Origin of the sequence: Streptomyces sp. HUAS 15-9 (assembly GCF_025642155.1) — a bacterium.
GTDB lineage: Bacteria > Actinomycetota > Actinomycetes > Streptomycetales > Streptomycetaceae > Streptomyces.
Genome location: NZ_CP106799.1, coordinates 56,613 through 113,148, shown reverse-complemented (window position 1 = coordinate 113,148; position 56,536 = coordinate 56,613). Strand labels below are relative to the sequence as shown.

The 56,536-nt window shown below is 71.1% G+C and carries 51 protein-coding genes and 3 pseudogenes (2 of these 54 only partly in view); 32 read left to right on the top strand and 22 right to left on the bottom strand.

Annotated features, from left to right (window positions below; genetic code table 11):
- On the bottom strand, positions 1 to 1,322 hold the 5' portion of the coding sequence (locus N8I87_RS42740) for a condensation domain-containing protein (RefSeq protein ID WP_263217202.1). Its footprint begins 295 nt before the window's first position; the window shows 1,322 of its 1,617 coding nt (coding positions 1-1,322); it begins with the start codon at positions 1,320 to 1,322; its stop codon lies off the left edge, out of view.
- A 162-nt stretch (positions 1,323 to 1,484) separates the two neighbouring features.
- On the opposite strand from N8I87_RS42740, the gene N8I87_RS42735 reads away from it, so the two are divergent.
- Positions 1,485 to 2,078 (top strand): TetR/AcrR family transcriptional regulator, encoded by a 594-nt coding sequence (locus tag N8I87_RS42735; protein ID WP_263217201.1) that lies wholly within the window; start codon positions 1,485 to 1,487, stop codon positions 2,076 to 2,078.
- 97 nt (positions 2,079 to 2,175) lie between these two features.
- On the opposite strand, the gene N8I87_RS42730 is transcribed toward N8I87_RS42735, so the two are convergent.
- Positions 2,176 to 2,628 carry a DUF2871 domain-containing protein gene (locus N8I87_RS42730; protein WP_263217200.1) on the bottom strand — a complete coding sequence of 151 codons (453 nt, stop codon included), beginning with the start codon at positions 2,626 to 2,628 and terminating at the stop codon, positions 2,176 to 2,178.
- 292 nt (positions 2,629 to 2,920) lie between these two features.
- Between N8I87_RS42730 and N8I87_RS42725 the strand changes: the two genes are divergently transcribed.
- From N8I87_RS42725 to N8I87_RS42710, 4 genes are all read left to right on the top strand, one after another.
- A complete protein-coding gene (locus N8I87_RS42725) occupies positions 2,921 to 3,634 on the top strand; it encodes a response regulator transcription factor (RefSeq protein ID WP_263217198.1) in 714 nt (237 codons plus the stop codon).
- Between the two features lie 492 nt (positions 3,635 to 4,126).
- Positions 4,127 to 5,413 carry a helix-turn-helix domain-containing protein gene (locus N8I87_RS42720; protein WP_263217196.1) on the top strand — a complete coding sequence of 429 codons (1,287 nt, stop codon included), beginning with the start codon at positions 4,127 to 4,129 and terminating at the stop codon, positions 5,411 to 5,413.
- Entirely contained in the window at positions 5,410 to 5,643 is a 234-nt protein-coding gene (locus N8I87_RS42715) for a hypothetical protein (protein ID WP_263217194.1), read from the top strand. Before N8I87_RS42720 ends, N8I87_RS42715 begins: the two co-directional genes overlap by 4 nt.
- A gap of 122 nt (positions 5,644 to 5,765) precedes the next feature.
- Positions 5,766 to 6,155 carry a hypothetical protein gene (locus N8I87_RS42710; protein ID WP_263217191.1) on the top strand — a complete coding sequence of 130 codons (390 nt, stop codon included), beginning with the start codon at positions 5,766 to 5,768 and terminating at the stop codon, positions 6,153 to 6,155.
- A 315-nt stretch (positions 6,156 to 6,470) separates the two neighbouring features.
- Here the strand turns inward: N8I87_RS42710 and N8I87_RS42705 are convergent, their stop codons facing one another.
- From N8I87_RS42705 to N8I87_RS42665, 9 genes are all read right to left on the bottom strand, one after another.
- On the bottom strand, positions 6,471 to 7,430 hold the full coding sequence (locus N8I87_RS42705; RefSeq protein ID WP_263217189.1) for a C1 family peptidase: 960 nt from the start codon (positions 7,428 to 7,430) through the stop codon (positions 6,471 to 6,473).
- Between the two features lie 590 nt (positions 7,431 to 8,020).
- Positions 8,021 to 8,875: an MbtH family NRPS accessory protein gene (locus N8I87_RS42700; RefSeq protein WP_263217187.1), complete on the bottom strand. Its 855-nt coding sequence runs from the start codon at positions 8,873 to 8,875 to the stop codon at positions 8,021 to 8,023.
- Complete coding sequence (locus tag N8I87_RS42695; RefSeq protein ID WP_263217185.1) at positions 8,872 to 12,066, bottom strand: condensation domain-containing protein; 3,195 nt, start codon at positions 12,064 to 12,066, stop codon at positions 8,872 to 8,874. The genes N8I87_RS42700 and N8I87_RS42695 overlap by 4 nt, the downstream gene beginning before the upstream one ends.
- Before the next feature lie 653 nt (positions 12,067 to 12,719).
- Positions 12,720 to 13,838 (bottom strand): ATP-grasp peptide maturase system methyltransferase, encoded by a 1,119-nt coding sequence (gene tgmC / locus N8I87_RS42690; RefSeq protein ID WP_263217182.1) that lies wholly within the window; start codon positions 13,836 to 13,838, stop codon positions 12,720 to 12,722.
- Positions 13,835 to 14,782, bottom strand: coding sequence for an ATP-grasp ribosomal peptide maturase (gene tgmB, locus N8I87_RS42685; RefSeq protein WP_263217180.1), 948 nt, complete (start codon positions 14,780 to 14,782; stop codon positions 13,835 to 13,837). The genes tgmC and tgmB overlap by 4 nt, the downstream gene beginning before the upstream one ends.
- A complete protein-coding gene (gene tgmA, locus N8I87_RS42680) occupies positions 14,779 to 15,075 on the bottom strand; it encodes a putative ATP-grasp-modified RiPP (protein ID WP_263217178.1) in 297 nt (98 codons plus the stop codon). Before tgmA ends, tgmB begins: the two co-directional genes overlap by 4 nt.
- An 85-nt stretch (positions 15,076 to 15,160) precedes the next feature.
- Positions 15,161 to 15,463: a hypothetical protein gene (locus N8I87_RS42675; protein WP_263217177.1), complete on the bottom strand. Its 303-nt coding sequence runs from the start codon at positions 15,461 to 15,463 to the stop codon at positions 15,161 to 15,163.
- A complete protein-coding gene (locus N8I87_RS42670; RefSeq protein ID WP_263217175.1) occupies positions 15,460 to 15,798 on the bottom strand; it encodes a DUF6415 family natural product biosynthesis protein in 339 nt (112 codons plus the stop codon). The genes N8I87_RS42675 and N8I87_RS42670 overlap by 4 nt, the downstream gene beginning before the upstream one ends.
- A gap of 99 nt (positions 15,799 to 15,897) precedes the next feature.
- Positions 15,898 to 16,338, bottom strand: coding sequence for an ATP-binding protein (locus N8I87_RS42665; protein ID WP_263217172.1), 441 nt, complete (start codon positions 16,336 to 16,338; stop codon positions 15,898 to 15,900).
- Between the two features lie 253 nt (positions 16,339 to 16,591).
- On the opposite strand from N8I87_RS42665, the gene N8I87_RS42660 reads away from it, so the two are divergent.
- Both N8I87_RS42660 and N8I87_RS42655 read left to right on the top strand, forming a co-directional pair.
- Positions 16,592 to 17,845: a helix-turn-helix transcriptional regulator gene (locus tag N8I87_RS42660; RefSeq protein WP_263217170.1), complete on the top strand. Its 1,254-nt coding sequence runs from the start codon at positions 16,592 to 16,594 to the stop codon at positions 17,843 to 17,845.
- On the top strand, positions 17,842 to 18,375 hold the full coding sequence (locus N8I87_RS42655; RefSeq protein WP_263217168.1) for a GNAT family N-acetyltransferase: 534 nt from the start codon (positions 17,842 to 17,844) through the stop codon (positions 18,373 to 18,375). Before N8I87_RS42660 ends, N8I87_RS42655 begins: the two co-directional genes overlap by 4 nt.
- On the opposite strand, the gene N8I87_RS42650 is transcribed toward N8I87_RS42655, so the two are convergent.
- Entirely contained in the window at positions 18,350 to 18,697 is a 348-nt protein-coding gene (locus N8I87_RS42650) for a hypothetical protein (RefSeq protein WP_263217402.1), read from the bottom strand. The genes N8I87_RS42655 and N8I87_RS42650 overlap by 26 nt on opposite strands.
- Before the next feature lie 331 nt (positions 18,698 to 19,028).
- Between N8I87_RS42650 and N8I87_RS44685 the strand changes: the two are divergent.
- Positions 19,029 to 19,142, top strand: a pseudogene (locus tag N8I87_RS44685) (lantibiotic dehydratase); the annotation flags it as partial.
- 383 nt (positions 19,143 to 19,525) lie between these two features.
- Positions 19,526 to 20,704, top strand: a complete 1,179-nt coding sequence (locus N8I87_RS42640; protein ID WP_263217165.1) for a methyltransferase domain-containing protein — start codon at positions 19,526 to 19,528, stop codon at positions 20,702 to 20,704.
- Between the two features lie 253 nt (positions 20,705 to 20,957).
- On the opposite strand, the gene N8I87_RS42635 is transcribed toward N8I87_RS42640, so the two are convergent.
- Both N8I87_RS42635 and N8I87_RS42630 read right to left on the bottom strand, forming a co-directional pair.
- Positions 20,958 to 23,582 (bottom strand): AAA family ATPase, encoded by a 2,625-nt coding sequence (locus N8I87_RS42635; protein ID WP_263217164.1) that lies wholly within the window; start codon positions 23,580 to 23,582, stop codon positions 20,958 to 20,960.
- A 212-nt stretch (positions 23,583 to 23,794) separates the two neighbouring features.
- Positions 23,795 to 24,505, bottom strand: a complete 711-nt coding sequence (locus N8I87_RS42630) for a hypothetical protein (RefSeq protein ID WP_263217162.1) — start codon at positions 24,503 to 24,505, stop codon at positions 23,795 to 23,797.
- Positions 24,506 to 24,943: 438 nt separating this feature from the next.
- Here N8I87_RS42630 and N8I87_RS42625 point away from each other — a divergent pair, with 438 nt between their 5' ends.
- From N8I87_RS42625 to tpg, 4 genes and pseudogenes are all read left to right on the top strand, one after another.
- A complete protein-coding gene (locus tag N8I87_RS42625) occupies positions 24,944 to 26,272 on the top strand; it encodes an aminotransferase class V-fold PLP-dependent enzyme (RefSeq protein ID WP_263217159.1) in 1,329 nt (442 codons plus the stop codon).
- A gap of 112 nt (positions 26,273 to 26,384) precedes the next feature.
- Positions 26,385 to 28,234, top strand: a pseudogene (locus N8I87_RS42620) (2-oxoacid:acceptor oxidoreductase subunit alpha); the annotation flags it as partial.
- A pseudogene (locus tag N8I87_RS42615) lies at positions 28,227 to 29,302 on the top strand (2-oxoacid:ferredoxin oxidoreductase subunit beta). The pseudogenes N8I87_RS42620 and N8I87_RS42615, both read left to right, overlap by 8 nt.
- A gap of 58 nt (positions 29,303 to 29,360) precedes the next feature.
- Positions 29,361 to 29,915 carry a telomere-protecting terminal protein Tpg gene (gene tpg, locus N8I87_RS42610; protein ID WP_263217157.1) on the top strand — a complete coding sequence of 185 codons (555 nt, stop codon included), beginning with the start codon at positions 29,361 to 29,363 and terminating at the stop codon, positions 29,913 to 29,915.
- On the opposite strand, the gene N8I87_RS42605 is transcribed toward tpg, so the two are convergent.
- On the bottom strand, positions 29,912 to 30,472 hold the full coding sequence (locus N8I87_RS42605) for a GNAT family N-acetyltransferase (protein ID WP_263217156.1): 561 nt from the start codon (positions 30,470 to 30,472) through the stop codon (positions 29,912 to 29,914). The two genes, tpg and N8I87_RS42605, sit on opposite strands and share 4 nt — an antisense overlap.
- Positions 30,473 to 30,679: 207 nt before the next feature.
- Between N8I87_RS42605 and N8I87_RS42600 the strand changes: the two genes are divergently transcribed.
- From N8I87_RS42600 to N8I87_RS42570, 7 genes are all read left to right on the top strand, one after another.
- A complete protein-coding gene (locus tag N8I87_RS42600; RefSeq protein WP_263217154.1) occupies positions 30,680 to 30,820 on the top strand; it encodes a hypothetical protein in 141 nt (46 codons plus the stop codon).
- A gap of 103 nt (positions 30,821 to 30,923) precedes the next feature.
- Positions 30,924 to 31,784, top strand: coding sequence for a cupin domain-containing protein (locus N8I87_RS42595; RefSeq protein ID WP_263217152.1), 861 nt, complete (start codon positions 30,924 to 30,926; stop codon positions 31,782 to 31,784).
- On the top strand, positions 31,781 to 32,659 hold the full coding sequence (locus tag N8I87_RS42590) for a cupin domain-containing protein (protein WP_263217150.1): 879 nt from the start codon (positions 31,781 to 31,783) through the stop codon (positions 32,657 to 32,659). Before N8I87_RS42595 ends, N8I87_RS42590 begins: the two co-directional genes overlap by 4 nt.
- Positions 32,656 to 33,165, top strand: a complete 510-nt coding sequence (locus N8I87_RS42585; RefSeq protein ID WP_263217149.1) for a GNAT family N-acetyltransferase — start codon at positions 32,656 to 32,658, stop codon at positions 33,163 to 33,165. Before N8I87_RS42590 ends, N8I87_RS42585 begins: the two co-directional genes overlap by 4 nt.
- Before the next feature lie 100 nt (positions 33,166 to 33,265).
- On the top strand, positions 33,266 to 34,612 hold the full coding sequence (locus N8I87_RS42580; RefSeq protein ID WP_263217148.1) for an MFS transporter: 1,347 nt from the start codon (positions 33,266 to 33,268) through the stop codon (positions 34,610 to 34,612).
- Positions 34,613 to 34,669: 57 nt separating this feature from the next.
- Complete coding sequence (locus tag N8I87_RS42575) at positions 34,670 to 35,551, top strand: AAC(3) family N-acetyltransferase (RefSeq protein WP_263217147.1); 882 nt, start codon at positions 34,670 to 34,672, stop codon at positions 35,549 to 35,551.
- 1,108 nt (positions 35,552 to 36,659) lie between these two features.
- Complete coding sequence (locus tag N8I87_RS42570; RefSeq protein WP_263217146.1) at positions 36,660 to 37,541, top strand: NmrA/HSCARG family protein; 882 nt, start codon at positions 36,660 to 36,662, stop codon at positions 37,539 to 37,541.
- Positions 37,542 to 37,566: 25 nt separating this feature from the next.
- On the opposite strand, the gene N8I87_RS42565 is transcribed toward N8I87_RS42570, so the two are convergent.
- On the bottom strand, positions 37,567 to 38,388 hold the full coding sequence (locus N8I87_RS42565; RefSeq protein WP_263217145.1) for an NAD(P)H-binding protein: 822 nt from the start codon (positions 38,386 to 38,388) through the stop codon (positions 37,567 to 37,569).
- 115 nt (positions 38,389 to 38,503) lie between these two features.
- On the opposite strand from N8I87_RS42565, the gene N8I87_RS42560 reads away from it, so the two are divergent.
- Together N8I87_RS42560 and N8I87_RS42555 are read left to right on the top strand one after the other, a co-directional pair.
- Positions 38,504 to 39,067: a TetR/AcrR family transcriptional regulator gene (locus N8I87_RS42560; RefSeq protein WP_263217144.1), complete on the top strand. Its 564-nt coding sequence runs from the start codon at positions 38,504 to 38,506 to the stop codon at positions 39,065 to 39,067.
- 249 nt (positions 39,068 to 39,316) lie between these two features.
- On the top strand, positions 39,317 to 40,126 hold the full coding sequence (locus tag N8I87_RS42555) for a hypothetical protein (protein WP_263217143.1): 810 nt from the start codon (positions 39,317 to 39,319) through the stop codon (positions 40,124 to 40,126).
- Between the two features lie 28 nt (positions 40,127 to 40,154).
- On the opposite strand, the gene N8I87_RS42550 is transcribed toward N8I87_RS42555, so the two are convergent.
- The gene (locus tag N8I87_RS42550; RefSeq protein WP_263217142.1) at positions 40,155 to 40,502 is read right to left on the bottom strand and encodes a helix-turn-helix domain-containing protein; all 348 of its coding nucleotides are present in this window, start codon (positions 40,500 to 40,502) and stop codon (positions 40,155 to 40,157) included.
- A 525-nt stretch (positions 40,503 to 41,027) separates the two neighbouring features.
- On the opposite strand from N8I87_RS42550, the gene N8I87_RS42545 reads away from it, so the two are divergent.
- The 3 genes from N8I87_RS42545 (at position 41,028) to N8I87_RS42535 (ending at position 42,591) form a co-directional block, all read left to right on the top strand.
- The gene (locus tag N8I87_RS42545) at positions 41,028 to 41,279 is read left to right on the top strand and encodes a hypothetical protein (RefSeq protein ID WP_263217141.1); all 252 of its coding nucleotides are present in this window, start codon (positions 41,028 to 41,030) and stop codon (positions 41,277 to 41,279) included.
- Positions 41,279 to 41,656: a fic family toxin-antitoxin system, toxin component gene (locus tag N8I87_RS42540; protein WP_263217140.1), complete on the top strand. Its 378-nt coding sequence runs from the start codon at positions 41,279 to 41,281 to the stop codon at positions 41,654 to 41,656. Before N8I87_RS42545 ends, N8I87_RS42540 begins: the two co-directional genes overlap by 1 nt.
- A 350-nt stretch (positions 41,657 to 42,006) precedes the next feature.
- The gene (locus N8I87_RS42535) at positions 42,007 to 42,591 is read left to right on the top strand and encodes a lamin tail domain-containing protein (protein WP_263217139.1); all 585 of its coding nucleotides are present in this window, start codon (positions 42,007 to 42,009) and stop codon (positions 42,589 to 42,591) included.
- A 99-nt stretch (positions 42,592 to 42,690) separates the two neighbouring features.
- On the opposite strand, the gene N8I87_RS42530 is transcribed toward N8I87_RS42535, so the two are convergent.
- A complete protein-coding gene (locus tag N8I87_RS42530; RefSeq protein WP_263217137.1) occupies positions 42,691 to 43,896 on the bottom strand; it encodes an acyltransferase family protein in 1,206 nt (401 codons plus the stop codon).
- A gap of 380 nt (positions 43,897 to 44,276) precedes the next feature.
- On the opposite strand from N8I87_RS42530, the gene N8I87_RS42525 reads away from it, so the two are divergent.
- The 5 genes from N8I87_RS42525 (at position 44,277) to N8I87_RS42505 (ending at position 48,469) form a co-directional block, all read left to right on the top strand.
- Positions 44,277 to 44,984, top strand: a complete 708-nt coding sequence (locus N8I87_RS42525; protein WP_263217136.1) for a DUF4232 domain-containing protein — start codon at positions 44,277 to 44,279, stop codon at positions 44,982 to 44,984.
- Between the two features lie 4 nt (positions 44,985 to 44,988).
- Positions 44,989 to 45,459 carry a hypothetical protein gene (locus tag N8I87_RS42520; RefSeq protein ID WP_263217134.1) on the top strand — a complete coding sequence of 157 codons (471 nt, stop codon included), beginning with the start codon at positions 44,989 to 44,991 and terminating at the stop codon, positions 45,457 to 45,459.
- Between the two features lie 112 nt (positions 45,460 to 45,571).
- Positions 45,572 to 46,168 (top strand): hypothetical protein, encoded by a 597-nt coding sequence (locus N8I87_RS42515; protein ID WP_263217132.1) that lies wholly within the window; start codon positions 45,572 to 45,574, stop codon positions 46,166 to 46,168.
- Between the two features lie 110 nt (positions 46,169 to 46,278).
- Positions 46,279 to 46,902: a hypothetical protein gene (locus N8I87_RS42510; RefSeq protein WP_263217130.1), complete on the top strand. Its 624-nt coding sequence runs from the start codon at positions 46,279 to 46,281 to the stop codon at positions 46,900 to 46,902.
- A 571-nt stretch (positions 46,903 to 47,473) separates the two neighbouring features.
- On the top strand, positions 47,474 to 48,469 hold the full coding sequence (locus tag N8I87_RS42505; RefSeq protein WP_263217129.1) for a hypothetical protein: 996 nt from the start codon (positions 47,474 to 47,476) through the stop codon (positions 48,467 to 48,469).
- A gap of 19 nt (positions 48,470 to 48,488) precedes the next feature.
- Here the strand turns inward: N8I87_RS42505 and asnB are convergent, their stop codons facing one another.
- The 4 genes from asnB to N8I87_RS42485 all read right to left on the bottom strand — a co-directional run bounded on the left by asnB (position 48,489) and on the right by N8I87_RS42485 (position 54,812).
- A complete protein-coding gene (gene asnB / locus N8I87_RS42500) occupies positions 48,489 to 50,375 on the bottom strand; it encodes an asparagine synthase (glutamine-hydrolyzing) (RefSeq protein WP_263217128.1) in 1,887 nt (628 codons plus the stop codon).
- Between the two features lie 55 nt (positions 50,376 to 50,430).
- The gene (locus tag N8I87_RS42495) at positions 50,431 to 52,710 is read right to left on the bottom strand and encodes a bi-domain-containing oxidoreductase (protein WP_263217126.1); all 2,280 of its coding nucleotides are present in this window, start codon (positions 52,708 to 52,710) and stop codon (positions 50,431 to 50,433) included.
- A 65-nt stretch (positions 52,711 to 52,775) separates the two neighbouring features.
- Positions 52,776 to 54,017, bottom strand: a complete 1,242-nt coding sequence (wecC, locus tag N8I87_RS42490) for a UDP-N-acetyl-D-mannosamine dehydrogenase (RefSeq protein ID WP_263217124.1) — start codon at positions 54,015 to 54,017, stop codon at positions 52,776 to 52,778.
- A gap of 42 nt (positions 54,018 to 54,059) precedes the next feature.
- Positions 54,060 to 54,812: a WecB/TagA/CpsF family glycosyltransferase gene (locus N8I87_RS42485; protein WP_263217123.1), complete on the bottom strand. Its 753-nt coding sequence runs from the start codon at positions 54,810 to 54,812 to the stop codon at positions 54,060 to 54,062.
- 370 nt (positions 54,813 to 55,182) lie between these two features.
- Here N8I87_RS42485 and wecB point away from each other — a divergent pair, with 370 nt between their 5' ends.
- The gene (wecB, locus tag N8I87_RS42480; RefSeq protein WP_263217121.1) at positions 55,183 to 56,427 is read left to right on the top strand and encodes a non-hydrolyzing UDP-N-acetylglucosamine 2-epimerase; all 1,245 of its coding nucleotides are present in this window, start codon (positions 55,183 to 55,185) and stop codon (positions 56,425 to 56,427) included.
- Positions 56,428 to 56,464: 37 nt separating this feature from the next.
- On the top strand, positions 56,465 to 56,536 hold the 5' end (the start) of the coding sequence (locus N8I87_RS42475) for a class I SAM-dependent methyltransferase (protein WP_263217120.1). Its footprint extends 798 nt past the window's final position; only the first 72 of its 870 coding nucleotides appear in the window; it begins with the start codon at positions 56,465 to 56,467; its stop codon lies off the right edge, out of view.

The window sequence follows — 56,536 nt, the reverse complement described above, 5'->3', positions numbered from 1 at the left end:
TGGGCCGCGAAGGTCACCCGGGTCGGCGCGGCCGGCCGGGACGGGGCCTCGGGCAGCCCGAGTTCGCGAGTCAGCCAGGCGGCGTCGACCTCGGCGTAGGCGAGCGCCTCGCTGAAGGCGCAGGCCAGGCCCCGCAGGAAGTAGTCGGTCGTGGGTTCCACCTCGCAGCGCACCGGCAGGGTCGCCGTGCAGGGCGCCACGGTGCGCAGCAGCGCGGCCGTGGGCCGCAGCGGCATCTCCGTGCCGACCAGCAGCCGGTCGACACGGGCCCGCCGGCCCAGGGTCAGCACCCAGGCGGCCAGTACGACGGTGCTGTGCGGCACACCGGCCCGCCGGGCGGTCGCGTCCACCGCGTCGCGCAGGTCCTCGTCGATCCCGAACGACAACCGTTCACCACGGAAGTCGAAGGCCTCCGGACGTCCGGCGGTCGTCGGTGTCGTCGTCGCCGGTACGTCGCGCAGTTGTGCGGCGCGCTCGGTCGTCAGGGCCCGTAGCGCTCCCGAGCGGCGCAGTGACTCCGCGCGCCGGGCCACCGGGTCCGGTCCTGGCGCGACCGTACGGGCCGGTGAGCGGCCGGCACAGGCACGCCCGTAGTCGTCCAGCAGTTCCTGCCAGACCAGCGCCGCGGACCAGGCGTCCGCCACGGCCTCGTGGTGCAGGAAGGACAGCAGCCGACGGCCGGACCCGAGCGGGGTCAGGACGAATGCCAGTGGGGGGTGGCCCGGACGGCCCACCAGGTCTTGTACGTCCGCCGCGAGGCGCGTGTGTACGGCGGCCACCGCGTCCTGCCCCGGGTGGGGCACCACTCGCTCCAGCGTGACCAGCGGTATCGGACAGTCGGCGAGCACCCGGCGCACCGGACCCGTGGCGGACGGCGTGAACACGGTCCGCAGTCCCTCGTGCCGGGCGCCGAGCGCGTCCAGCGCCGTACGCAGCGCCGCCGGTCTGACCGGCCCGAAAAGCTCCGCGCTGAGTACGCGGTACGCCGCGCGCGCCGGCCGGACCGGCGCGAGGGCCGTGCGCTGCTGCGGCAGCACCGGACCCTGCCACGGCTCCGGTCGCCGCTCGGGTGAGACGACCGCTGCCGGCACCGCCAGGGCCAGTACCTCGGCGAGCGGGGCGGGGCCCAGCAACAGCGCCAGGTCCAGGGAGAAGCGCAGCTGTTCCTCGGCGCGCGCCTGCAGTCGCATCGCCTGCTCGAGGGTGCCGCCCAGCGTGATGAAGGGCGAGCCGGCGGCCTCGGCCGGCAGGGTGCGCGGGTCGTGACCCATCACGTCGGCGGCCAGGTCGAGCAGTGCCTCCAGGGAAGTCCGCATCGGCATCGGATGGCCCTCTCTGTGGCGGTCTTGCCGCGATCGTGCCGACCGCACCTCGAAGACCGCTCGAGCATCCGTGCAGAAAGCCCGCCGAACGCACGGAACTTGCCAAAAGCAGGGACCCTATCATCGCTAGCTAGAATTTCACCGAAATGCTAACGTGGGGTCATGACCCCCCGAGAGCGCCGCCTTCGCGAGCAGGCCCAACGGCACCGGCTCATCCTCGCCACGGCTCGCGAGATGGCCGAGACGGAGGGCTGGGACAACGTCACCACACGGCGCCTCGCGGACCGCATCGAATACAGCCAGCCCGTGCTCTACCAGCACTTCAAGAACAAGGACGCCATCATTTACGCGGTGGCGCAAGAAGGGCTCGCCGAACTCGCCGCGGCACTGCGCGCCGCCCGCCTCGGCGTGGCCGACCCGCACGGGGCGCTGCGCGCGGTCGCCCGCGCCTACGCCGACTTCGCCGCCCGGGGACCGGTCCTCTACCAGGCCATGCTGGTGCTCGAGGCGGGCACCGCACCCCCGGGCGGCGAACCGACCCCGCAGCCGCTGCTGGAGGTCCTGGGCGAGATCGAGGAGGCGGTCCGGCCCCTCGCGGGCGACCGCGACCCCCGCGTCCTGGCGGAGGTCGTCTGGAGCGCCTGGCACGGCCTGGCCACGCTCACCCACGGCGGCCGGCTCGGCCCGGAGGCCACGCCCGAGCGGATGGCAGTCCTGGCCGAGGTGCTGACCGGGCCCGCCACGCAATTCGCCTGAACTCGACGGGCGGGCAGCTCGCCTGAAGTCGGTGGCCGTGCAGGTCCGTTCAGAGCCGAACGGCGGGTAAAGCCCTTCGTCTCAGACCGAGGTCTTGTCAGACCGAGGTCTTGGTCGGCTCGGGCTCCTCGGACGGCGGCTTCGCCACCGACTCGTTCAGCCGCTTGCCCAGCAGCACGAACAGCAGGACCAGCCCGACGGTGAGTAGGATGTGCCCGAGCCCCGCGGTCAGCGGCACGGCCTCCGGAACGTGGTCGCCGAGCACGGTCAGGCACCCGTGCACGGTCATCATGATCGTGGTGATGGCGATGCCCACGTTGTAGAACCAGAAGAAGGCGTTGAACAACCGCGTCCCGGACAGCTGGAACTGCTTGTCCAGGGCCAGGATGATCATGAACCCCAACATGCCGAGCGCGAGCAGGTGGGTGTGCACCACGGCCAGCTGGGTGTCCCCGGTGAAGTCGTTGGCCTTGGTGAATTCCCGGTAGAACAGCCCGGAAATCACTCCCACGATCATGTAGACGTGTGCTGCGTAGTACGACTTCCGCATCGCGGCGCTCGCTCCTTGGGTCGTAAGGCGTGCCGACTGCCGTCATTCAAGCATCCGGTGACTGCCCATCGGCCAACCACGTGAACCACTTCCACCACCCGTCATGCGGTTCTCGATCGATCCTGTAGCGGTCCGGCGGTCCGGCGGACCCGTTCGGCAGGACACACACGAGACGCGATCGACAGGCCACACGCGAGACGCGATCGGGGCCGGATCGGAACCCACTTGAGCGGATGGGACGTACCCCTGTCACGCGTCTACCGTGACGCATGCCCTGGGGGAGGAGGCAGCCATGGACGAACGGCACGCCACTTTGCACGTCCTGCCCCCGCTCGGTGAGCCCGCCCCGCTTCCGGTACCCCAGGAACCGGGACCGGCCCCCGCCCCCGCCGTCGAGGCGGCACGCCCGGTACGGGTGCACATCGTGGGCGCCGACCCGCTGGCCCGCACCGGCATCCGCACCCTGCTGGAGGGACACCCCGGCATCACCGTCACCGGTGAGAGCGCGCCCGGACCCCAGCTGGGCCTCACGCTGCGCTCACTGCGCCCGCAGGTCCTCGTCGTACACGGCCCGCTGACCGTCGAACAGCGGGCCCGGCTCGCGCAGGACGCGCCGGACGGACTGCCGGTGCTCGTCGTCGGCGGCGAGGACGAGGACCGCGGCCCGGTGCACGGACACCTGCCCGGCACGACGACGTCGCGTCAGCTCGCCGCCGCGGTCGTGCTGGCCGCGGCCGGCTACACCCTGGTCCCCGCGGAGGGAGGCCGCTCGCGCCCCCGCGCCCGCGTCTCCAGCATCAGCCCCGAGGAGCTGACCCAGCGCGAGTGCGAGGTGCTCGAACTGCTGGCCCGCGGACTGTCCAACGGCGAGATCGCCCGGTCGCTCACCCTCTCCGAGCACACGGTCAAGTCCCATGTGCAGAACATGCTGCACAAACTGCGGCTGCCCAATCGTGTGCACGCGGCCATCTACGCCTTCGAGACCGGGGTACGGCGCCCGGTCTGACCGTACGGCTCCCCCCGGACCCTCCTGGCCGTGTGCGCGTTGCCACCGTTCAGCGTGGGCCACCCGATGTCGCCGTCACGCGCAACCTCAGGCTTCATGGGCCACTCCTGGACGGGACGACGAGGACGACGAGGACGACGAGGACGACGAGGACGACGAGGACGACGAGGACGATGGGCGGGGCTGCCGGGACGACGGGGACGGTGGTGGCACGGTCCAGGCACGAACGACCAGGACACGGCCGTGCTGCTCGACATCCTGCCCGGACCGGATCGAGAGTCGCCGGAGGTCCGCAAGAGAGCCGTACGAGGTCCGCAAGAGAGCCGTACGAGAGCCGCGCGAGACGGGCGTGAGAAACGCAAGAGACGCAGGGCACGGACCGTGGCAAGGGTTTGCCCGGCTGTTGCCAGGGCCCCTACCGTTGACGTTCCCGCCCTTGCCCCATCCGTCCGCGGCCGCCGTCGTCCGCGTGTCCACCGAGGGAATGGTCACATGCTCCGACAGCCCGCGTTCGGCCGCCGTCTGAGGAAGCTGCGCATGGCCCAGGGACTCTCCCAGACCGGGCTCGCCGGCGACGGCATGTCCACGGGCTATCTCTCGCGGCTGGAGTCGGGCGCCCGCCAGCCCACCGAGCGCGCCGTCGCCTACCTCGCCGAACGACTCGGCCTGGAACCGGCCGACTTCGAGGAGCCCGCGGGCGGTTCCCTGGCGCACGCGCTGACCCTTGCCGCCTCCACCGGATCCGGCGACGCCCTGGAGACCCTGCGCGAGGCCCTGGCCGCCGAGGGCCACGAGACGCCCGTACTGCGCTGGCAGGCACTGTGGCAACTGGCCCAGCAACGGCGGGTGCAGGGCGACCACGAGGGGGAGCGGGAGTACCTGGAGGACCTGGTCCGGCTCGGCGACGAGGTGGGGCTCGCCGAGCTGCGGGTGCGCGGACTGACCCGGCTCGCCCGCTGTCTGCGCTCCCTGGGCGAGATCCCCGCCGCCCTCGACGCCTGCATCACCGCCCACCACCTCGCCCGGGACTCCGACCTGGGCGTGGAGGACCGCTCCGCCGTCCTGCTCGCCCTGGTGTCCGTGGCGGCCGAGGCCGGCCGCATGCCGGACGCCCGGGCGCACGCCGACGAACTGACCGCGCTGGTCGAGGGCCGCTCGGACACCCTGTGGGCGGAGGCGATGTGGACCACGGCCGCCGTCCGCGTCCGGCAGGGCGACTATCCCGCCGCGCAGGCCTACCTCGAGCAGGCCCTGGAGCGGTTCAGCAGCACCGACGACCTGGTGCTGTGGCTGCGGCTCCGGCTTGCCGCCGGCCGGCTGCACCTGCAGAAGGTCCCCGCGGACCCCGAGGCCGCCCAGCGCTGCGTCACGTCCGCCGAGTCGGCGCTCGCCTTCGTCGGCACGCCCGGTCTGCGCCAGGAGCTGACCGCGCTCAAGGCCGACCTCGCGTTCCTGACCGCGCGGTACGACGACGCCCGCGTCCTGCTCGGCGAACTCGCCCTGGAAGAGCCGCGGATGACCTACCGGGACCGGGTCCGGCTCGACATCCTGCGGCACCAGCTGCGCATCCTGTCCGGCGACGAGGGCGGCGTCCAGGGGCTGCGGGCGCTGGCCGAACAGGCGCAGGCCGACGCCAACATCGACCTCGCCGCCGAGATCTGGCGCATCCTCGCCGAGGCCCTGGCTCAGTCCCAGGTCCAGCGAGGCTCGACTCCGTCTGCGGCGTCCGGGGCCATGCTCGGGGGCCCCGTACCCACGCAGACGGAGGGACGCGCATGAGGCACTCCCGTACGGCAGCGGGCATCGCGGTGGCGGCCCCGGCCACCGGCGTCGTCGCGGCCGGCGCCGAGACCACCGCCGACCGGATCGCGGTCCGGCGCATCACGACCCGGGAGCAGTTGGCGCACAGCCTGCGACGGGCGGTCGCCCTGGAGCGTGCGGGCAGCGACGCGCCACTGTTCCCCCGGGGCAGGGGAGTGGGGATCGACCCCAACGAGCCGGCGTGCTGAGGGGGCGACGGGCGTGACCGGCGACGTCGCGCCGGACGCCGGCGACGGCGGGCTCCGGCGGGGCGCGGACCGCGTGGTGCCCGAGCGGTGCCGCGTACGCCCCCGAGTCGGTGGTCCTCGGCGTGCGCGCCGGCACCGACGGCCGGGTGAGCTACCTGGCCGAACCGGTTCCGGCCGCCGAGGTCCTGCCGCTGGTGCCGCCGGACATCGAACCGCGGCGCGTCCTGCGGTTCGCCTCGCACTGCGTCGCCGAGTGCGTCAACCGGCGCGGCACCGACTGCACCTTGATCGAACGCGTCGTGGCCGCCTACCCGGCCGAGGCCTTCGGCCCGGTCCCGCAGTGCCATCTGCGGGCCGACTGCAAGTGGTGGGCCCAGGCGGGTGTCTCGGCCTGCCGCCGCTGCCCGGCCATCGCCACCCGCCACCACACCGACGAGGAACTGGCCACCCTGGTCGCCGACCCGGCCACCACGCGGGCCCGGATCGACGCGGAGTTCACGCGCACCGCCTGAGCGGCCGCCGGAATCCGGCCTACTGTGCCGGCGGCTGGGGCACGGCCGCCCCGGCGGCAGGGGGACGCCGGGGCCGGCTTCGGGCCCGATGCGACGTCGGCCTCCAAGACTCGGTTGTGGTCTTGAAGGCCGACAATGCCCAACCGGCTTCTCCACAAGAAGGCAAGTCCCACGTTGGGGACGCCGCCTTGAGGGGAACCCCGGCCACCATGCCTCGGGGGCGCGGTGCCGGGGCCGTCCCGGGATCGTGGCGGGTTACCTCACGATCGACTGATGGGGCTCAAGGCCGGTAGGTCTTGCAGAGCTCATCGGAGCTCAGCGCTTGATGAGCTTGCCGACCGCGTTGGCCTCCCAGGCCTCGTCGGCCAGGAACTTCCAGGAGACATTGATGAATCCGTGGTCGCCCCAGTTGGCCCCCCAGGAGTTCTCGATCCTCACGCCCTTGCTGTTGTAGCCGACGATGGTGATCCCGTGGCCGCCTGCCAACGGATCGTCTGCCGTGGGGTAGTAGGTGTAGGAAGCGGCTTGCCGCGGGGTGACGTCGAAGAAGCTGTCGTGCACGTCGATCGCGATGACGACGGGCTCGCCCTTGGCCAGGGCCGCTTTCACCTCGTCCTTGATCCTGCTACCGGTGTGCAGCGGCGTGTAGCCGGACAGCTTCCACTTCCGGGCATTGCGTATCTCGCTCGCGGTGGGCTGAGTGGAGTAGTCGAAGTCCCCCTGAAAATAATGGGACTTGGAGTCGATGCCTTGCTTCATGGCGATGCCGAGATGGTCGGCGAAGGAAGTCCCCTGGTCCTGACCCTTGACGATCTGGGCGTAGGTGTACATGGGGGCCTGGGGGCCGCCGGTGATGTTCTGCTCGTGCTCCAGGATGCTGTAGGCGCTGTAGTCCACGGACCACGCGGCGCAGGAGCCGACCTGGCCCTGATTGCCGGGCTTGGCCGCGTACTTGCTCAGATCGACGCTGGCGGGCAGGGCTGCGACAGTCCCCGTGGTGCTGGAGCCGCCGACCGAGGTGGTGGGTGCGAGGGCTGCCAGCCTGGGCTGGAGGTCCATGGCGAGTGCCTGCTTGCGCCCCTTCTCGTGGGACGGTACGGCGCCCATGGAGTACCGCTTCACCTTCGCAGCTTTGGTCCGGGCTGCCTGCGACGCCTTGGCGGAGGCCGTGTCCTGATCGGGGGTCGGAGTGCTCGCCGACGAGATGCCGACGGTCACTGCGCCGATCACGCCTGCCGAGGCAAGCGCGATCGCCGCGCGCGACCTGCCGCTCATGGTCTTCCACCGGTGCGAACCGCGACTCATGGATGCTCTCTTTCTGTTCATGTCAGGGCCCTGACACATGTGCTGCTGTCCGGCCCCACGTGCGAACCGGGCTTCGGGGAGCCGGGTGGTCGTCCCAGCGCCTCGAAGTCCTCGGTGGGCGGCGTCATCCGTATGCCGCCCACACCTTGGGAGACCCGGCATCCTCGGCCGGATAACAAAAACCCGGCGCCGAATTTCCTCAAGACCCCACAACCGGCGACCGCTCGGAAGCGTGCCTGTGACGTTCCGTCACGCCGAGGTTCGTTCTCATGCCGGCAGCTGGTGCTCTGTGCGGCATCGGACAGTGCTGTGGGCCGGCCGACCGTACTCGGCCCGCGCCTGGTCGATGGCGGTGAGGACCCGCCGGAGCGGCCTGGACCGCTTACGCCGGGATCAGCTTTGTCCATCGGCTTGGCGCAGCCGGCCCGTAGGCGCACTCGGGACCGGCTCGCGCCGGTGGTGGTTGCCGTTCGGGCGGCCGGCTCCCGCGCGGCCGGCTCCCGGGCGGACCGGAACTTCGCCGCTTGCCCGGTGGCGTCGGCCGGTCCGCCCCGGTGTTTCTAGAAGGGGTCGTTGAGGCGCTCGTTGATGTGGTCGAGGCACAGCTCGTAGAGGTCCTCGGGGTGCGACTCGTACCAGCCCTGCGGTGCGGGAGCCGCGGCCGGCCACAGTGCCCGGTGGCCGTCGGCGTCGGCGAGGACGACGAACGTGGCGAAGTCGTCCGCGAAGGGGTCGTCCTCGGCCGTGTGGTCCAGCACGCGGAGCATGCCGTCGGCCGCCAGCCGCGCCGCCCGCCCGGTCCGCCACATCCGGGCGGTGTCGCCGTCGGGCCCGCCGAACGGGTCCGGCAGGAACCGCTCGCCGGTCGTCGCGGGATCCCCCACATAGCCCTGGGCCACACCCGCGCCCGCGATGTAGAGGGCACCGGTCTCACCGGGCGCCACCGGCCGCAGCCGGGCGTCGAGGACGTAGGCGCGGTAGCCGGGGGCGGGGCGGGGCGGCCCGCCGGGCAGCTGCTCGACGACGAACCGGCCCTCGGCCCAGCCGCCGCTCACGCAGAGCTCGGCCCCCTCGGACCAGGCCAGCGCGACCAGCGCGGTCAGCGCGTCGTCGGCGCCGCCCAGCACCACCCGGGCGCCCTCCCGCCGCAGCCAGCCCAGCACCTCGTGCGGCACCGCCTGGGCGAGCGAGCCGTCCGGCAGGTGCACCCGGGCGCCGGAGGCCAGCGCGCCGAGCAGACCCAGGGCGACGTCCCCGTCCGGGTAGCCGCGCACCAGCCAGGCGGCGTCGGCCGGTTCGGCCACGGTCGCCGCGGCGACCGTCTCGGCGCCGATCACCACGGTGCCGTCCTCGCCGGGCACCAGCAGCACCGCGTCGTCCGCCCGCAGCGGCCGCGTCCGGTCGGTGTCGGTCACCGGCCAGCGCCCGGTGGTAGCGGCAGCCGGTCGGCGGCGTCGTCACGCACCAGCCGGGCCGCGCCCGGTACGACGGGCAGCACCAGGTCGGCCGTCTCGTCCAGCAGCAGCACCACCGGCCTGACCGACTCGTCCGGGTCCAGCGCCGGGTCGACCGGCAGCAGCGCGGCACCCGCCTTGGCGACCGCCAGCGCGGCCACCGCGAACCCGGTCAGTGAGGACAGCGCGGTCAGCACCGAGGTGCCCGGACCCGCGCCGTGTGCGATCAGCGCGTGTGCCAACAGGTCGGTACGGGAGTCGAGTTCGGCGTAGCTCATGCCGGGCAGCGCGAGCGCCTCGGGGGCCCGCGCCACCTGCGAGGCGAACAGCTCGGGCACACTCTCGGCCGGGAGTACGGCGCTCTCGCCCGCCCACACCCCGCCCTCCGCCGAGCCGGGCTCCAGCCGCAGCCGGCTCAGCGCGGCCGACGGGTCGTCGAGGGCGGCCTCCAGTACGGCGGTGAGCTGGCCGGTGAGCGAGGCGGCGGCCGCCTCGCCGACCGTCTCGTGCCGGTAGGCGGTCAGCAGGGTGATACCGGCCGGTGCGCCCGCGGGCGTCTGCCGCTCGGTCAGCGTCAGGCCCAGGTCGGCGGCGGGAAGCGGGAGTTCGGCTTCGTCCGGCCGGATTGTGAGCCCGGCAGCCTCGAATGCTCCGGCGGCCTCCTGCAGCATGGTCAGCGCGACCCCGCCGGGCAGCGCGGCCAGTGCCGCGTCGGGGTCCCGGTAGGCGGCGAGGTCCGTCTCCCGCACCCGGCGCAGCAGCTCGCCGAACGCCGGGTCGCCCGAGGTGTCCACCGACAGCGCCAGGACCCGCCCGTAGGGGCCCACCGCGCCGCGCAGCGCCGCGCTGTCCCGGGCCGGGACCGGCGCCGCCACGGTGATCCCGGCGGGCGCGCCGAGCCGGGCCAGCAGGGTGGCTAGCGCGGTGTGCACCACCATGAACAGGGTGCTGCCGTACTCGGCCGCGAACCGGGTGAGCCGTGCGTGCAGTTCGTCGCCGAGCTCGACCTCGAGGGTGCCGTAGGAGGCGGCGCCGGCCTGCGGCACGCTGCCCGGCAGCGGGGTGGGCTCCCGGTCGCCGAAGATCGCGCGGGGCGCCGCGTCGAGCCCGGCCGGGGAGCGGTGCGGGGCGCTGCCGGTGACGCGGGCCTCGTAGGCACGGGCGAGTTCGGCGGCCAGCGGCAGTTGCGACCACAGGTCGACCGAGGCGGCGGGCAGGGCGAGGTCCAGGAGGTGGTCGTCGGCGCCCAGGGAGCGCAGACGGGTACCGGCCGCCCCCAGCAGCGAGTTGCGCAGCGCCTCGTGCCGCTGCCCCAGGTCCTCCAGCGCCTCCTCCAGGGCCCGTTGGTCGAGGGGGCCGCGCAGCCGCAGCGGCAGCACCGCGCTGTCCGCGCCCGCCTCGGCCGGACCGGTGGCGGCGGCGGGGCGGTCGCCGAGCAGCGCGGCGAAGGCGGCCGGTGTCGGCGCGTCGTACAGCGCACGGCCGCCCGGGTCGGCGTCCAGCGTCTCGCGGGCCCGTGCCAGCAGCCGCTCCGCCGCCTCCGCGTCGCCGCCGATCCGGAAGAAGTCGGAGTCGGCGTGCACCTCGCGCCGCGGCACCCCGGTCACCTCGGCGAACAGGTCACGGACGATCTCCTGGATCGGTGTGCCCGGCTGGGCGCCGGAGCGGTCCGTGGCGGGCGCGGGGGCGGGCAGCGCCGTACGGTCGACCGTGCCGTCGGCGTTCAGCGGCAGCGCGTCCAGGGTCGCGAGCGCCGCCGGTACGGCATGCTCCGGCAGCCGCTCGCGCAGATGGCCGCGCAGGACGGCCTCCAGGTCCACGGCGCCGTCGAGGGCGGCCGGCACGTTGGCGCACTCCTCGACGGCGGCGGCCGGTGCCACGTACACGCCGGTCAGCGGACCCGCGGGGACCAGGTCCGGGTCGACGAAGACGATGTCGAGCAGTTCGGCACCCTCCCCGGACCAGGTCGGCAGGGCCCGGTAGCCCAGGTGCTCGCCTGCCGCGCACAGCGCCTCCGGGTCGGGGGCGGGCGCGTCCTGGGGGGCCAGGTCGACGCTCTCCAGCGGGTTGTCCAGGGACTGCATCGCGCAGTACTCGTCGTGCACCCGGCGGTTGGGGATCCCGGCCAGCCGCAGTACGGCGGGACGGTGGGCGTTGAGACGGTCCTCGGCATCGTGGACGGAGGAGACCTCGCGGCCCCAGCGGACGACGGGAGCGGCGGTGAGATCGGCGGCCGGCGCGGCGGTGGACAGGACGACGTCGTAGCGGTAGCGGGTCAGTTCATTGTGGTGGCTGCCCCGTTTGACGCGTACGTCCACCGTGCGCACCGCGGGCAGTTCGCGGGCGAGGGCGGCGAACAGGGCGGGGGAGAGCAGGAGTTCGGTCTCACCGCCCACCCTCCGGTCGACGGCCCGCCGCAACGCCTCACGGCTGTCCCCGGCGGCGCCCGCCCGGGACAGCTCCACACCGGTGTGGAGGCAACGAGCGAGATCGAGGCTGCGCAGATCGCCCAGCAGGACGGACCCGCCCGGGGCGAGCAGCGGCAGCACCCGCTCGAGCACGGTGCGCAGATGGACCAGGCTCGGGAAGTACTGGACCACCGAGTTGACGACGATCGCGTCGAAGTACCCGGCGGGCAGCCCGGTGACGTCCTCGGCGCCCTGCCGGCGCACCCGGACCTTGCCGGCGAGGACCGGATCGGCGAGCGTCCGGGCGCTGAGCGAGGCGACGGCGGAGGCGGCGAAGTCGGTGGCCCAGTACTCCTCGACGCCCTCCTCACGGGCCAGCCGGTCCATCAGCAGCCCGCTGCCCACACCGATCTCCAGGACCCGGCGCCGCGGCAGCTCCCGCACCCGCTCCAAGGTGGCCTCCTGCCACTCCCGCATGTCCTCCAGCGGGATCGGCAGCGCGTCGTAACTGCTGTTCCAGCCCTTGAAGTCACCCTCGGGCCCGGCGGCGTACAGGGCTTCGTGGATCCTCCGCCACCCGGCGATCTGCGCGTCCTCCGCGACGGCCGCCGCCACCGGAGCCGCGGGCACCACATGCGCGACGAGCCGCTCGTCGCCGCCCTCCGTCCCGTGCACGGACACCGCTGCCGCGGACACGGCCGGGTGGGCGGTCAGTACGGACTCGATGAGGCTGGGAATGGACATCAGCACTCGCTCCTTACGACACGACAGCGCGTTCCGGCTTGGGTTCCCGGCTTGGGTTCCCGGCTTGGGTTCCCGGCTTGGGTTCCGGCCTGGCGTTCCGGCTTGGCAAAACCTTGCCAAGATGCTGGCAAGCGGCTCCTGAGGCTGGGTCTCGGAACGCTGGAGCGGTACTTGAGTCGCAGGTGGGGTGGGGTGGTTGGGTGCCAAGTGGAGGGGGCGGGGTTGCCAGGGAGGCGGGGCGGGTGCGCCCCCTTCACCGACGGGCCGGGCCGCACCGACGGACGCGGCGCTGGTGCGGCGACAGCCGCCACGATGCTTACAAACGCGGCGCGGTGCCCTGTGTGAGGCGGGGACAAGTCGGCCCAGCGCGTTCTACGAGCCGCGGGGCCAGCACGGTGGCAGCCGTCATCCTTCTCGAAGCGGAGGCGGCCCCGGCGGGCGGTGATGACGCCGGCCTTGACTCCGTAGTCTGGCCCTTCTCCGGGAAACTCGGGTTCGGGGCGAGGTTTCCTGCGATTCGTTCCTCAATTCCTTGCGAGACGTCTCGGAACCAAGGGTGAGCGTCATTTCGGAAATGTGTTATAGGCGGCAACAGGCCCCACCCGTACACCTCGGGGGGAGTGGTCGGGTGGGGCCGTTCGTGGGGACGGCGCTCACCAGGAGATGGCCTGGCCGTCCGGTGTCACCGTGACCGTGAACTCTTCCAGCGCAGGTGTGCCGGCCGCGTGCCAGCGGCCGAGTTGCGCCTCGACCGCGTCCCAGAGCGCTTCGGGTCCGTCCTGACGCACGATCCACCGCCCGCCGTCCGCGTACACGGCAGCCCAGGAGCTCGACTTGACGTCGATCAGCACGTCCTCCGTATGCCCGTCGCGGTCCATGGTCAGCCGCTGGGCGTTCGGCGCAGCGAGTTGCACGACGAAGCGGGTGGCCCAGTCGGACAGTACGTCGCTGCCGATGACGGCCTCGCGTTCCTTCCCCTTGTTCAGGTCAGGGAGGATGCCGAGGGGCGGTGCTGCGTGCGGGCGCGCGAGCATGAAGCTGATGTCGCCGCTCAGCAGTGGTCCGGTCGCCGTGCCGTCGTCGTTGACGGTGAGGCGTGCCAGTTCCGACGAGCCGAGCCAGCCGCCGATGGTCGCCAGGATCAGTCCTCCGGGCTTCGTCTGCTCGACCCATGCGGCGGGCACTGTGCGGACCCCGCATGTCGCGATGGTCCTGTCGTACGGAGCCGATTCGGCGTAGCCCAGGAGCCCGTCGCCCGTGATGATCGTGGGGAACATGTCCTGCCGAGCGAGGGCCATACGTGCCCGGCCGGCCACGTCCTCGTCGTACTCGATGGAGGTGACGTTGTCCTCGTGCAGTCGGGCGCAGAGCACTGCTGTCGAGTATCCGGTGCCTGTCCCGATCTCCAGCACCTTCGAGTCGGACTCGACGTGGAGGTCCTCCAGCATGCGCAGCACGAGAGAGGGAAGTGTGCTGGAACTGGTCGGCTCTCGCAGGATCTGACCGCGGACGTCGCGCGGCACGATGGTGCCTGCGATCTGCGTGATCAGCGAGTCGTCCTTGTAACAGGCTTCGAGCCAGCCGGCGTCACCTTCGAGGACGGGCTCATACGCGAGCTGGGCTGACGCTTCCACCCGGCGGAAGAACCCGCCCCGGAGGAACTCGTGCCGGGGGACCGCCTCGGCGGCGCGCTTCCACGGCTCCGTACGCAGACTGCCGCCTGCCGTCAGGGTGTGGAGGAGCTGCTTGTGGAGCTGTGCTTGGTCGGTCACGTGTCCTTCTCCAGTAGATCCGCCAGGGCCGCGAGCATCGGCAGGCCCGTTTCGGGCTCCAGCCAGTACCACTGGCCGGAGGGATTGCATTCCAGAAACCACCATTGCCCGTCTTCGTCGATGCAGAAGTCGAAAGCGCCGAAGACGAGACCGAAGTGGGCCATGTAGTGGTGGAGCGCGGGCTCGATCCTCGGCGGCGGTTCCACAGGGGTGTAGCGGAGTCGGCTGTAGTCGGTACGCCAGTCCAGGAGGTCGGAGTCGATGCGGACGCAGAACATCTTCGACCCGATCACGGTCACCCGGACGTCGGCCGCTTTCCGGATACGCCGCTGGAACAGGTGGGCGGTGCTGGCCACGCCGTCGTCGATGTCCTCCGCCCTTACCTCGGCGACCTTGACGACGGACGAGACGCCGTCGACCAGGTACACGGGGTTCGACAACGGCTTGTAGATCACTGCGTCGTTCTTCTTGACGAAGGCCCTGGCGGCATCGGGGTCGGAGGTGATGAGCGTGGGCGGTACGAGGAAGCCGGCCTGCACCGCCGCGGCGAGCTCAGCCGGCTTGAACTCCGCGTCCCCGATGCGATGGGGGTGGTTGACGTACAGGCAGCCTGGCAGTGACGCCAGTACTCCCCCGAGTCCGTACCTCGCCTGCGTTACCGCGAACCGTGCGTCCTGCTCGTCGAGGTGCGGAAAGGCGAAGCCCGACGGGCGCCGGTAGTAGAGGGCGCGGATGTTCGCCAGGTCGGCGGTGCGGGACGGCGTCATGAGGCGTCCCTGGACGCCGTACTCACTGATTTCTGCTTCCACCGACAGTGATGCGGGGAAATCCCCCGAATCGAGCCGCACGACCGGGACACCCCGGTCGTGCAGCTCGCGGATCACCACGTCGGCGGTGGGGTCGTACAGGCTGGTGACGACCAACACCGGACGCGGATCAGTCACTGGTCGCCGTCGCTCCCGGTGTCGGAGTCCGTGTTGCCCTGGCCCTGCCCGTCGGGGCTGGTACCCGTGGACGGGGTGGTGCCGGTGCTGGTGCCGTGGCCGGGCATCTCCATGACCTGGCCGGAGGGATCGCGGAACACGGTGGTCTGGGTCTCCGGGTCCAGCGTGGCCGTGGCGTACCCGGGCGCCATCGAGGGGTAGGGCGCCATGCGGCCCACGCCCCACGGACGCACGGTGGTGAGTCCCTGCGGGATCGCGGGGCTGGCGGGCAGGCGATCGGAGTGGACGAACATACCTCTCCCTTGTGTCGCAGTGATGGATCAGGGGACCCGCCCCGGCCAGGCGACCGTCCAAAGTGAGACCGACCGGGGCGGGGGCTTAGATGGGTCCGTCGTCGAGTTCGCTCAGCACGACGGACAAGTCGTAGGTCGCCCGCCGCATCGGGTCGGCGGGCTGCGGGGAACCGTCCCGCTGCCGCTTCAGCGCCATCAACTGCTCGACTGCGTCGAACCGGCGGTACAGCTCGCGCTGCGTCAGGTGTCGGCTCCACCACTCACACACGGCGTACCGAGCGGTGCGGCAGCGGTCCCTCATGGTGGGTGGCGGCGGGTCGAGCAGCGCCGCGATACGTCTGAGGTTGGCCGCCACACGGACTCGGTCGGTGGCGCAGGCGTTGGTCATGGCTGGTCGTCGTCCTTGAGTTGCCGCTCTTCGAGGAGGCGGTCGATGAGGTCGGAAGTCGTCAGGGCGATCCGCCGGGACAGCCCCAGGGCCTGTCGGTAGTCGCCAGGCGGCTCTTGGGCGCGTAGTTCTTCTCCGCGCTGAACGAGTGCCGCGATCTCCGGTCCCGGACGGAACACTGGGTCTGTGCATGCGATGTTGCTGAGCTGTCTGAGGGTGTCCCGAAGACGGTCACTGACAGCACCGAGATCTGCGGCGGCCGGCATCTGCTCTCCCAGGAGCTGGTCCAGGTCGTCGAAGATGGCGTTCAGATCGATCGGTCGCCACTTGTTCATTTCGTGTCAGGACGCCGCGTAGTTCGTCGGGTGCGAAGGGCGCGTGCCACTTCGGTGTGGCCTCAGGATCCGGGTGCAGACTTAATGCCGGCTGGGCCATCAGGACTCCTGCCGGCACTCGGGACCGCCCGGCACGCGCAGTTCCGCCCAGACCTTCTTGCCCCAGCGTTGGGGCTCGCACCCCCACTTGAGGCTCAGGACGTCTACGAGGCGCAGGCCCCGACCGGTCTCCGCGTCTGCGCCCGCCGGCCGCAGCGTCGGTTCCTTTCGGCTCGTGTCCGTGACCAGGACCTGCACGGTCGTCCGGTCCAGTCGTGACACCCTGATCCGAAAGCTCGCGCACCCCGAGTGCGTGATCGCGTTGGCGACGAGTTCCGATGCGACCACGTGGACATCATCCGCCGCGTCTGATGGGCCTATCCCCCACAGGGACAGGGCTGCTGACACGAGTTGCCGAGCCTTCGGCGCCGACTTCTCTTCGCACGGCCACGTCTCGGTGTAGCTGGGCACGTCCGTCCCAGCGGCTCTGGCAGCAGTCATCGTCACGAGGTGATCCCTCCGTGGGGGTGGGTCGCCCGACCCGTCGGTGGACGCTCAGGGCCGGGCTCTCTCCACGCCGCCGGACAGGGGGAACCGGGTGGTCGGGCCCGGCGGCTGATGTCCAGTCAACGACCGCCGCGAGACGAAATACAGGAAGGGTTCCGTTTCTGCGCAAGTGGCCCAACCGGAAGACTTTAAAGTCTCATTACCTGACGCCTGGTCGCGGGCCGTCACTCGGAGCTACCGTCGTTTCATGGGAGAGAACCTCGCCCTCAAAGGCCGAATGGATGAACTGGGGCTCACGCAGGACGAGTTGGCCTACAAGCTCAACGACGTCCTGTGGGACATCACCGGCCGGCCGGGGGACGTCTCCGCGCGAACGGTCCGGAATCTGCTCAACGGATCGAGCCGCCGACCGATTGGCCGCACGTGCGCGGCACTTGAGCGTGTGTTCGGCTGTCCTGTAGAGGATTTAGGGTTCAGCGCACCACGCTCCATGCAACATCCTCCGGAGGACCCTGTGCGGCGTCGCGAATTCCTCGCATCCACCACCGGATCGGCTGCCGGCGCAGTTCCCCTCGTCAGACAGCGGCGTTCGGTCGGCATGTCCGACGTCCAGCGCGCCACGGCAGGGATGCACGCGCTGATCGAAGCGGATGACCGTCACGGCGGGCACAAGAAGCTGGCGGCGGCTGCCCTTGAAGGCCGTGTAGAGGTCCTGGACCTCCAGCAGCGCAACGCCAGCCAGCGCGTAAGGGGTGCGCTGTACGCGCTCGCCGCCGAGTTCACCACCATCGCCGCCTGGGCCTACATCGACCTGCGTGAACTGGACGAGGCACAGAGGCATCTCCACGAGGCGTCGACCTTCGCCGGCCTCTCCCAGGATCCGTCCACGGAGATGCGGGTCTGGATGAACCAGACCATGCTCGCCTACCAGCGCAAGAACTGGCCTGAGCAGCTCGCGGCGGCACAAGCAGCTCAGGCGTCCACGGCGGCGCGGAGGGATCCGTTCTTCGGCTCAATGGGCCGGGTCCGAGTTGCTCTCGCGTGCTCGACGCTGGATGACGCAAGGGCAGCTCAGCGGTCCCTCGGTGGGGCCCAGGAGTCGCTCCGCAAGGCGGCCGAGGAGGAACGCCCGCGGTGGACAGCCTTCTACGGCACGGCCGAACTGAACCACCTGGCCGCCATCATCATGAACCGCGGCGGGAAGCACGCGGAGGCCGAAGCCATGGCCCACCGTGCGCTGGGCAAGATCCCTCCAGAGTTCCGCCGCAATCGGGCCCTGGCAACATGCCAACTCGCGAGCGCGCAATTGCACCAGGGAGAGCCGGAACAGGCGACGCGAACGGCCGCTGACGTGTTCGCGATCATGGATGGCGCGCCACTACCTGGACGTATGAGGACCCTGGTTGGAGACTTCCATCGAGACCTCTTCCGTCTGGCGCCGTCCACGTCCTACGCCCGCGACTGGGCGGACCGTATGCGAGATGAATGGAGTCGAGGGTGACCAGCGTGATCGGCCTGCGGCACTTCCAGCACGGCAGCCTGCCGGAGGGCTTCAAGCAGTTGCTGATCGAGGTGCACGCGGACGCTTACGCCGACGCCATGGACGATGAGTTCAACCAGCGCTTCCCGTGGTTCGTCGACCACTGGTCGGGCATGGAGGGCTTCACCTGCGTCGTGGCGTTCGACGGTGAGGAGCCGACGGGTTTCGCCTACGGTGCCCCGCTTCAGCCCGGCCGGGAGTGGTGGCGCAAGACCGAGTACGAGCCGAACAACGGATACACCTCGACCTATGCCGTCTCCGAGGTCATGGTCCGTCCGGGGTGGCGCAAGCAGGGGATTTCCGAGCGGCTGCACGAGGCCCTGTTGAAGGCCCGCACCGAGGACCTGGCCGTGCTGCTGGTCGACGTGACCCACCCGAAGGTGCAGTCGCTGTACGAGACGTGGGGCTACGACAAGGTGGGTGAGCAGCGGCCGTTCGCCGACTCGCCCCTGTACGCGGTGATGGTCAGGGAGCTGCGAGCGGCAGCCTGAACGGCGATGCCCCGCTTCCGAGGGGGCGGATTCTCGGGGTCCTCGCAACACCTGATGGCTTGGCCGTCAGTAGATCAGGCAGACGCTCGGCTGGGGTTTCCCAGCCGAGCGTTTTGCGTGGGCGGCTGTTGAGTTCGGCGGCGACGGCGTCGGGATGCCCGCAGGTGTCGGGCTTGCCGCGACCGCGGACACCGGCCTGGCGGGCCCATCCGAACGCCGCATCATTGCGGTTCACACCGGCCGCGCGAGCGGCAGCGGTGATGCTGCCGTCCTTTCGGTCCAGCGCCTCGAAGAACCTGGCCTTCAGCACCTCAAAATCCACGATCCCCGCAACTCCCCTGAACTCCAGGGTGTTGCGGGGATCAGTGGAACCAGCCCTTGATCAGACTTCGGCACACGACTTCCCGGTGCGAGGCAGAGAACCGCGAGGACTTCCTACGCGGATCACGTCTCCCGTGCCGGGCGGCCAGGAGCCGTCCGGTAGCAGCCTCTGGCAATGCTCCCGTGATGGCACCTGGTGAGCGTCCGGGCCAGTAACACCCCCAACAATCGCATGGAGTTGGAATATGACGGCAGCGCAGGAGTGCCCAGCCGTACCGAAGTGCGCCCGCAGATCCCGGGGGCATCGGACGGCTTCGACCTGGACGGACGGGGCGACACCCTTCGGCCTGTTCGCCGGCGTGGCCACCGCAGAGTTCGGCCCGCAGGCGCAGGCAGGCTGGGGCGAGGAACACGTGGCCGTCGGCCGCGCGGGGGCCGAGTGGCTGGTTGGCTTCAAGTGCGAGCACGGCGGCCTACCCGTGACCGCGCTCGGTGTTTGCGAAGGCGCGGACAACAGTGCCGAGCTGTTCGCCGGCAAGGCGTGTACGTTCCGGCTGTGGCTCCGGCTACATGGCGAGCTGAGCAGCTTACGGACGCGCCGACCGCTCAGACTCCCGCCCCCGGTCGGGGACGGGCAGCACAACCCCGTTCGGCGTTCCGCCTGACGGGTTCCGTAAGAGCCAAGGGAGGGTCCGGCCATGCTGGGACCGATTGTCTGGAACGAAGGTGACGGGGACGGCGGGGACGAACTTCCCGGCAAGCCCTGGACGCCGCCCCCGCCGCCGCCCCCGGACGGCGAGTCGCCGCCCGGAGACGGAAAGCATCGCAAATGACGCTCACGCATGAGCAGGACGGCCGCGCCGGCGAGGGGCTGGCGCGGTACCTCCTCGAAATCGGAGCCCTGACGCCCGAATGGGCCGAGATGTTCAGGGCCGTGCCGCGATCCGCCTTCCTGCCGAATCTGATGTGGGCGTACGACATGGCCAGCGGCCGGAGCCGGCCGGTCAGCCGCAGCGACGACCCCGTAGCGTGGGAGCGAACCGCATACGCGAACGTCCCCGTCGTCACCCAGTGGGACGATGGCCGGCACACCGGCACCGAGCCGGGCACCGTGGCGACCAGTTCGGCGAGTATGCCGTCTGTCGTGGCTGCCATACTGCGCGACCTGGACGTGAGCGACGGCATGCGGGTGCTCGAAGTCGGCACCGGTACCGGCTGGAACGCCGGACTGCTCACCCGCCGGTTGGGCGGCTCCAACGTGGTCAGCGTCGAGATCGACGCCGCCGTCGCCGACCGGGCCCGCGCCGCCTTGAAGCGTGCCGGACTCAACCCCGAGGTGGTCCACGGGGACGGCCGGGACGGGTGGCCGGACGGGGCACCGTATGACCGCTTGATCGTTACGGCAGGCGTGCGAGCTGTCCCGTCGCGCTGGTTGGAGCAGACCCGGCCAGGCGGGGTCATCCTCGCCCCGTGGGGCGCCCACTACAGTGACCAGGACGCTCTGGTCCGGCTGACCGTGCACGAGGACGGCCAGGCGTCCGGGCCGTTCCTCCGCATGGTCGAGTTCATGAAGCTACGATCTCAGCGTCTCGACTGGAACCGATTCGCCGAATACGTCCCCGCCTTCCCCGGCGACGCCGACGAGTCCCGAACGCCGCTGACCCTGGCGGACCTGGGAGGCCGCAACGAGCCCGCGCGGTTCGTAACGGGGCTCTGTGTGCCCGACTGCGCCCATGTCGTCAACCAGACGGACCAGGGTGCCGGGAAGGCGTGGTTCTTCGACCTGACGAGCCAGTCATGGGCCGCCGTCGAGTTCGCCGCCGACGAGCCGCATGCCACTGTCTACCAGTCCGGGCCGCGCCGCCTGTGGGACGAGGTAGAGCGTGCCCTGACATGGTGGGCGGAGCACGGCAGGCCCGACCTTGACCGGTTCGGCCTCACGGTCAGCCCGGACGGGACCACCCGCGCTTGGCTGGACCGCCCGGCAGACGTTCTGACCTTCGCCTGATCCCGACAACGGCCCCGGCCTTCCGTCGTTCCCCCGTGGCGGACGGCCGGGGATTTTCCATGCCCGAGGTCATCCGGAAGCCGCAGCCCCACGGCGAGGAGGGCGCCGACGAGAGTAGGTGTGTGAGCAAGGCCTGACTGGCGTGAAGCAGAAGCTGCCGGCCGCGCGGCTGGCCAGCGCAAACCCTGGGGTCAAGTTCGGGAACCGTATCAGAACGCCCGGATCATAGATCAGCCCGTACTGCGCAGCACGGTCAGCCGGTCACCGGCACCCCGTCGGCCGGCTCCGCCGGGAGCCCGTTGCGGCCGGGTACGCCCAGCTTGCGGTAGACGCGGGTCAGGTGCTGTTCGACCGTGCTCGCCGTGACGAACAGTCGCGCCGCGATCTGCCGGTTGGTCAGCCCCTGTGTCGCCAGCGCCGCCACCCGCCGCTCGGAGTCGGTCAGCTCCTCCGGTACGGCCGTGCCGTGTACGACGGTGACAGCGCCGGAGCCGGGCAGCAGCTCGTCGCGCAGCGCCACCGCTCCCATCTGCTGGGCCAGGCTCCACGCGGCACGCAGCGTGGCCGCCCCCTGCGACAGGACGCCGTCCGCATGCAGCGCGTGGCCCAGGTCGGCCAGCGTCCGCGCTGTCTCCAACCGCGCACCGCTGCACCGCAGTTGCTCCACCGCCTGCCGCAGCAGCACGGTGCGCGACCCGGGTTCGTCCGTCGCGGCCAGCAGCCGCAGGCACTGGCCCCGCACCCACGGCCGCTCGCCGTCCGGCAACGTCAGCTGCTCCTCTGCCAGTTCGCGCGCCTGCCGTACCTTGCCCAGTCGCAGCAGCGCCTGTGCCGCGTCCGTACGCCATGGCAGGCACGCCGCCCGGTCCGCCCGCCACAGCTGCAGCTGCCGCCCGGCCCTGCGGAAGTCGGCGAGTGCGGCCTGCGGTCGGCCCAGGTCCAGGTGGCGCAGCCCGCGGGCGCGCAGATACTGCAGGCCGTACAGGGTGTTCAGCACGCGCCGGGTGACGGGGTGGTGGATGTGCCCGGCGGCCTCCTCGTACCGGCCCATCGCACCGCACGCCTCGACGAGCACCGCGACCGGCGCGTAGCGGAAGGTCCCGCCGCCGCCCGCGGGCAGCGCCTCGAGCGCCTCCGTCGCCCGCGCGCGGGCACCGCGTACGTCGCCCACCCGCAGCAGCGCCTCGGCGTGCAGCGTCGCGAAGACCGCCCGCCAGCCGGGCGCCCCGCTCGCCTCCGCCTCCTCCAGCAGCCGCCGGCTCACCGGCACGGCACGCCCGGGACGGTCGGAGTACAGCAGCGTACGCACCGCCAGGACCAGCGGGGCCAGGGTGGCGTCGGTCAGCCGCCCCGGCCCCGGCACCTCCGCGCGGCCTGCCAACGGGGAGTCGAGCAGGGCGTCGAAGGGCGTCTCGCCGTGGGCGCCCGGCTCGCCCGCCTCCCGCAGCAGCGCGGCCGACTCGGCGATCCGCCCCTGCGCGAGCAGCAATCCGGCCGACCGCGACCGGTGCTCCGCTCCCGCCGCGGGCAGAGCCGCACGCGGCCCGGTGACCAACGCGGTCAGCCGCCGCTCGGCGGCCTCCGGATCACGGCGCGCGGCGATCTGCGTGAGCCGCAGCGCCACGCCGGTCCGTGCGGCCTCGTCGGGGCAGATCCCGTGGGCCAGTTCGAGCAGGCGCTCGGCCTGGTCGGTGCGGTGTTCCCCGGGGCGCTCGGCCAGCAGGCCCTCGGCGGTGTCCATGAGCAGCGTGAAATCCTCGGGCCGTACGGGCACACGCGCGCCGTCCGCCCGCGGCGCGAGCAGATGGCCGGCCACCACGTCGGCCGGCGCCCCCGCCGCCGTCAGCACCAGCGCGGCCCTCCGGTGCAGGTCCGCGCGGGCACGCGGTGAGGCGTCCGCCAGTACGGCAGCGCGGACGGCGGGGTGCCGGAAGCGGAGCCCGTCGAGGAGCCCGTGGAGCAGCCCGTCCAGGAGCCCGCAGGCGCGTAGCGCGGCCAGCGCGGGTGCGGCGTCGTCCTCGGGGCGCAGCATGCGCGTGACCAGCGGCTCGGTCGCCCGCTCCGCCAGGATCGCCACCGCCCGGCCCGCGGCCAGGGCACCCGGACCACTGCGCCGCAGACAGGCGGCGACGGCCGTGGCGAACGGCCCGTCGGGCGCCGGGGCCGGCGGCGGCGAGGCGGATGTGGCGCGGTCCTCCTCCAACAGGGCGTGCAGCAGCAGCGGGTTGCCACCGGTGATGCGGTGCAGCTCCGCCGCCGTACGACCGGGACGGGCCGGCCCCGGCCACTCCCATGGGCGGGCCACCGTAACCTCCGCGGTCTCCCGGGCCGACAGCAGGCCGATCCGGATCCGGCGGAAGTGCGGCTGACGCGTCAACTCGGGTGCGCACGAGGGCTCCTGAGCCGCGTCGGCGTACGACGACACGGTGCCGACGACCAGTACGGGGGCGGGCCGGGCATGCCGTACGAGATACCCGAGGTGGTGCAGCGACTGCGCGTCCGCGTGCTGCACGTCGTCCAGGCACAGCACCACCGGCCCGGCGAGGGCGAGATCGCACAGCTCCGCGCAGAACGTCCGCATCGCCTCCCGGGTCGGCTTCGTGTCCTCGGCGCCGGTGCGGGGGAGTGCGAACGGCGGGGCGCTGCCGACCAGTTGGCGCAGCACACCGAGCGGCATCCGGCGTCCGGCCTCGGTGGCGGCCGCGGTGAGCACCAACGCCCCGGCGACTACGGCCTGTTCGGCCACGGCGTGCAGAAGACGGCTCTTGCCGCAGCCGGCGGCGCCCTCGATCAGTACCACCCGGGAGCGCCCCACCGTACAGGTGGCGAGGACCGTCTCCAGAGCACCGGCCACCGATGCTCTGCCCACCTGCGTCATGAGCCCGCCCTTTCACTGGAACCGCGCTGGTCGGGGCAAGAATGCGATCACTGCCTTTAAGGGGGGTGGAGCCGGGACGGAGATGACACCCGCTCAACGGGCCCGCAAACGACCGAAGCCCCCGCGGCGGCACGATGGCCGGCGGGGGCTTCTCGGTGGATCGGTGAATCGGCGGATCGGTGGAGAGGTCTCCGTTGCTCGCAGGCGACGGTTCAGACGGCGGCGACGGTCGCGGCCTTGGGCCAGCCGATGTCGTCGGTGCCGGTGGTGGAGGCGGTGGCGGCCTTGGGCCAGCCGATGCCGTCGGTGTTCTTGGCGGAGGCGGCGGTGGCGGTCGGCCACCCGATGCCGTCCGTGTTCTTGGCGGAGACGGTGGCGGCCTTGGGCCAGCCGATGCCGTCGGTGTTCTTGGCGGAGGCGGCGGTGGCGGTCGGCCAGCCGATGTCGTCCGTGTTCTTGGCGGAGACGGTGGCGGCCTTGGGCCAGCCGATGTCGTCGGTGCCGGTGGTGGAGGCGGTGGCGGCCTTGGGCCAGCCGATGCCGTCGGTGTTCTTGGCGGAGGCGGCGGTGGCGGTCGGCCAGCCGATGTCGTCGGTGCCGGCGGTGGAGACGGTGGTGGCGGCCTTGGGCCAGCCGATGTCGTCGGTGCCGGTGGTGGAGGCGGTGGCGGCCTTGGGCCAGCCGATGCCGTCGGTGTTCTTGGCGGAGGCGGCGGTGGCGGTCGGCCACCCGATGTCGTCGGTGCCGGCGGTGGAGACGGTGGTCGCGGCCTTCGGCCAGCCGATGGCGTCCGTCGTGGTCGCCGACTGCGTCGTGGTCGGCCAGCCGATGGCCTCCGCGGTGACGGCGCCGACTCCGACGGCGGAGAACGCGGTGGCGGCGACAGCGGCGGTGGTGGCGGCGATCTTGGCGATGCGGTTCATGGCGGGCTCCTCTGTGTCAATTTCGGTCCGGCTGTTTGGCAACCTCTTGCCAAGAAGGTTGGCAAGGAAATCTCGTAAATCACTGGGGAATTGATCGAAATTGGCTCAAGAAGGGCGCCAGAAACGCCCCAGAGTCCCGGTCGGCACACCGAAGTTGCCATATCGAACCGCTGTTGACCTGTGCAGATATAGGGATTTGGCAGAACGCGAGCCTCTCTGCCAGAACTTGGCAACTCCTAGGAAACCGAGCCGGGCAGAACCGGGACAGAAGCCAGAAGCAAGGCAGAAGGGAGGCAGAAGGAAGCCGGAAGAGCCTGGCAAAGCCCCGCCACTAGAGCGCCGCCTGAGCCCACGTTGCCAACTCGCCGTAAGTATTGGCAATGTGTTGCCAAGCACAAGGCAAGGCATTGCCCCATCGCACGGGGGGAGGCCCCGGAAGTGAATACGACGTCACACGGCGACCGAATGGTCCACCTGAACTCGGCTGGTCTGGGCCGCATGCCCGCCGCCGTACGCGCGACCCTCACCGAGTGGACGCGCCACGACGACCGTTACGGCCCCTACGAGTTGGAGGAGTACCTCGACGACGTCGTCCTCGACGAGATCGACGAGCGCCTCGCCGCCCTGCTGGGTACCCCGGCCGGCGACACCACCCTGTTCACCGGCGCCGCGGACGCGTACGCCACCCTTCTCGGCCGCCTGCCGCTCGGCCCGGGCGACCGCATCTGGACGACTCCCTACGAGGGCGCCGCCAACCTCTCCACCCTGTACGCCCTGCGCGACCGCACCCGCTGCGCCCTGGACGTCGTACCGCTGCGCCCGGACGGCGACCTGGACCTGGAGTGGATGGCCACGCACATCGACGACGACGTAGCCCTCGTCTCGGTGACCTACGTCCCGGCCGGCTGCGGCATCGTCAACCCCGTGGAGGACGTGGGCCGCATCCTCGCCGCACACCGCTGCGTGTACGCCGTCGACGCCTCCTACGCGGTCGGCCAGTTCCCCGTGGACGCGGCCCGCATCGGCTGCGACCTGCTCACCGGCGACGGCTGGCGGTTCCTGCGCGGCCCGCAGTCGGTCGGCTTCGCCGCTACGTCACCTCGGTTCAGGAAGCTCCTGGCACCGGCCGGTGTCGATCCGGTCGTACCGCCGCACGGTGCCGCCGTCATGGCGCTGAACACGGCCCTTGCCGAGTACACCGAGGCCCTGCCGGACGACGACCTGGTCGCCGGTCTCCGTACCACCATCGAGGAGGCCCCCGGCACCGAACTGATCGCCCCCGGGCGGATCCAGTCCGGCATCATCGCCTTCCGGCACGACGAACTGCCCGCCGCACTGGTGCGCCGGCAGCTCGCGGCCCGGGGCGTCGTCGTGTGGAAGACGGTCGCGCAGGAGACCCCGCTGTACCTGCCCGGCCTCGGCGTCACCACGGCCGTGCGCGCCTCCGTCCACCACGACAACTCACCGCAGGACATCACCCGGTTCGGCGAGGCCCTGCGCGAGGTCCTGAAGCACGAGCGGCCCCGCCACCAGTCGCCCGTGTCCGTGCACGCACCCGCACCGGTGCCCGTGCCCGAGCCCGGCTCCGCGCACAGCACCGTCACCGACCTGGCGATGTGGCGCGGCCGGCGAGGCACGAAAAGCGGCACGGACCCCGCCCCCGAGGCCGCCCCCGGGACCGTCCCCGAGGTCGCCGCCGCGGGCCTGCGCAGGCCGCGCCAACAGCGCGACGGACGGCCCAACCTGACCCTGCACCGCACCCGGTGAACACTACGGACGCGGAGCATCACGCACGAGCGCCCCTCTAATGCGCCTGATTAGCCTCTGGCGCATGTCCGTGGAAACCACCTCGCCTCCCGGAACGACACCGTCCCCCGCCAAGGAGATCCACCGCCTCGATCGGGTGATCATCCGGTTCGCGGGGGACTCGGGTGACGGTATGCAGCTCACCGGTGACCGGTTCACGTCCGAGACGGCGTCCTTCGGCAACGACCTGTCCACGCTTCCGAACTTCCCGGCCGAGATCCGTGCCCCCGCCGGGACGCTGCCGGGGGTTTCGTCGTTCCAGCTGCACTTCGCCGACCACGACATCCTCACCCCGGGGGACGCGCCGAACGTGCTGGTCGCGATGAACCCGGCCGCGCTGAAGGCGAACATCGGGGATCTGCCGCGCGGTGCGGAGATCATCGTCAACACCGACGAGTTCACCGGGCGGGCGATGCAGAAGGTCGGGTATGCGGCCAGCCCGCTGGAGGACGGTTCGCTGGACGGTTACAGCCTGCATCCGGTGCCGTTGACGACGCTGACGGTCCAGGCGCTCAAGGAGTTCGCGCTGTCGCGCAAGGAGGCCGAGCGCAGCAAGAACATGTTCGCGCTGGGTCTGCTGTCGTGGATGTATCACCGGCCCACGGAGGGCACGGAGAAGTTCCTGCGGGCGAAGTTCGCGAAGAAGCCGCAGATCGCCGAGGCGAACATTGCGGCGTTTCGGGCGGGCTGGAACTTCGGTGAGACGACCGAGGACTTCGCGGTCTCCTACGAGGTGGCGCCGGCGGCGACGGCGTTTGGGCCGGGTCTGTACCGCAACATCTCCGGGAACCTGGCGCTGGCGTACGGTCTGGTGGCCGCGTCCCGGCAGGCGGATCTGCCGCTGTTCTTGGGTTCGTATCCGATCACGCCTACCTCGGACATCCTGCACGAGCTGTCGAAGCACAAGAACTTCGGGGTGCGTACGTTCCAGGCGGAGGACGAGATCGCCGGGATCGGTGCGGCGCTGGGTGCGGCGTTCGGCGGCTGCCTGGCGGTGACGACGACGTCGGGGCCGGGGTGGCGCTGAAGTCGGAGACGGTCGGGCTTGCCGTGTCGCTGGAGCTGCCGCTGCTGGTGATCGACATCCAGCGGGGCGGGCCGTCGACGGGGCTGCCGACGAAGACGGAGCAGGCGGATCTGCTGCAGGCGATGTACGGCCGCAACGGCGAGGCCCCGGTCCCGGTGATCGCGCCGCAGACCCCCGCGGACTGCTTCGACGCGGCGCTGGAGGCGGCCCGGATCGCGCTGGCCTACCGCACGCCGGTGATGCTGCTCTCGGACGGCTATCTGGCCAACGGTTCGGAGCCGTGGCGGATCCCGGAGCTGGAGGAGCTGCCGGATCTGAGCGTGCAGTTCGCCCAGGGCCCCAACCACACCCTGGACGACGGCAGCGAGGTGTTCTGGCCCTACCAGCGCGACCCGCACACCCTGGCCCGGCCGTGGGCGGTGCCGGGCACGCCGGGGCTCGAGCACCGGATCGGCGGGATCGAGAAGCAGGACGGCACGGGCAACATCTCCTACGACCCGGCCAACCACGACTTCATGGTCCGTACCCGCCAGGCCAAGATCGACGGCATCACCGTCCCCGACATCGAGGTCGACGACCCGCACCAGGCCACCACCCTCGTCCTGGGCTGGGGCTCGACCTACGGGCCCATCACCGCCGCGGTGCGCCGCCTGCGCACGGCCGGTGAATCCATCGCGCAGGCCCACCTGCGCCACCTCAACCCGTTCCCGGGGAATCTCGCAGCGGTGCTGAAGCGTTACGACAAGGTGGTGATCCCCGAGATGAACCTCGGGCAGCTCGCCCTGCTCGTCCGGGCGAAGTACCTGGTGGACGCCCACTCGTACAACCAGGTCAACGGCATGCCGTTCAAAGCGGAACAGCTTGCCAAGGCGCTCAAGGAGGCCATCGATGGCTGAGACGTCCACGGAAGGCGCGGGCACGATCGAGGCGCTCTCGCTGGTTCCGAAGGCCGAGGGCCGCAGTCCATGAAGGACTTCAAGACGGACCAGGAGGTGCGCTGGTGCCCCGGCTGCGGTGACTACGCGATCCTGGCCGCGGTCCAGGGCTTCATGCCCGAACTCGGCCTGGCCAGGGAGAACATCGTCTTCGTCTCCGGCATCGGCTGCTCCTCCCGCTTCCCGTACTACATGAACACGTACGGCATGCACTCCATCCACGGCCGCGCCCCCGCCATCGCCACCGGCCTGGCCACCTCCCGCCGCGACCTGTCCGTCTGGGTCGTCACCGGCGACGGAGACGCCCTGTCCATCGGCGGCAACCACCTCATCCACGCCCTGCGCCGCAACGTCAACCTCAAGATCCTCCTGTTCAACAACCGGATCTACGGCCTGACCAAGGGCCAGTACTCCCCGACCTCCGAAGTCGGCAAGATCACCAAATCCACGCCCATGGGCTCCCTGGACGCGCCCTTCAACCCGGTCTCGCTGGCCATCGGAGCCGAGGCGTCCTTCGTCGCCCGCACCCTCGACTCCGACCGCAAACACCTCACCTCGGTCCTGCGCGCCGCCGCCACCCACCCCGGCACCGCACTCATCGAGATCTACCAGAACTGCAACATCTTCAACGACGGCGCCTTCGACGCCCTCAAGGACCAGCAGACCGCCCAGGAAGCCGTCATCCGCCTCGAACACGGCGAGCCCATCCGCTTCGGCCCCGACAACACCCGCGGAGTCGTCCGCAACACCACCACCGGCGACCTGGAAGTCGTCACCGTCACCCCCGACAACGAGCACCGCATCCTCGTCCACGACGCCCACACCGCATCCCCCACCACCGCGTTCGCCCTCTCCCGCCTGGCCGACCCGGACACCCTGCGCCACACCCCCATCGGGGTCTTCCGCTCCGTCGACCGCCCCGTCTACGACACCGAAATGGCCGACCAGCTGGACACGGCGGTCGAGCAGAACGGCAAGGGAGACCTGGCCGCGCTGCTGACCGGCGGCGACACCTGGACGGTCCGCTGACCGGCTCGGCCTGTAACGTCTGCGACGACAGGCGGAGCGAGGAAAGCAGGGCGAGGCGATGGTCGGTATCGGGGACACGCTCGACGTGGCCGCCGCCGAGCACTTCACGCGCCCTGTCCCCAGGTCGGCGCAGGCACAGATGCGTTTCCTGGTACGGCAGTTGAAGGGCACCCGGCAGGTGGCCGAGCTGCTGGGCGTCACGCAGCGCACGGTGGAGCGTTACGTCAAGGGCCAGCTGAAGCGCCCCCGCCATGACCTGGCAGAGAAGCTCGCGGCCGAGACCCGCAGGCGCTGGCAGCCGCGCGTGCGGGAACGGGCCCGTCGGCAGGCGGCCGCCACGGGCGGGATCTTCGTGTCGACGCGCGCCCGCTTCGGCTTCACGGCGGCCCCCGGCACCAGCGACGACCCCCGGGTCCGCTACATCAACCAGGCCCTGCCCCCCGAGTACGCCTCCCGCCTCTTCGCCGCCCAGGACGCCGGCGCCACCGAACGGCAGTTGCAGGCCATCCTGGCCGAGGGCCTGGGCGAGATGTACTTCCGGGACCGCAACCGCCGCGCGGAGGGACTGTCGGTGGAGTTCACCGACATCCAGGAACTCGAACTGGGCTATTAGGGCACGTATCGAACGTGGCCGGCGTCGTCGAGAGTGATCCAGTAGCGGCGCTTGACCCCGGTCTCGGTGCTGCGCACATCTTCGAGGACGCCGCCGTTGTTCTCGATGGTGCGTGCCGAGCCGACGTTGCCGTCGTCGCAGGTGAGGAGGACGCGGTCCAGACCGAGCGCCGGTGCCTTGAGCAGAACCGTTCCCAGCGCCCATGAGGCCAGTCCGCGTCGCCTGGCGGAAGGCCGGACGCTGTAGCCGATGTGTCCGCCGCCTTCCAGCAGAAAGGCGTTCAGATAGTGCCGGAGGTCGATGGCCCCGAGGTATGTCTCGCCGTCGACGATCCACCAGTGGGTGGCGTGGACGCGCCCTTCCCCGACAGGCAGCGACCGGTCCGACTGCCGGCGCAGTCGCTCGACCCACGAGGCGAACCCTTCCGGGCTGTCGAGGTCGTCGTCACCGACCAGACGCAGGCCGGCCCCGTCCTGGTGAGCACCGGGCCGCCACTCGTCCCGCGCCGTGAGCCACGAGGAACGCAGCCGTCCCGTGGGGGCGATCAGTTCAGCCATGCGAGGGACCATAACACCCGAACTCCCTGTGTGATCAGGCGCTTTCTGTCAGATCGGGAGGGGCTCGGGAGCCTGGCTCGTCGGACAGGGGTGCGGGGCACGAGGGGTCCAGGCGAAGTCCATTGCCCTGCTAGGCCGACTTGTCACGATCTCGGGCAGTCCGTCGTACATCCGCGGCGGGACCCCCACTGCCTGCTGGAGGCTGACATGGGTATTCGTGACACGAAGAACGCCATCGAGGGCAACTCCGAGAACCCGGAGGAGCTGGCGCAGACCCAGATCGCCGGCGAGGAGGAGGACGCCTTCGACTCGCCGAAGACGATCATGAACCAGATCTCCAACGCCTGACAGTCCAGACGGCTCCGCCGGCCGGGGAGCATTCCCGGAGAACCTCACCGCGCCCTCCGGCCGGCGCCCGGACACGGAAGCCAACGGAGCCCTGGGGGTCGGGTTGACCACATCACTCGTAGAGACTCTGCGCGGCGAGGGTATCTTCGCCGACGCCTGGAACAAGGAATTCCGGATCCTCCGCGGCGCGGTCGATCCCGCCGGCTGCATCTCCTCCGCCGTCGTCGAGGACAGGCTGGAGTCCAGCCTGCTGCGCTGGCCGTACTTCTCCGTCCTGCGGCAGGGCGCCGTACCGCACGAGCGTGCCTACACCACGTCCCGCGACGTGATCGGGCACGAACGGCCGGGCTTCCCCGACCGCGCCGCGATCCACCGGCTCATGTCGGCAGGCGGCACTCTCAAGCTCAACCAGCTGTCCGACTGGCACCGGCCCACCCGTTCCGTCGTGGAGGAGCTGGAGGCGGCGGCCCCGGTCGCGGTGGCCTCGTACGTCTTCTGGACCCCGCCGGAGAGCCGGGGCATGCTGCCGCACCGCGACGCCTCGCACGTCGTGGCCGTCCAGCTGGAGGGCCGCAAGGAGTGGCAGCTGTACGCGCAGGAGGGTCAGGTGCGCGGCGACGCCGGCCTCGACGTGGACGCGCAGGAACCGACCCACACGTTCGTGCTCGAACCGGGTGACGTGCTGTACCTGCCGCACGGCTGGCCGCACGACGCGATCGCCCGCGACGGTGACTCCTTCCACCTGACCTTCACCCTCACCGAGCCGACGCCCGACGATCTGCTCGAAGCGCTCGCCACCCATCTCCTGGCGAACGACTGGGAGTTGGCCCACCGCTTCCACGCGACCACCCTGGAGGAGCGGACCGAGAACGTGCGCTCCGCGCTGCTCGGCTCCGCCCGCACGCTCGACGACGACACCTGGGCGAACGCCGCCCTCACGGCCATGCGGGAGGTGACCGGATGACCATCACACTCGAGGACCTGGTCGGCGACACCGAGGTCTTCTTCCGGGACCACTGGGCGAGCCAGCCCGCGGTGTTCCGCTCCCGGGCCGACCTCACCGGGCTCATCACCGAGCAGGAGATGTGGGAGGAGGTGGACTGCGGGCTGCTGATCCGCCCGTACTTCACCTCGTTCGACGAGGGCGTGCGCACCGCGATCTCGGAGATGACCCGGCCGCGTACGATCGTCGGTCACCGCGTGCCCGGCTACATCAACCCCGAGCAGATCAAACGGGACTTCGCGGCCGGCGGCACCTTCAAGTTCAGCCAGCCCGAGCACTGGCACCCCCGGCTGCGGGACCTGGTCCGCGCCCTGGAGCCGGAGTTCCGGGCCGAGTTGGAGTCGTTCGTCTTCCTCTCCCCGCCCGGCAAGACCGCGATCGCGGCCCACATGGACGGCTCCCATGTGCTCGTCCTGCAGATCGCGGGCGTCAAGGACTGGGTGCTGGGCCGGCTCGACGAGACGTCGACCAGCGACTCCGACCGCTACGCCGGCGGGGTGATCCCCTACGATCGCCGCATGGAGGTCACCCTGAGGCCCGGCGACGTGCTGTACATGCCGCACGGCACCCCGCACTCCGCCACCGCCCGGATCGGCAACTCCCTCCACATCGCCGTCACCATCGAGGAGCCCGGCACCAAGGACCTCGCCAATGTGTTCCTCGCCGAACTGCTCGGGCACCCCGAGTACGAGGCGCTCACCGAGGAGCACCACACGCTGTCCCTGACCGAACGGCTGGCCCGGCTGCGCGCGCTCGTGGCCGACACCCTGGCGGCGGCCGACGCGGACCAGGTGCTCAAGCAGGCCGTACGACTGAAGGCCGGGCACCGCGGATGAGTGTGGCGCTGCGCCCGGTGACCGCGGCCGACCTGGACCGGTTCGACGCGGAGTTCGCCGGACCGGAAGGGCCGGGTGCCTACCAGTGGTTCGGCCACACGCCGACCGTACGGCTGCGGCGGCTGCTCGACGAGCGGGGACTGCTCGGCGGCGACGAGAACATGCTGTCCGTCATCGTTGACGACGTCCTCGCGGGGCGCGTCGAGTGGTTCCGCAGGGCGTGGGGCCGTGCGGACACCTCGTCCTGCTGGGAGATCGCCATCGGCCTCTTCGCGGCGCACCGCGGCCAGGGCGTCGGTACCCGGGCGCAGCGCCTCCTCGTCGACTACCTCTTCGAGCACACCCGCGTCGAACGCGTCCAGGTGTGCACCGACGCCGACAACATCGCCGAGCAGCGCGCGGCGGAGAAGGCCGGCTTCGAGCTGGAGGGCCGCATCCGCCGCGCCCAGTGGCGCGCGGGGGCCTGGCACGACCAGCTCATCTACTCGGTCCTGCGCACGCCCTGAGACGCGGGGGCTTCGCGGAGATCCCGCCCACGTCTCGCCCCCGTCCCGCCGACGTCTCTCCGAGCGGAGACACATCATGCGATCGCCTATGCGTTCCCCCTTGCGTTCCCTGAACGCCCCCGCACGGCGGCTGGCCGTCCTGCACGGCATCGACGGGATCGGAGTCGGCGTGTACGTGGCCGGCTCCGCCGTCTACCTCACCCGGGTCACGGGCCTGACCGCGGCCCAGATCGGTCTCGCGCTCTCCGCGGCGGGGCTGACCGGCCTGCTCGCGTCGGTGCTCTTCGGCATGGTCGCCGACCGGATCGGCGCCCGCCCCCTGCTCAGCCGCCTACTGTTGCTACTCGGTGTCGCGTACCTCCTCCTCCCCGCGGTCCACGCGGCCTGGGAGTTCGTCGCCCTCTCCGTGGTCATAGGTGCCCTGCAGTTCGGTACGGGCCCCTCCTTCATGTCCCTGATCGCCGAACTGGTGCCGGAGAAGGACCGGGTGACGGCCCGCGCCGCGATCAGGTCGGTCGGCAACGCCAGCATGGGCCTGGGCACGCTGGCCGCCGCCGCGGTCATCGCGGTGGGCACGGACGGCGCCCTGCAGATCATCCCGCTCGCCAACGGAGTCACCTTCGTCGTGGCCGCCGTACTGGTGCACCGTCTGCCGGCCGTCGCCGCCCACCCCGCCCCACCGGCCGCGGGCCGCTTCATCGCCCTGCGTGACGTGCCGTTCCTGCGGGTCGTCGGGGTGAACGCCGTACTGGCCCTGCACGACTCGGTGCTGGCGGTCGGCATCCCCCTGTGGATCGTGGTGGGCACGGGCCTGCCCACGACCCTGACCCCGCTCCTCATCGGCCTCAACACCGTGCTGTGCGTGCTGCTCCAGGTCCGCGCGGCCAAGGGCACCGACGACCTGCCCGGCGCCGCCCGCGTCGCCCGCCGCGCGGGCCTGGCCGGAGCCCTGGCCTGCCTCATCCTCGTGCCCAGTGGCGATCTGACGCCCTGGGCCGCCGGAACCCTGGTGACCGCGGCCTTCCTGGTGATGACGGCCGCGGAGCTGTGGCACGCCGGAGCGTCCTACGGCCTAGCCTTCGCGCTGGCCCCCGACGACCGCCGCGGTGAGTACCTGGGGGCGTTCCAACTGCACCACGGGGTCCAGTCGATCGTGGGCCCGGCGGTCCTGACGTCATTCATCGGCAGCGGCTCGGGCGCGGGCTGGACAGCGGTAGCGGCTCTCTTCGCAACGGCGGCCGTCCTGGCACCTCCGGCGGCCCACAGGGCGGTCCCGCACGCGCGGCTTCCCATGACCACCGCTCCCGAACCCGCCCCGCACCTGCCTCCCGCGGCCGCCGACGGCGAATCCGCCCCACAGGGGCCACCCGCACCCGACAACGAAAGCAGCACGGTCGGTGCGGGCGGGAACCCAAACGCGTCCGAAGGCCGGGTGCCCACCCACTGACCCGCACGGCACAACACCACACCACGCCACACCGCACCCACCCCCGGAGGGCCACGCATGCTGCACCCCGCCGCCGGCCCACAAACCCCCGGCCCCTACAGCCGAGCCGACCTGACAGCAGGCCTCCGCACCCTGGGAATCGCCGAAGGCGACACCGTACTGGTGCACACCGCGATCAGCGCCCTCGGCTGGACCGCCGGCGGCGGAGTCGCGCTCGTACGGGCGCTGCGCGACACCGTGGGCCCGTCCGGCACCCTGACCGTACCCACCTTCACCACCTACCTGACCGACCCCGCCACCTGGGTCCAGCGCCCGGTGCCCCGCACCTGGTGGCCCCGAGTCCGCGCGTCCCTGCCGGAGTTCGACCCGGCCGTGCACCCGGCCCAGCCTCGCCTCGGCCGCTTCCCCGAGGTCGTACGATCCCTGCCCGGCGCCCGCCGCTCCGGCCACCCGCTCTACTCCTTCGCCGCGCAGGGCCCGGCCGCGCGGGAGATCCTGGGCGCACATCCGCTCCCGTACGGCCTGGGCGCGAACAGCCCCCTGGCGGGCCTGTGCCGGGCCGGCGCGAAGGTCCTCCTGCTCGGCGTCGGCTGGGACAAGGCGACGGTCCTCCATCTGGCCGAGCACCTCACGCCGTACCCCGGCCGCCGCAGCCACCGTATGGACGTACCACGCGAGACGGCGGACGGAGCCGTCCGCTGGGAGCCCAGTGACCAACTGGTCATGTACGAGGGCGACTACGAGCACATCGGCGCGGCCGCGACCCACGCGGGCCTGGTCACCGAGGGCCCGGTCGGCGCGGCCCGCGCCCTGCTCTGCCCCGCCGCCGAACTCGTGGACCTGGCCTGCGCCTGGCTGTCCCGCCACCGCGACCTGACCGGCTGGCGCGTGGCCCCGAACATGACCGCAGTGACCGAGGCCCCGCCCGCGGCCCTGTGAGTGAGGGAGGAACGACGAAGTCAGGACATGGATCGCCGGTGCTCGTGCCAGGCGCGGGCGGCGTGCCGCATGGGCTGTGCCCACGCGTCCCCGCTCTCTGCGATCGACGTCCAGATCCGATGCTGGGCCCGGGCAAGCGCGTTGAGCCCTGCGGGCGGGGCCGGCCGACTCCCACGCGGGGTGAGTGGCGGCAATGTTCTCCGCCTGGCCGGGGGCGTGACCGTGAGCGATGAGCCACAGCAGCCACAGTGCCGGTTCGATCCAGGCGGCGCCGGTGGAGGCCCATCCCCAGTCCACGAACTGGGCTTTGCTGCCCGTCATCAGGACGTTGTGCGGGTTCCACTCGGTGTGGAGCAGACTGTTGCCCGCGAACCAGGACAGGTCTGCCGGGTCGTCCACGTACGTCCTGAGACGGTGCGGCATGCTCTTCAACTCGACGTCCGGGGCCGGTACTTCGGCCAGCCGGATCATGGTGGCCAGGACCGCGGGCAGGTCGAGTGAGCCCGGCCTGTAGTCCGCGTGGCCGCCGTCCACGTACTCGAAGCCGAGGATGCTCCAGTCACCCTCCTCGACGTGCCACAGCAGTTCCGGTGCGATGCCGTGGACGTAGGGGCTGATCCGGGCCTCACGCTTCTGCGTCCAGACCCGCGGATGATCGAGCGGCAGACCCTTGACGAACAGGGTGCGGTCGACCGTACGCACACGGGCGGCGATGGCACTGTTCAGACCGGCGTTGACGGTCCTTACGTCGACAACGGGGCCGCTGACCTTCTCGATCAGCCGCACCACAGTGTCCGGGAGCTCGGTCAGACGATGGGTGGGCAAGGCGTGTCTCCTGTGGGGGCGCCGGGACCGCGGGTATGCGCGGCCCCGGCAGGTTTTCTACCGGTACGGGTTGTCGTCGTTGCAGCCGGGCACGGTGCCCGCGGTGAGCGCTTCGACGTCGGAGACCAGGACGACGTCCTCCCCACCGCATGATCCTCGCCCCCGAGTGGCCGTGCCGGCGGCGAGACGTGGGGCTATTAACTGCGCGACGCAGCAAACCCCTGGTATTCTCCTGCGTAACACAGTCAATGTGTAACGCACATAAATACTCGGAGTTCAACCCATGCTCACCATCGCCGTCACCGGCGCCACCGGAGCCCAGGGCGGGGCCACCGCCCGTGCCCTGCTGGCCGCAGGCCACCGCGTCCGTGCCCTCAGCCGCGACCCCGCCTCACCCGCCGCCGACGTCCTGCGCGCCCTCGGCGCCGACGTCCGCCGCGCCGACTTCGACGACCGTGCGAGCCTCGACGCCGCCCTCACCGGTGCCGACGCCCTGTTCGCGGTGACGACCCCGTTCGGTACCGACACCGCCGCCGAGACCCGGCAGGGCAGAACCCTCGTCGACGCGGCGGCGGCCGCCCGCCTCGGCCATGTCGTGCTCACCTCGGCCGCCCACGCCGACCGCGGCACCGGCATCCCGCACTACGAGAGCAAGTACCTGGTCGAGCAGCACCTGCGGACGTCGGGCGTGCCCTGGACGGTGCTGGCCCCGGCCGCGTTCATGGACAACCACACGGCCGGCTGGACCCTCGACGGACTGCGCACGGGCACCTTCGCCTGGCCGATGCCCGCCGAGCGCCCGCTCACGCTCATCCCCGCCGTGGACATCGGCGCGTTCGCGGCACTGGCCCTCCAGCGCCGCGACGACTTCGCCGGCCACCGCATCGACATCGCCTCGGACGAACTCACCCCGGCCCGGATCGCGCAGACCCTCGCGGCGGCCGCCGCCCGCCCGATCGTCCACGAGGAGGTGCCCCTGTCGTACGTCCGCACCCGCTCCTCGGACCTGGCGGCGATGTTCGAGTACTTCACCATCACCGGCCTGGACGTCGACGTACCGTCCCTGCGCCGCGACCACCCCGAGGTGCCCTGGCACACCTTCGCCGACTGGACCGCCACCCAGGACTGGCCCGCACTCCTGTCGCCGCTCCCGCAGCATCAGTGAGACCGTGCCCCCTCACGCCCGAACGTCAGCGGAACGCCCCGGCGTTGCGCGCCGCCCACGCCCCGAACGGAGCCGCCGCCCGCCCCAGTACCCGCTCCACGTCCCCGCTGATCCGCTGCTCCTCGGCGGTGGGCTCCCCGAGGATCGCCAGCGTGCCCTCCACGACGGGCGCCGGCAGGAACCGCGACATCTGCGCGTGCGCCTCCTCGCGGCTCTGCTCGACGAAGGTCACCGGCTCCCCGATCGCCTCCGCGACGGCCGCGGCCCGCTGCCGGGGCGTGGTCGCCTCGGGCCCGGTCAGCACATACGTGGCCCCGTCGTGCCCGTCCTCCCGCAGTACGGCGGCGGCCACCGCGGCCACGTCGTCCGGGTCGACGAAGGGCAGCCCCACCCCGGCGAACGGAGCGGCGGCGGTACGGTGCAGCCGTACCGGCTCCGCCCAGGCGAGGGCGTTGGAGGCCAGGCCGCCGGACCGGAGCACCGTGTGTGCCAGCCCCGACCCGGCCACCGCGGCCTCGAACCCGGCGGCGTGCGTGTACACCCCCGGCCGTGTGCCGACGCCCTGCGAGGACAGCAGCACCACCTTGGTGACCCCGGCCGCGGCCGCCCGCTCCAGAATCCCGCCCGGATCCTCCCCGGCGACGAGCAGGAACAGCGCCTTGGCCCCCTCCAACGCCGGCACCAGACTGTCCGGTTCGCCGAGATCGGCGGCGACGGCCCGCACTCCGTCCGGCACATCGGTCCCGGAGATCCGCCGGGCCATGGCGGTCACGGCCTCCCCGGACCCGGCCAGCATCCGGACCAGCGCCCGTCCGACGTTCCCGGTTGCACCAGTTACAACGATCACGGCCCCTCCACGAGGTGAGATGAAGTGAGATGAGACGACGCACATCGTGTGAGTTAGTTGACTAACTCAGTCCCACGCTAGCCGCCCCTACCCCCCGCTGTCTATCCTCAGTCAGGTGACTGACTCAAAGCCGACCAAGCGCGAGCGCCTGGTGGCCGCCGCCGTCCAGGTGTTCCATGAGCAGGGCGTGGAGAAGACCACCCTCGGGGACATCGCCGGAGCCGCCGACGTCCCCCTCGGCAACGTCTACTACTACTTCAAGACCAAGAATCAGCTGGTCGAGGCCGCGGTGGACGCCCACTGCGCCCAACTGCACGTGCTCACCGGCCAGTTGGACGCCCTTCCCGACCCCGCCACCCGACTCAAGTCGCTCATAGCCGGCTGGGTGGAACAGCGCGACGTCGTCGCCCGCTTCGGCTGCCCCTTCGGCACCCTGGCCACCGAGCTCGACAAGCGCGACGACGGCCTGGACCGAGCCGCGGCCAAGGTGATGCGGGCCCTGATCGACTGGACCGAGTCCCAGTTCGCCTTGCTCGGCCGCCCCGACGCCCACGACCTGGCGATCGAACTCGTCGCGGCGTACCAGGGCATGTCGGTCCTCACCAACACCCTGCGTGACCCGGACCTGATGGCCACCCAGGGCCGCCGCCTGCAGGCCTGGATAGACACGCTCCGCTGAATGCGAATACCCGGCGGCTCCCCGAAGGCCGGCGGGTGGCCGGATTCGCGTAGCCGTCGGGCCGGTTGTTGCGCAAAGTGAGGCCGCCAGGCAGGACCAGGTGGGATTATCGGAGGGCACTTGCGGCAGTCCTGTGAGTACGGGCCTGCCGTGGGGCAGGGCTGGGCGCATGAACGCCGAGGGGGAGCCCGCCTCACCTCCGCTCACTGACGACGGTCCTTCCTGTCCGCGTATCGCATGGGGCCGTCGATGAGCAGCTGGTATCAACAGACTTGGTGGACCTACTACGTGTTACCGGGCGGGGCCTGCGCCCTCATCGCGTGGATCGGCCTGCTGAAGCACTTCCACGGCAAGGGCAGGCTCCTGGGTACGGCGCGTTCGGCCGGCCTGTCCCTCTCCGTCATGGCCCTGATGTGCGCGACCGCCATCGGCACGGCACATCTTCTGCCGCACCTGGCCGCGTTGCCACCGGTGACCGCGGGCCTCGCGACCGGCGCCGCGGCGCTGCCCCGCAGGAAGCAGGACGAAAGTACGCAGCCCTACGTCAAGATTCTGACCCTGGGTGTCGCCTCGCTCATGGAGCGGCTCGACTACCGGCTGCGCACGGACGGCCAGAGCTGGTGCGACGCTTTTCTGGCCGACTTCAAGGAGTCGGTGAACCTGCGGATGTTCAACCACAGCCTGAAGCGGTATCTGCTGGACCGCCATCGCCAGCCTGCCGTCTGCAAGACGGTCAACGCGTGCTACGAGGAGGCGGAGCGGGCGATCGACAAGGCTCTCGACATACAGACGAGAACCGACGAGGCCTGTCGTGGCGAGGCGTCCTGGACGCCCCCGCGGGACCCGACCGAACAGGAGCGCTACGACTGCCTGTCGTCCTTCGCCGAGGCCTGCGCCCTGAGCGCACATCTGCTGCTCATCGCCTACCAGCACGGCCGCCGCTCGGAACAGCCTCAGCTGGAGCAACTGCGGGACGACGCGCTCTGGCGCGAGGCGTATCACAGCCCCGGGCTCCCCAGGCAGCGCCGACGTCTCCCGTTCCTTCGCGACCGCTCCTAGCGCGGCCGCAGCGGGGACGTCCGGCGGGCTACAGGTGCGATGTGAGGTCGCTGTCGTGTGCCAGTGATGGATCCCCACTGCTGTCGCTCTGTCCGCCCGGCCCGTGTGCCGGCTGGGGGCGGGGGCGGAACGTGATCTCCACGCTGGCGCCGAGCGCCTCGGCCGCGGCGGCCAGCGTACGGACTGTCAAGTTCGCGTCCCCGGACATGATCTGACTGACGCGTCCGGGACTGACTCCCATGGCCTTGGCCAGATCGGAACGTGATTTCCCCAGCCCGGCCAACAGGCCCGCGAGGGACGCGGTGGCCTGGCGTGCGAGCTGCGCACCGGCTAAGTCCGTACGGCTCTGGCTCTCGTTTCCGGTGAAGAAACCCATGGTGTCACCCCCAACTAGGCGGACAGCAAGGTCTGTTGAACTGTCCGTAGTTCCAGGATGCCACCTTTAGCTGAAGCTAAAAACGCGGTTCCAGGAAAAAGTTCCTCGAAACCCCGCGCAAACCCTGCCAGGGCGCACGGTCTGACCTGCGCCGTAGCCACGCACCGAACATTTCGAGCCGACCCGGGAACATCACCCCAATGGTGGCCGGTCGCACCCCGAACACGCAGGAACCCCGCTCCTGACGGGTCAGGAGCGGGGTTCCGTTCGAGCGCCGGGCAGGCCTTGCACCTGCATCTCCCCGCAGGAAGCGGGACGTCTTTCCTTGGACCACCAACGCATCGCGCGCTTCCCGGTTCGTCCGGGCGGCGAGTTCAAGATCGACTATACAGCACGTACGGCCGTCCGATCTACAAGTCGCATGATCCGACCGCGACCTGCCCGGGCAGGCTGGCTCGGCCCCTCTCCGGCCCCTCTCCGGCCCCTCTCTGGCCTCGCGGTGGTAACAGCTGTTACCATCCTCATATGGCAAAGCCACAGCTCGGCGTACGCGTCGATCCCGAGGTCAAGCAGCTCGCCCAGGTCCGCGCCAAGGACCTCGGGCTGGACCTGGGCGACTACATCGCCCGTCTCGTCCGCGAGGACACCGAGGGGATCCGCGCCCGTGCCCTGGAGGCGGCCCGCCGCTTCCTGGACGAGCACCAGTCGGTCTTCGACGAGGCCGAGGACGCCGAGAGGGTCGGCGAGCCGGGCGCACCGGGGGCGCACGCCGCGTAATGGACCTGCACATCGATGTCCCCTGGATCCTTCAGGTCGCCGAGATCGCCGGCGCGGGCGACCCCGCTCCCGACGACTACGGCGTACCGGTCGCCGCCGTGGCTGCCCACAAGGCCGAACTCCTCCAACAGCCGGTCTACGACGGCCCCTACGCCCGGGCCGCCGCCCTGATCCACATCCTGGGCCGCTGCCGCTGGCTGGAGCGCTCCAACATGGCCGTGGCCGCGGCGACGGGAGTGATGTACCTGGAGGCGTCCGGCATCCCGGTCAAGCCCGCCCGAGAGGACGCGATGGCCCTGCGCGACCTCCTCCGCGACCCCACCTGCACCACCCGCAGGATCGCCACCCTGCTCCGCTCCTGGCCCGTGGTGACCTGACCCCGCGGCTGCCGGTGACTGTTACTCACTTTCGGGTGAAGGTCTGGACGGTGGCGGGCGGCCGGTGCCGGTGCGGCATCGGCCGAGTCCGGCGCTGACATGGGACAACAGCCCACTGAAGCCTTAAACCGGACTATCTGCAACATAAATGACTATTACAGACAAGCGTCACGGAACTGTGCGCGATCTGTAACAGCCCTCGGGTCACCCCGCCGACCGTGCCGCGCGGACCGGAGGGTGTGGATGTGCGGCCACCCGGCCGCCACCCGCACCACGCACCCCCACCTGTGGCCTGCGTCTTCGACGCCGGACGCCCGGGGGAGTGCTCTCACCCTGCAAAGGGGGACCCTGTGTCCGCTTCTGTTCTCGTGACCACCCGCCGTCTGACGGCTGCCGCTGCCGTGGCGGCCGCCGCAGTAGGCGCGGTGGCGCTGCCGGCGGCGGCAGCCGACCACTCGCCGAGGGGCTCGGCCGACCGCGTGGTCATCAGCCGTGTGCAGTACGACTCCGCGGGCCGTGACCGCTCGAACCGCTCCCTGAACCGGGAATGGGTGGAGATCAGCAACAACAGCCGGTACGGCGTCGACCTCACCGGGTGGACGCTGTCGGACGAGGCCGGCCGCACCTACACCTTCCGTGGCTTCCGGCTGAACGGTCAGGCGACCGTGCGCGTCCACACCGGGTTCGGGCGGGACACCCAGAGCGACCTGTACCAGGGCCGGCGCTACGAGGTGTGGGACGACGACACCGACACCGCGACCCTGCGCAACGACCGAGGCCGCTTCATCAGTTCCGCTGCCTGGGGCGACCACCGCCGCCACATCGTCGACCACCGGCGTTACGACGACGACCGCCGCGACCACCGCCGCTTCGAGGACCGTCGCTTCGAGGACCGCCGTATCGACGACCGTCGCCACGAGGGAGGCCGCGGCTGACGGTTCTGCTTCATCGGCTTCCTCACCGGCTTCTTCATCGGCGGCGGCGCGCCACTCTCCTTGAGTGGCGCGCCGCCGGCCGTACTGCCTGACGGGTGATCAGGCGACGACCTCCGCACGCGCCGCTTGCCGCGGCCGGCTGAACCGGCGCACCAGCGGAGCCTCGACCAGCCGGTAGAGCAGCCAGGACGCCACCACCGTGCCGACGGCCGTGCCGACCAGTATCGCGATGCCCTGCGTGGTGGAGTACATCTCCGTACCGAGCTGCTTGCGCAGCCAGGACAGCGCTATGTAGTGCAACAGGTAGAAGGCGAAGGAGATCTCGCCCAGCCAGACCATCGTGCGGTTGCGGAACAGGCTGAAGCGGCCCTCGATGTCCGCGGTCGCCGCGGCCGCGATCAGCAGCGCGATCGGGATGATCATCGCGGCGCGCTGCCCGTAGAGGTAGGGCACGTGGTAGGTGAGCCAGTACCCGCCGGCCAGCAGCACGAACGACGGGATCATGCCGATGTTGCGCCAGCGCCCGTGCTTGACCGCGAGCGCGACCAGGATGCCGAGGGCGAAGTCGACCATGCGGACCGGGGGCAGCACATAGCTGAACCAGTACGCCGAGACGGACAGGTCCTGGCCGCTGGGCACCAGCGGGGTCTTCGGGAACGCCGCGTACGCCACCGCCGGGGTGGCCCACACCGCGGCGATCGCCCCGATGATCCAGTACTTCAGGTGCCGGGCGTCGATGCGCCGGAAGACGGCCAGCAGCAGCGGGAAGCTCAGATAGAAGATCGCCTCCACGCCCAGCGACCAACTCGGCGAGTCCACACTGAAGTTGGTGAAGTACTTGGGCACCCAGACCTGGACCATGAACAGGTTGGCGACGGCGATCCGGGTGGAGGTGTAGTCACTGGCGAACAGCACCATGGCGAGCACCCAGGCGACCACGTAGTTCGGGTAGATCTTGACGAACCTGCGCCGCCAGAACCCCGTCGTGGTGTCGTTGTCCCGCGCCGACCAGGTCAGTACGAACCCGCTGAGGACGAAGAAGAACGACACACCGAGCCCGCCGGCCTGGTCGAACCAGCGGAACAGCCGGAACTCGGTGCGGTCGTCGGCCAGCAGCCGCAGCGGCGGGATCGGCAGGAAGGCGTGGTGGGCGAACACGGCCAGTGCGGCGAGGAACCGCAGACCGGTCAGGGACGGCAGCCGGGAGATCTGGGCACGGTTCGGCTCGGCGGCTTCAGCGGCCTGGGCACCCACACCGCTCTCTTCGGCCGACGCGGAGCCGGTCAGTACTTGGTCAGTGGCCATGGGACTTCCGTTCTCGGGTGAGGTCCTGCAGCGATCTGGTCCTGCGTGGGGGGTGCGAGGCTGGCCTGTCGTCGGGTGCTACTCCTTGGCCGGGAGTCGCATCGCTTTTTGTACAGTCGCGTGCTCGTGGCTCACTCAAGGGTTGTTGAAGGGTTGATCTGGTTCGGCCAGTGCTGAGCTGGACCCGTACGAAGAACGCCCTGAGGCGATTGCTTGTCAGATGCCGCCCGGCACGCCCCGGTTGTTCCAAGTTACCGGTGAGTTGTTTCACAGGCGGCTGACAGATCGCCGGCGGAACCGCAGGTGGGGCGCCCGACGTGGACTACTCATGTCGAAGACCACCGGCACCGTGCCGGACTGACCCAGGGGGACAACCACTCATGCGTCTGCGTACCGCCACGCTCGCCACAGCCGCCGTATTCGTCGCCGGCCTCAGCCTCACGGCCTGCAACTCGGGTGATGACGACGCCAAGGCCAAGGACAGCTCCAGCCCGAGCGCCACGGCGTCGTCGACGTCGACGGACTCCGCCACCGGGGGCACGTCCACCGGCAAGACGGGCGGCGGCAAGACGGGCGGCGGCAAGACGGGCGGCGGCAAGGCGTCGGCGACCGCGGCCGGCAAGGGGACCGGCTCCGGCGGCGGTGCCGTCGGCGCGTGCACCACCAAGACGACCACCGTCCAGTTCATCGCCTCGGCCTCGCACGCCAGCGAGTCGGAGCCGGCCGCCGCCACCGTCAAGGTCACCAACACCTCGGGCAGCACCTGCACCCTGGTGGGCGGGAGCACCCTGACCGCCAAGGACGACCAGGGCAAGGCCGCCCCCGTCGAGACCGACAACTCGGCCGCCGGCACCGATGCCGTCGACATCCCCGCCGGCGCCTCCGCCTCCGCCGAAGTCCTCTACACGGACCTCAACTTCGAGGGCAGCCAGTCCGCCCGCGAGGTCTGCGCCGTACAGGCGTCCAAGGTGGAGATCGCCCTCCCGAAGGACATCGCCCGCACCGTCAAGGTGACCAAGGCGAACGGCTCGGCCGGAGTCTTCAACGTCTGCACCAAGGACGTGAAGTTCGGCTCCTTCCACTCCTAGCGCCATGGAACGCCGACGACTGCTTGCCGCCCTGTCGGTCCTGCCCGCCCTGTCGGTCCTGCCCGCGTGCTCGTCCGACAACAGAGACACGGCCCGTCCCCCGTCGTCCAGCCGGTCCTCGTCCAACGGCGCGCGCCAGGCCGTCGAAGCGTATGTCGACGCGCTCAACAGGCGCAGTGCCGACGCCCTGCTCGCGGTCGGTGGCGTACCGGACGAGCAGTGGTCGCGGCACGAGGCGGCGCGGATCCTCGCGGACAGGGGCGGCCGCGGGTGGACCGTCAAGAACGTCCGGATCGAGTACGACATCAGCCCGGACGTCGGCTCCGCCCGCCTCGAGGCCACGGACAAGGGCGGGAAGACCATGCGGGACACGTTCACCGTGATGCGGGAGAAGGGCGACTGGCACCTGGTCGTCTTCGAGGGAAACCCCGCCGCGACGGACAAGCCGACCTCGTCCACGGAGAAACCGGCCTGATCCCCCTGGAACGGTCGGCGGGACCCGCGCCGACCGCGCCGGCGGGACCCCGGTACCGTCGACGCACACATGATCAGAAATACGTTGGTGTCAACGGGTGGGGAGCGGTGTCGTGGTCAGCGAGGTACGGGGGACGTTCGCGGAGCGGATGGCGGAGGCCCGGCGACTGAGGCCCGGTGCCTACGCGCACCTCTTCGACGGCCGGCCGAAGGTGGTCATCAAGACGACGCAGTTGCTGCCGGACCAGGCGATCCAGCTGGCCACCGCCTATGGATACCGCCATCTGGAGACGCGGGGCAGCAAGGCCGTGCGGCGCCGGGTGTTCGTGCCGGATCCGGAGGCGGCGCTGCGCCAGGAGGCCCTGGCACCGGGCACGCCCTTCGAGGTGGCCGCGCAGCACCCCGCCTTCCACGGGGCCAGCGCCCGCGCCGCCCGCAACCACGCTCAGCTGGTCAGGAACGAGATGAACCTGCTCAAACTCGTTCCGGCCGCGGTGGTCATCTTCCTCGGGGCGATCGGCATGGTGGCGCAGCTGATCAGCACCGGTAAGGGCGTTGAGGCCCTGCCGCTGTCCTTCGCCGTGCTGCTGGACACGGGCATCGTATGGATCACGTGGTCGCGGGTGCGCAAGCGGCGCGAACTGCTGACCCAGGCGGACCGGCTGACACGGCAGTACCCGCCGTACGGCTTCAGGGCCTGGACGCCCTGAACGGCTGGAAGCCGGCCGTCCAGGCCGTCGAGACCGGACCGTCGAGGGCGTCGAGAGAGGAACGGGGCATGCACGCACCCGCACAAGCACGGCCGGTCAGGCTCGCTGTCGTGGCTGCCGTACTCGGCCTGATCACCGTGTCCTGCGGCAGCGGGGGCAGTGACAGCGGTGCCCGACCGGAGTCACCCGCGTCCCGTACCACCGCCGAGCACGGCTACGAAGCGGCCTACGACGCCGGATGGCGTGAGGGCAGACGGATCTTGAACGACGGCGGCAAGGGCTCCGCGATCCGCGAGGTGGTGTGGGGAGGCTGTGTCCGCCGTTCGCTCACGGTCGAGCCGCGGAGCGTCGTGGAGAAGGACCGCGGGGCCTGGGTGCTGGGCTGCAAGCAGGGCGTGGGACTGGGAACGGACCGTCATCCGCCTGCCGGGCCGGTGACACGTCGTGAATCCGCCCCGGACCTCCTGGCCCGGTTCCGGTCCTGGGCCGCTACGAACGGATTCGGGCAGCCCGCCCGGGACGCCGGCCAAGTGGTCCTCGTCCACCTCGGTGACAGGGACTACGACGTCGAACTCTCCACCGCCTACACCGACCAGAACACGAAAGCCGAGCTGAGGCGGCTGGTCGACGCGTTCGCGACCTGGTGGGACGGCGACGACGGTGACGAGGCCACCGCGTGGAACCTCATCGTCACGACTCAGGACGGCAGGCGCCTCATCACCCGCAAGCTCTGACGACGAAGGAACAGCACCTCGTCGGCCTGGCCGTGGCCACTTGACACCCGGTCACCTGCCACCGCAGGCTCGCCCCGGCTCCCGGCTCCCGGCTCCCGGCTCCCGGCTCCCGGCTCCCGGCTCCCGGCTCCCGGCTCCCGGCTCCCGGCCCACCATCGCGGAATTTCAATCACGGGCGGGATTCTCAACGGACGGATTCTTCATTCGTATGAATCGTCCGGGCTTTCGTATAAATAATCCGGGCTCCAGAATTGGCAAGGGAACGCGCGTCGTCAAGCGTCTTCACGCTGGTTGTGACCTTAGCCTGGCCTGACGGACTTCGGCGGGGAAAACCGACCCGGCCGGATGGACCTCCGGAGAGCCAGTGGCCGCTTGGAAAAGCAGCAGTCTGACGGATGCTGAATTCACCGCCGATCTGATGACGCCCGAAGAACTCGAAAGGCGTGCCGATCGCGTATTCCGATTGCTCGACGACTGCGCCTGGGCCGGCCCGGATCCCTATGACGGCCTGACAAGTCCCCTGGCAGGTCTGGCGGTTCACCCCTTCCTGCGTCAGGCTCTCCTCCAGGCGGTGAAGAGAAGCCCGGCCGATCTCCGCCCCCTTCTGGCGATCCGCCCGCTGCGCACGGCGACCGCCTGCGGTGTCGGCGCGACCGCGTGCAGCCGCCTCGCCGACTCCCCCGTGTGGCACGGCAGGGCGCGCGAGCTCGGCCGGTGGACCGCCGCCCGGCAACTGCGGGGGCGCCATGCGGGGCTGTGGAGCTACGAGTTCGACGTGCAGACCCGCTGGGGGTACTACCCGTCCTCCATGCCGAACATCGTGGCCACCACCTTCTGCGCCGACGGATGCCTCGACAGCGGAACCCTGGACGGCAGCGGTGCCGAAAGACTCGCCTCCGGGCTGCTGGACGGTCTGTACACCGGCACGCACTTCGCCTACACGCCGGCGTCCGGCACGCTCATCCACAACGCGAACCTCATGGGCGCGGCACTGGCCACGCGACTCGCCCACCTGGACGCAATGCCCGGCCGGCTCGCCGCACGCCTGCTCGACGCGGCACGTACGGCGGTGTCCGCCACGGTGGCGGGGCAGCGTCCGGACGGAGCATGGCCGTACGGCACATCCGCGGGTCTCGGCTGGGTGGACGGCTTCCACACCGGCTATGTACTGCTGCGGCTGGATGCGGCCGCGCGCGGACTCGGGCTCGAACACGACAAGGCGATCGACTCGGGAGTCCGGTACTACCTCGACCACTTGTTTGACGGCTCGGTGCCTCGCTACTACGCGGACACGGACGAGAAGCCGGGACGGCGCGGGCGCCTGTGCGGTGACCCCAACAACGACGCGACGGCCGTGCGCATGGCGACCTGGGCGGAAGAACACGGCTATGTGCGCCCCGGGTTCGCGGAGCGGGTCCTCGCGGCCGTCAGCCGCTTCGTACCGGAGCAGGCCGGGCTGGTCGGGCAGGCCGCGCTCACGGCACCGCCGGTCCGCAGGTCGCCGAGGTGGAGTCTGGCGCCGCTCCTGGACGCGTTGACCGCACTCCAGGCGGCGCGGAGCGCCTGATGAGCGCGCCTCGGCGGGGTCAGGGCGCGGTCGCCCGGTAGTTCCGCAGGGCCTCGGCGACGCGCCCGTCCCCGGCCCCCTCGACGTTCTGCTCCCACCACACCGCCGTACAGAAGAGACCGAACACGGCCAGCCCGCGCTCACGCTCTCCGGACACATGCTCGGTCACGAAGCGGTCGGCGGTCCGCCGGTCGAAGAGCTCGTCGAAGACGCCCGACTGCCGTACCCATGACCACAGGTACTGCCCGTGCCGCCGCAGCAGGGAGCGGACCGGCGCCCCGAACCCCGTCTTCGAACGGCGCGTGACGAAGTCGGGAACCCCCGCGGCCGACGCGGCGGCCCGGAACCGCGCCTTGCCGTCGCCCGTGCGGAGCTGGTCCTCCGCGCGGGTGGCGAGCGCCGCGGCGACGACGGGTTCGCCGAGGAACGGCACGCGCAGTTCCACACTGGCCCGCATGGACGCGCGGTCCCCGTACAGGAGGTTGAGGCCCGGCAAAAACAGCCGCCGGTCGCACTCCGCGACGGCGTGCAACGGGCTCGCTCCCGCCGCCAGCAGGGGGTCGGTGATGGCGCGGTGGGCGGCGGTGACCTCGTCCAGTTCGACCTTCAAAGACAGCTGCGCCCATTCCCGGGCCGTGAAGTAGGACTGGCCGCCCCATGCCCAGTCGCTGGGACTTTGCCGGCACATCCGGCCCAGCTTGTCCGTCCGTTCGCGCAGCCTCCCGGGGACCGGGCCCCGCGCCGCACGCCCGAGAAGTCTTCGGCCGGGCGCGGGAATCCGCTGCAGCATCCGTACGGCCTGGTAACGCTCGTAGCCCAGGAACAGCTCCTCCACACCGAGCCCGGACAGCAGTACGGTCGCCTCGGCGCGCGCGGCCCGTGACAGGCGCATGAGCGCGATGGCCGCCGGGTCGGCGAAGGGCAGCTCCATCACCCGTACCATCTCGGGCACTTGCCGCAGCACATCCACATCGAGGTCCACCCAGCGCAGGGGCATGCCGAGGTGGCGGGCCGCCCGCTCGGCATAGGGTGCGTCCCCCTCGAAGGGTTCCGCCGGGTCCTGCCGTGGCGAGGCGTCACGTGCCGAGAAGACGGGGCCGGAGAACCCCGCCCGGCCCAGTTCCACGCCCAGCCAGGTGCTGTCGACGCCCCCGCTCAGCAGCAGCCCGACCGGTACGTCCGCCCGGACCTGGCGCCGTACCGACTCACGCACCGCCTCCCCGATGTCCTGGACCGGCGCGGGGGCCTCGGCCTGCCAGAGGAGCCGGGGGCGGGCGTACTCGGGCGGCAGGACGTCGTGCGCGGTGCCGGCCTGCGCCGCGTGAACCCGGTGCCAGCCCGTGCGCGGGGGAGGCGTCCACAGGAACATCGCCCCCTGCGCGACGGCCACGGGATCGACGTGCTCGGCGAGACCCAGCGCGCGCAGCGGAGCGATCTCACTGGCCAGGGCGGTGACGCGGCCCGCCGTGTTCGTGGCGACGTAGAGGGGCTTGATGCCCAGCCGGTCGCGGCCGTACCGCACCTGCCCGTCGGGCAGGACCTGGACGAAGGCGAACATCCCGTCCACCTGCCCGAGCAGTTGTGCCGCGTCCGGCTGGAGCAGCAGCTCGTGCAGGACCTCGGTGTCGCCCTCGGTGGTGAACCGGACACCCCGGGAGCGCAGCGTCTCCCGCAGTTCGGGGGCGTTGTAGATCTCCCCGTTGTAGACGAGGTACCCGCGCTCGGCATCGCCGAAGGGCTGGTCGCTGCGGGAGTCGACGTCGATGATCGCGAGCCGGCGGAAGTGCAGGGACGCATGCCAGCCGGCACCCCCGAGGTCCTGGTGCCCGCACGAGTCGGGGCCCCGGTGCTCGATCGTCGTACACGGATCACCGCCCCTGGCCGCGGCGCGGTTCAGGACCACCACGAAGCCGCACATCAGGCCGCCGCCGCAGCCGCGTTCGGTGCCGTACCCGCAGCACTCATGCGCCGGAACCTCCCGTCGTACCGGCCCCTTCGGGCGTGGCGAAGGTCTGCTCCGGCACCGCGCCCACCGGGCCGCCCGCCCCGGGGCCGGACCGTGCGCAGCCGAGGACCTCGGCGAGCGCGGGGGTGGACGGCGCTGTCTCGGCCTGGCCGCCGTCGGCGAGGGCGGCGGCCGCGCGGCAGGCCACGAGTGAACTCCACAGCGCCAGCCGGAAGTCCGCCTCGGCGACCATCTCGCCCCGCAGCAGCCGGGTCAGGGCCCGCATCTCCTCGGCGTGCCCCTTCGGCGCCCCCCGGTAGACCGACTCCGACTTTTTGCCCCGCTTCCACAATGTCAGGGACCCGAAGTCCTCGATCCTGGCGGCGACACCGTCGCAGGCCACCTCGATGAGCTCCTTGGGTGCCCCGGGCGGGGTGAGCCCGCCGTACACGATCGAGGCGGTGGAGGAGTCGGAGTAGGTGATCTGCAGGGTGACGCTCTGGGCCGACGCCGGGTCCCTGCCGTCCACGCCCGTCGCGGTCACGCTCACCGGCCTGCCCGGTACGAGGAAGTTCGCGGTGTCGATGAAGTGGCAGACCTCCCCGAGCAGCCGGCCGCCCTGACGGTGGTCGAAGTACCAGTGGTCGTCGGGCAGCCGGCCGGCGAAGACCCGATGGACGACCTGGAGCGGCGTCCCCGCGGGCAGGACCGCCCGCAACTCCCGTACGGCCGGAGCGAACCGGCGGTTGAAACCGGCCAGCGCCGGGGCGCCGGACCGGGACCAGGCGGCCGCCACCTCCTCCAGCTCCTGCTCGGTGAGTCCCACGGGCTTCTCGCAGTACAGCGCGATCCCGCGGCCCAGTACCTCGGCGGCGTAGCGGCCGTGGCTGTCGTGGCGGGACAGCACCATGACGCAGTCGGCGTCGCCCGACGCGAGCCCGTGCTCGGCGCTCTCGGCGACCTCGCCGAATCCCCACCGCCTGCTCTGCTGGACGGCCGACAGGCCGCGCGCGCTCGCCACCCAGGAGAAGGCGACGCCCGGGTCACGGTGCAGATGCGGGAACAGCATCTTGGTGGCGAAGTTCCCGGCCCCGATCGCGGCGATCCGCGCTCTCCCGGCGGGCGGTGACCAGGTGACGGCCTCGCCCCGGGGCCGCGGTGGCTCGCTCACCTTCGCGGTGCCGGGATAGCGCAGCAGCAGGGCGGGGCGGCGGCGCGGCCGCTCGGTGTTCAGCACGCGGTACGCCTCGGCGGCGTCCTCGACGGCGAACACCCGGGGGTCGAGGCTCTCCAGGTCCAGGTTCGGCACCAGCCTGAGGACCTCGGCCAGATTGCGGCGTTCGGTCCAGGGCACATAGCCCTCCGGGTACTGCTGGCCGGCCTCCTCGTAGCGCGGGTCGTAGCGGCCCGGCCCGTACGAGCGCGAGTAACGGATCGTCAGTTCCTTGTGGTAGTACGAAGACCGGGGCGGGGCCACCTTGACGTCCCCCACGACGACCACCGTCGCCCGGTCCCGCGCCAGGCTCCCGGCCAGTTCGACCGGATCCGTGCTCGAGGTCGCCGCGGTCACCAGCACCGCGTCCGCCCGCGCGCCGCCCCAGTGCCGTGCGACGGTCCCGGGGAGGTCCTCCGTCTGGCGGGGGTGGGCGACGAACCCGGCCGCACGCGCCGCGTCGACGGCCGCCGGGTCCTGGTCGACGCCGACCGCGTCGTACCCGTAGGCCCGCAGGATCCGCAGGGTGAGCTGCCCCACCAGGCCGAGGCCGATCACCGCGACACGGGAGCCCGCGGGCGCCTCGGTCTGGTGGATGCCCTGGAGCGCGATGGCGCCCACGGTGGCGAAGGCGGCCCACCGGTCCTCGACCCCGTCCGGTACGGGTACGACGAGGTTGCGGGGCACGGTCACGAGCTCCGCGTGGGAGGCGTGACCGGCTCCGCCCGCGGCCACCCGCATGCCGGGCGCGAGGTCGTCGACGCCCTCCCCGACCGCGATCACCACACCGGCGCAGGAGTACCCGAGCGTCATGGGCCGGTCGAGCCGGTCCTGGACCATCCGGTAGGTCTCCACGACACCCAGCTGCCGGGCCGTGTTGAGGACCTGCCGTACCTGGTCGGGGCGCTGCCGCGCCTTGCCCAACAGGCTGCTGGCTCCGGTCTCCACGGTTGCCCGCTCGGTGCCCGCGCTGATCAGCGAGTAGGTGTTGCGGATCAGCACCGTGCCCCACTGCACCACCGGGGGCGGCATCTCTCCCACACTGATCGAACCGTCCCGGGCCGACAGCAGTACTGCCTTCACGTCAATTGCCTTTCGGAAGACTTCAGGGAGCGGTAGCAGGTGAAATGGGAGTTCCCCGGTCGACGTCAGCGCCAGAGACCGCGCGTGTCGAAGACGACCTTCCCGCGCAGCATCGTCCGCTTGACCCCGCGGAAGGCGTCGTGGTCGACGAGCAGGACGATCAGGTCCGACTCGTACAGGGCCGCCTCGAGGTCCACGAGCTTCGCCTGCCCGGTGTCCGCGAGCACGGACGGCAGTTCGGTGATGTGCGGCTCGACCACCAGCAGACGGCCCACTTGCTGCCGGGCGAGTTCCGCCGTGATGCGCAGCGCGGGACTCTCCCGCAGATCGTCCACGTTGGCCTTGAACGACAGTCCCAGGCACGCGATCACCGGGTCCTTGAAACGCGCGGCGGTCCTCGACACCTCCGCGATCACATGTGCGGGCTTGGCGTCGTTGACCTGCCGGGCGGTCCTGATCAGCCGCGCCTGCTCACCGGCCGCGCTGACGATGAACCACGGATCGACGGCGATGCAGTGCCCCCCGACCCCCGGCCCCGGCTGCAGGATGTTCACCCTCGGGTGCCGGTTGGCGAGCGCGATCACCTCGCCGGTGTCGATGCCCGTCTTGTCGCAGATCATCGAAAGCTCGTTGGCGAAGGCGATGTTGACGTCACGGAACGCGTTCTCGCTCAGCTTGGCCATCTCGGCGGTGGTGGCGTCCGTGACATGGCACTGCCCCTTGGTGAACAGCTCGTACAGCTTCTTCGCCCGCGCGCCGCAGCATTCGCTCACCCCGCCGATCAGCCGGTCGTTGGTGACGATCTCGATCATGATCCGGCCCGGCAGGACACGCTCGGGGCAGTGCGCGACATGCACGTCCGCGGCCGCGCCCGCCGTGTGCGGGAAGGTCAGGTCCGGCCGCCGCTCGGCCAGCCACTGCGAGAGCCGCAGCGTCGTACCCGGCGGCGACGTCGACTCCAGCACCACCAGCGCGCCGGGCCTGAGCACATCGGCCACCGAGGCCGCCGCGTCCCGCACATGGGACAGATCCGGTTCGCGGTCCTCGCCCACGGGAGTGGGTACGGCGATGATGAACGCGTCGGCGGGTTCGGTCCCGGTGGCCGCGCGCAGTCGTCCCATCGCCACCGCACCGCTCACCGCGACGGCCAGGTCCGGTTCCACGAAGGGCGCCTGCCCGGCGTTGATCAGGTCGACCGTGGCCCGGTTGACGTCCACACCGACGACGTCCACTCCCTTGGTGGCCAGTGCGGCAGCGGTGGGCAGCCCGATGTATCCGAGCCCGACGACGGAGACAGTGCTGAACACGCGCGTTCCTTTCAGGGGTACGACACTTCGTCTCGGGCGGCACTATCCGCGTGGCCGGCGTCGCGCCAGGGCCTCGCGCAGGACCAGCAGGACGAACGCGGTGTTGCCCACGAGATAGCGGGCGAACAGCCGCCGGGGCTCCTGCAGCAGCCGGAAGGCCCACTCCAGGCCGGCGCCGCGCATCCAGCGGGGCGCACGCGCCCTGAGCCCGGCCACCACGTCGAAGGACCCGCCGACGCCCACCGCCAGACCGCAGTTCAGGTCGTTCAGATGCCCGGCGAGGAAGTACTCCTTGCGCGGCGTAGGCACCGCGAGGAAGAGGAGGTCGGGGCGGGCTTCGCGGACGGTGGCGACCACCTCCGGCTCCTGCTCGCGCGACCAGTAGCCGTCGCGGTATCCGACCACGTCCACTCCGCGGCGCGTGGCGATGGCCGCGACCTGGCGCACCACCGCGGGCTCGGCGCCGAGCAGGAAGACCCGGTAGCGTTCACGTGCCGCGCGGTCCCACAGCGCCAGCATGAGATCGATGCCGGTGACCCGTTCGGGAAGCGGCTGCCCGAGCACCCGGCCCGCCCACACGACGGCCTGACCGTCGGCGTTGACGAGCGAGCAGGAACGGATGATGCGCGCCAATTCGGGATCCCGCCGCGCCCTGACGACCTTCGCCGCATTCACCGAGACATGTTGGTGAGGTCGCCCGTCGGCGATCAACTTCTCGGCCGCGGCGACACTTTCCGCCAGGGTGAGCGCGTGCACCGGAAGCCCGCACAGGGGAACCGGAGCTGTCTCGCTCACACGGCCCGGCCGGTCCATCGGTGCAAGAACATTGTCTGGCCCCATAACCTCCGCCTGACAGTGGACGTGTCCGTCACGCTAAGTGCCGTTCGAGCCCGGACGACCGCAATATGCGCAACCCGCCGACATCGCAACTCGAATGGGCCACGTGCATTTCGCGCCGGGCAGCCATTACGCAGAGAAAAGACCACACAGGGCAAGGAACACCCAGGGCAAAGACCACGCGGGGAAAAGTCAGGACGACCTGAAAGGGCGATTTCCTGCATCCGGCCGGCCGACCGGACGTGCCTGCCTGCACGGCGCCCGCCGCACCGCGCGATAGCCAGATGCGCATGCACCAGTGCGGCGACCCCCGAGCCGGAGGCGAGACATGAAGCGGATCATGGCCGTCTACGGCACCCGCCCCGAGGCGATCAAGATGGCTCCCGTCGTCGCAGCACTGCGCGCATCGGCCCACTTCGAGCCGCTGGTCGCCGTCACCGGGCAGCACCGGTCCATGCTCGACCAGGTGAACCGGCTCTTCGGCATCGAACCCGACCACGACCTGGACGTCCTCAGCGCCGGACAGACCCTGACCGACATCACCACCCGCACGCTAAAACGGCTTCAGCCCGTGCTCGACAAGGAGCAGCCGGACGCGGTGCTGGTCCAGGGGGACACCACCACCACGCTCGCCGGGGCGCTGGCCGCCTTCTACCAGAAGATCCCCGTCGTCCACCTGGAGGCGGGTCTGCGGACGCGCAGCACGTACTCGCCCTATCCCGAGGAGATGAACCGCCGCCTCACCACCCGGCTGGCCGACCTGCACCTGGCGCCGACGGGCGGCGCACGGCACAACCTGCTGCGCGAGGGCGTCGACCAACGGTCGGTCGTGGTCACCGGCAACACGGTCATCGACGCCCTGCTCACCACCCTGGACCGCACGGCCGGCCGGCTCTGTGACCCCATCCTGCGCCACCTGGAGACGGACCCCCGACGCGTCCTCCTGGTCACGGCACACCGCCGTGAGTCCTGGGGCAGGGGCATGCGGTCCATCGGCGACGCCCTTGCCCGGCTGGCCGCGGCCCACCCCGACCTGCTGGTGGTCTTCCCCATCCACCGCAACCCCGCCGTACGGGCCGCCATCGCGCCCAAGGTCGAAGGACTGGACAACGTCAGGGTCGTCGAACCGCTGGACTACCAGGGCTTCGCCCATCTGATGAACCGCTCGCACCTCATCCTCACCGACAGCGGCGGCGTCCAGGAGGAGGGACCGAGCCTCGGCAAGCCGGTCCTCGTGATGCGCGAGACCACCGAACGCCCCGAAGGGGTGGCCGCGGGCACCGTGGCCCTCGTCGGCACCGACACCGAGCGCATCGTCACCGAGGTGACCCGGCTGCTCCAGGACCCCACGGCCTACACGAAGATGGCCCAGGCCGTGAACCCGTACGGCGACGGCCTCGCGGCGGACCGCACCCTCAAGGCCCTCGGCCACTGGTTCGGCCTGTGCGACAGCCCGGCGGACTTCACCGGGACCACGGCCGCCCTGGCCGCGGAGGACCTGCCGACCCAGTGGCGGCCACACCCCTCGACGACGCCGACGAGCGGCAGGCAGCCGGCCGACGGCACCCAGTGACCCGTATGCGCATGCGAAAAGGACGGCAGGAGAATCTGTGATTGAGCCGGACATCAAGGAGTTCTGGTCCGACCACCCGTGCGGAGACAACATCTTCGGGGCACCGGGC

Coding starts and splice junctions, on each gene's coding strand:
- N8I87_RS42605 (WP_263217156.1), bottom strand. CDS start 30,472: ATGGCTGAACTGATCGCCCCCACGGGACGGCTGCGTTCCTCGTGGCTC.
- N8I87_RS42570 (WP_263217146.1), top strand. CDS start 36,660: ATGCTCACCATCGCCGTCACCGGCGCCACCGGAGCCCAGGGCGGGGCC.
- N8I87_RS42735 (WP_263217201.1), top strand. CDS start 1,485: ATGACCCCCCGAGAGCGCCGCCTTCGCGAGCAGGCCCAACGGCACCGG.
- N8I87_RS42555 (WP_263217143.1), top strand. CDS start 39,317: ATGAGCAGCTGGTATCAACAGACTTGGTGGACCTACTACGTGTTACCG.
- N8I87_RS42720 (WP_263217196.1), top strand. CDS start 4,127: ATGCTCCGACAGCCCGCGTTCGGCCGCCGTCTGAGGAAGCTGCGCATG.
- N8I87_RS42530 (WP_263217137.1), bottom strand. CDS start 43,896: ATGGCCACTGACCAAGTACTGACCGGCTCCGCGTCGGCCGAAGAGAGC.
- N8I87_RS42670 (WP_263217175.1), bottom strand. CDS start 15,798: ATGAACAAGTGGCGACCGATCGATCTGAACGCCATCTTCGACGACCTG.
- N8I87_RS42665 (WP_263217172.1), bottom strand. CDS start 16,338: ATGACTGCTGCCAGAGCCGCTGGGACGGACGTGCCCAGCTACACCGAG.
- tgmA (WP_263217178.1), bottom strand. CDS start 15,075: ATGTTCGTCCACTCCGATCGCCTGCCCGCCAGCCCCGCGATCCCGCAG.
- N8I87_RS42635 (WP_263217164.1), bottom strand. CDS start 23,582: ATGACGCAGGTGGGCAGAGCATCGGTGGCCGGTGCTCTGGAGACGGTC.
- N8I87_RS42575 (WP_263217147.1), top strand. CDS start 34,670: ATGCTGCACCCCGCCGCCGGCCCACAAACCCCCGGCCCCTACAGCCGA.
- wecB (WP_263217121.1), top strand. CDS start 55,183: ATGAAGCGGATCATGGCCGTCTACGGCACCCGCCCCGAGGCGATCAAG.
- N8I87_RS42545 (WP_263217141.1), top strand. CDS start 41,028: ATGGCAAAGCCACAGCTCGGCGTACGCGTCGATCCCGAGGTCAAGCAG.
- N8I87_RS42540 (WP_263217140.1), top strand. CDS start 41,279: ATGGACCTGCACATCGATGTCCCCTGGATCCTTCAGGTCGCCGAGATC.
- N8I87_RS42550 (WP_263217142.1), bottom strand. CDS start 40,502: ATGGGTTTCTTCACCGGAAACGAGAGCCAGAGCCGTACGGACTTAGCC.
- N8I87_RS42525 (WP_263217136.1), top strand. CDS start 44,277: ATGCGTCTGCGTACCGCCACGCTCGCCACAGCCGCCGTATTCGTCGCC.
- N8I87_RS42520 (WP_263217134.1), top strand. CDS start 44,989: ATGGAACGCCGACGACTGCTTGCCGCCCTGTCGGTCCTGCCCGCCCTG.
- N8I87_RS42715 (WP_263217194.1), top strand. CDS start 5,410: ATGAGGCACTCCCGTACGGCAGCGGGCATCGCGGTGGCGGCCCCGGCC.
- N8I87_RS42600 (WP_263217154.1), top strand. CDS start 30,680: ATGGGTATTCGTGACACGAAGAACGCCATCGAGGGCAACTCCGAGAAC.
- N8I87_RS42590 (WP_263217150.1), top strand. CDS start 31,781: ATGACCATCACACTCGAGGACCTGGTCGGCGACACCGAGGTCTTCTTC.
- tpg (WP_263217157.1), top strand. CDS start 29,361: ATGGTCGGTATCGGGGACACGCTCGACGTGGCCGCCGCCGAGCACTTC.
- N8I87_RS42695 (WP_263217185.1), bottom strand. CDS start 12,066: ATGTCCATTCCCAGCCTCATCGAGTCCGTACTGACCGCCCACCCGGCC.
- N8I87_RS42730 (WP_263217200.1), bottom strand. CDS start 2,628: ATGCGGAAGTCGTACTACGCAGCACACGTCTACATGATCGTGGGAGTG.
- N8I87_RS42585 (WP_263217149.1), top strand. CDS start 32,656: ATGAGTGTGGCGCTGCGCCCGGTGACCGCGGCCGACCTGGACCGGTTC.
- N8I87_RS42725 (WP_263217198.1), top strand. CDS start 2,921: ATGGACGAACGGCACGCCACTTTGCACGTCCTGCCCCCGCTCGGTGAG.
- N8I87_RS42630 (WP_263217162.1), bottom strand. CDS start 24,505: ATGAACCGCATCGCCAAGATCGCCGCCACCACCGCCGCTGTCGCCGCC.
- N8I87_RS42675 (WP_263217177.1), bottom strand. CDS start 15,463: ATGACCAACGCCTGCGCCACCGACCGAGTCCGTGTGGCGGCCAACCTC.
- N8I87_RS42705 (WP_263217189.1), bottom strand. CDS start 7,430: ATGAGCGGCAGGTCGCGCGCGGCGATCGCGCTTGCCTCGGCAGGCGTG.
- N8I87_RS42640 (WP_263217165.1), top strand. CDS start 19,526: ATGACGCTCACGCATGAGCAGGACGGCCGCGCCGGCGAGGGGCTGGCG.
- N8I87_RS42660 (WP_263217170.1), top strand. CDS start 16,592: ATGGGAGAGAACCTCGCCCTCAAAGGCCGAATGGATGAACTGGGGCTC.